The 55,976-nt window shown below is 73.6% G+C and carries 50 protein-coding genes and 1 riboswitch (1 of these 51 only partly in view); of the genes, 24 read left to right on the forward strand and 26 right to left on the reverse strand.

The features are described from left to right. Positions 1–106: 106 nt before the first annotated feature. Positions 107–2,053 carry an anthranilate synthase family protein gene (locus tag ABZ836_RS03065; RefSeq protein ID WP_361138709.1) on the forward strand — a complete coding sequence of 649 codons (1,947 nt, stop codon included), beginning with the start codon at positions 107–109 and terminating at the stop codon, positions 2,051–2,053. On the opposite strand, the gene ABZ836_RS03070 is transcribed toward ABZ836_RS03065, so the two are convergent. From ABZ836_RS03070 to ABZ836_RS03085, 4 genes are all read right to left on the reverse strand, one after another. Continuing rightward, positions 1,999–3,015 (reverse strand): 2-hydroxyacid dehydrogenase, encoded by a 1,017-nt coding sequence (locus ABZ836_RS03070; protein WP_356130764.1) that lies wholly within the window; start codon positions 3,013–3,015, stop codon positions 1,999–2,001. The two genes, ABZ836_RS03065 and ABZ836_RS03070, sit on opposite strands and share 55 nt — an antisense overlap. A 98-nt stretch (positions 3,016–3,113) precedes the next feature. Then, positions 3,114–3,779: a response regulator transcription factor gene (locus ABZ836_RS03075; protein ID WP_361138712.1), complete on the reverse strand. Its 666-nt coding sequence runs from the start codon at positions 3,777–3,779 to the stop codon at positions 3,114–3,116. Positions 3,780–3,860: 81 nt separating this feature from the next. Next, positions 3,861–5,063: a DUF5931 domain-containing protein gene (locus ABZ836_RS03080; RefSeq protein WP_356130760.1), complete on the reverse strand. Its 1,203-nt coding sequence runs from the start codon at positions 5,061–5,063 to the stop codon at positions 3,861–3,863. Positions 5,064–5,142: 79 nt separating this feature from the next. Then, complete coding sequence (locus tag ABZ836_RS03085; protein ID WP_356131109.1) at positions 5,143–5,895, reverse strand: lysophospholipid acyltransferase family protein; 753 nt, start codon at positions 5,893–5,895, stop codon at positions 5,143–5,145. Positions 5,896–6,062: 167 nt separating this feature from the next. Here ABZ836_RS03085 and ABZ836_RS03090 point away from each other — a divergent pair, with 167 nt between their 5' ends. Then, complete coding sequence (locus ABZ836_RS03090; protein WP_356130758.1) at positions 6,063–6,848, forward strand: alpha/beta fold hydrolase; 786 nt, start codon at positions 6,063–6,065, stop codon at positions 6,846–6,848. Further along, entirely contained in the window at positions 6,841–7,464 is a 624-nt protein-coding gene (locus ABZ836_RS03095; RefSeq protein ID WP_356130756.1) for a hypothetical protein, read from the forward strand. Before ABZ836_RS03090 ends, ABZ836_RS03095 begins: the two co-directional genes overlap by 8 nt. Positions 7,465–7,681: 217 nt before the next feature. Here the strand turns inward: ABZ836_RS03095 and ABZ836_RS03100 are convergent, their stop codons facing one another. Further along, positions 7,682–9,481: an AMP-dependent synthetase/ligase gene (locus ABZ836_RS03100; RefSeq protein ID WP_356130755.1), complete on the reverse strand. Its 1,800-nt coding sequence runs from the start codon at positions 9,479–9,481 to the stop codon at positions 7,682–7,684. Between the two features lie 304 nt (positions 9,482–9,785). Here ABZ836_RS03100 and ABZ836_RS03105 point away from each other — a divergent pair, with 304 nt between their 5' ends. The 6 genes from ABZ836_RS03105 to ABZ836_RS03130 all read left to right on the forward strand — a co-directional run bounded on the left by ABZ836_RS03105 (position 9,786) and on the right by ABZ836_RS03130 (position 14,644). Continuing rightward, entirely contained in the window at positions 9,786–10,595 is an 810-nt protein-coding gene (locus tag ABZ836_RS03105; RefSeq protein ID WP_356130753.1) for a metallophosphoesterase, read from the forward strand. 92 nt (positions 10,596–10,687) lie between these two features. Further along, positions 10,688–11,131 (forward strand): SRPBCC family protein, encoded by a 444-nt coding sequence (locus tag ABZ836_RS03110; RefSeq protein WP_356130751.1) that lies wholly within the window; start codon positions 10,688–10,690, stop codon positions 11,129–11,131. 21 nt (positions 11,132–11,152) lie between these two features. Next, positions 11,153–12,304 carry an ArsA-related P-loop ATPase gene (locus ABZ836_RS03115; protein WP_361138718.1) on the forward strand — a complete coding sequence of 384 codons (1,152 nt, stop codon included), beginning with the start codon at positions 11,153–11,155 and terminating at the stop codon, positions 12,302–12,304. A gap of 79 nt (positions 12,305–12,383) precedes the next feature. Then, positions 12,384–12,860 carry a DUF5304 family protein gene (locus ABZ836_RS03120; protein WP_356130747.1) on the forward strand — a complete coding sequence of 159 codons (477 nt, stop codon included), beginning with the start codon at positions 12,384–12,386 and terminating at the stop codon, positions 12,858–12,860. 53 nt (positions 12,861–12,913) lie between these two features. Then, complete coding sequence (locus tag ABZ836_RS03125; protein ID WP_356130745.1) at positions 12,914–13,867, forward strand: ROK family glucokinase; 954 nt, start codon at positions 12,914–12,916, stop codon at positions 13,865–13,867. 9 nt (positions 13,868–13,876) lie between these two features. After that, positions 13,877–14,644 carry an endonuclease/exonuclease/phosphatase family protein gene (locus ABZ836_RS03130; protein ID WP_356130743.1) on the forward strand — a complete coding sequence of 256 codons (768 nt, stop codon included), beginning with the start codon at positions 13,877–13,879 and terminating at the stop codon, positions 14,642–14,644. Between the two features lie 4 nt (positions 14,645–14,648). Here the strand turns inward: ABZ836_RS03130 and ABZ836_RS03135 are convergent, their stop codons facing one another. After that, entirely contained in the window at positions 14,649–15,959 is a 1,311-nt protein-coding gene (locus ABZ836_RS03135; RefSeq protein WP_361138723.1) for a glycosyltransferase family 87 protein, read from the reverse strand. Positions 15,960–16,003: 44 nt separating this feature from the next. Here ABZ836_RS03135 and ABZ836_RS03140 point away from each other — a divergent pair, with 44 nt between their 5' ends. Beyond that, positions 16,004–17,146 (forward strand): glycosyltransferase family 4 protein, encoded by a 1,143-nt coding sequence (locus ABZ836_RS03140; RefSeq protein WP_361138726.1) that lies wholly within the window; start codon positions 16,004–16,006, stop codon positions 17,144–17,146. 201 nt (positions 17,147–17,347) lie between these two features. On the opposite strand, the gene ABZ836_RS03145 is transcribed toward ABZ836_RS03140, so the two are convergent. After that, a complete protein-coding gene (locus ABZ836_RS03145) occupies positions 17,348–18,493 on the reverse strand; it encodes a hypothetical protein (RefSeq protein ID WP_361138729.1) in 1,146 nt (381 codons plus the stop codon). Between the two features lie 95 nt (positions 18,494–18,588). On the opposite strand from ABZ836_RS03145, the gene ABZ836_RS03150 reads away from it, so the two are divergent. Continuing rightward, positions 18,589–18,954: a nuclear transport factor 2 family protein gene (locus ABZ836_RS03150; RefSeq protein ID WP_356138461.1), complete on the forward strand. Its 366-nt coding sequence runs from the start codon at positions 18,589–18,591 to the stop codon at positions 18,952–18,954. A 156-nt stretch (positions 18,955–19,110) separates the two neighbouring features. On the opposite strand, the gene ABZ836_RS03155 is transcribed toward ABZ836_RS03150, so the two are convergent. The 4 genes from ABZ836_RS03155 to ABZ836_RS03170 form a co-directional block, all read right to left on the reverse strand. Further along, positions 19,111–20,166: an NlpC/P60 family protein gene (locus tag ABZ836_RS03155; RefSeq protein WP_361138734.1), complete on the reverse strand. Its 1,056-nt coding sequence runs from the start codon at positions 20,164–20,166 to the stop codon at positions 19,111–19,113. Positions 20,167–20,433: 267 nt separating this feature from the next. After that, positions 20,434–21,459 carry an NlpC/P60 family protein gene (locus tag ABZ836_RS03160; protein WP_361138737.1) on the reverse strand — a complete coding sequence of 342 codons (1,026 nt, stop codon included), beginning with the start codon at positions 21,457–21,459 and terminating at the stop codon, positions 20,434–20,436. Between the two features lie 287 nt (positions 21,460–21,746). Next, positions 21,747–23,096: an NYN domain-containing protein gene (locus ABZ836_RS03165; RefSeq protein WP_356138465.1), complete on the reverse strand. Its 1,350-nt coding sequence runs from the start codon at positions 23,094–23,096 to the stop codon at positions 21,747–21,749. A 53-nt stretch (positions 23,097–23,149) separates the two neighbouring features. Then, complete coding sequence (locus tag ABZ836_RS03170; protein WP_108953804.1) at positions 23,150–23,389, reverse strand: hypothetical protein; 240 nt, start codon at positions 23,387–23,389, stop codon at positions 23,150–23,152. Between the two features lie 159 nt (positions 23,390–23,548). Between ABZ836_RS03170 and ABZ836_RS03175 the strand changes: the two genes are divergently transcribed. The 7 genes from ABZ836_RS03175 to ABZ836_RS03205 all read left to right on the forward strand — a co-directional run bounded on the left by ABZ836_RS03175 (position 23,549) and on the right by ABZ836_RS03205 (position 30,006). Then, positions 23,549–24,280 carry a rhomboid family intramembrane serine protease gene (locus ABZ836_RS03175; RefSeq protein ID WP_356138467.1) on the forward strand — a complete coding sequence of 244 codons (732 nt, stop codon included), beginning with the start codon at positions 23,549–23,551 and terminating at the stop codon, positions 24,278–24,280. Next, entirely contained in the window at positions 24,277–24,558 is a 282-nt protein-coding gene (locus tag ABZ836_RS03180; protein ID WP_356138469.1) for an Lrp/AsnC ligand binding domain-containing protein, read from the forward strand. Before ABZ836_RS03175 ends, ABZ836_RS03180 begins: the two co-directional genes overlap by 4 nt. A gap of 168 nt (positions 24,559–24,726) precedes the next feature. Then, the gene (locus ABZ836_RS03185) at positions 24,727–25,077 is read left to right on the forward strand and encodes a small secreted hydrophilic protein (RefSeq protein ID WP_356138471.1); all 351 of its coding nucleotides are present in this window, start codon (positions 24,727–24,729) and stop codon (positions 25,075–25,077) included. After that, a complete protein-coding gene (locus ABZ836_RS03190; protein WP_356138473.1) occupies positions 25,055–26,503 on the forward strand; it encodes an ATP-binding protein in 1,449 nt (482 codons plus the stop codon). Before ABZ836_RS03185 ends, ABZ836_RS03190 begins: the two co-directional genes overlap by 23 nt. Further along, complete coding sequence (locus tag ABZ836_RS03195; protein WP_356138475.1) at positions 26,488–27,150, forward strand: response regulator transcription factor; 663 nt, start codon at positions 26,488–26,490, stop codon at positions 27,148–27,150. The genes ABZ836_RS03190 and ABZ836_RS03195 overlap by 16 nt, the downstream gene beginning before the upstream one ends. 120 nt (positions 27,151–27,270) lie before the next feature. Further along, positions 27,271–28,683: an SLC13 family permease gene (locus tag ABZ836_RS03200; RefSeq protein ID WP_361138744.1), complete on the forward strand. Its 1,413-nt coding sequence runs from the start codon at positions 27,271–27,273 to the stop codon at positions 28,681–28,683. A gap of 84 nt (positions 28,684–28,767) precedes the next feature. After that, a complete protein-coding gene (locus ABZ836_RS03205; RefSeq protein WP_361138747.1) occupies positions 28,768–30,006 on the forward strand; it encodes a glycerate kinase in 1,239 nt (412 codons plus the stop codon). 53 nt (positions 30,007–30,059) lie between these two features. Here the strand turns inward: ABZ836_RS03205 and ABZ836_RS03210 are convergent, their stop codons facing one another. From ABZ836_RS03210 to ABZ836_RS03235, 6 genes are all read right to left on the reverse strand, one after another. Then, positions 30,060–31,421, reverse strand: coding sequence for an aminotransferase class V-fold PLP-dependent enzyme (locus ABZ836_RS03210; RefSeq protein ID WP_361138750.1), 1,362 nt, complete (start codon positions 31,419–31,421; stop codon positions 30,060–30,062). Between the two features lie 239 nt (positions 31,422–31,660). After that, positions 31,661–31,777: riboswitch (SAM riboswitch) on the reverse strand. A 101-nt stretch (positions 31,778–31,878) separates the two neighbouring features. Then, on the reverse strand, positions 31,879–32,943 hold the full coding sequence (trpD, locus tag ABZ836_RS03215) for an anthranilate phosphoribosyltransferase (RefSeq protein ID WP_356138483.1): 1,065 nt from the start codon (positions 32,941–32,943) through the stop codon (positions 31,879–31,881). A 210-nt stretch (positions 32,944–33,153) separates the two neighbouring features. Next, a complete protein-coding gene (locus tag ABZ836_RS03220) occupies positions 33,154–34,797 on the reverse strand; it encodes a cytochrome bc complex cytochrome b subunit (RefSeq protein WP_356138484.1) in 1,644 nt (547 codons plus the stop codon). Beyond that, the gene (locus tag ABZ836_RS03225; RefSeq protein WP_356138485.1) at positions 34,794–35,864 is read right to left on the reverse strand and encodes a Rieske 2Fe-2S domain-containing protein; all 1,071 of its coding nucleotides are present in this window, start codon (positions 35,862–35,864) and stop codon (positions 34,794–34,796) included. The genes ABZ836_RS03220 and ABZ836_RS03225 overlap by 4 nt, the downstream gene beginning before the upstream one ends. After that, positions 35,861–36,670 (reverse strand): c-type cytochrome, encoded by an 810-nt coding sequence (locus ABZ836_RS03230; RefSeq protein ID WP_356138487.1) that lies wholly within the window; start codon positions 36,668–36,670, stop codon positions 35,861–35,863. The genes ABZ836_RS03225 and ABZ836_RS03230 overlap by 4 nt, the downstream gene beginning before the upstream one ends. 72 nt (positions 36,671–36,742) lie before the next feature. Next, entirely contained in the window at positions 36,743–37,363 is a 621-nt protein-coding gene (locus ABZ836_RS03235) for a heme-copper oxidase subunit III (RefSeq protein ID WP_356138489.1), read from the reverse strand. A 245-nt stretch (positions 37,364–37,608) separates the two neighbouring features. Between ABZ836_RS03235 and ABZ836_RS03240 the strand changes: the two genes are divergently transcribed. Next, positions 37,609–38,010, forward strand: a complete 402-nt coding sequence (locus ABZ836_RS03240) for a hypothetical protein (protein WP_361138756.1) — start codon at positions 37,609–37,611, stop codon at positions 38,008–38,010. A gap of 135 nt (positions 38,011–38,145) precedes the next feature. Here ABZ836_RS03240 and ABZ836_RS03245 read toward each other — a convergent pair whose 3' ends face one another. The 4 genes from ABZ836_RS03245 to coxB form a co-directional block, all read right to left on the reverse strand. After that, entirely contained in the window at positions 38,146–39,417 is a 1,272-nt protein-coding gene (locus ABZ836_RS03245) for an Ig-like domain-containing protein (protein WP_361138759.1), read from the reverse strand. Positions 39,418–39,620: 203 nt separating this feature from the next. Continuing rightward, positions 39,621–40,019 (reverse strand): cytochrome c oxidase subunit 4, encoded by a 399-nt coding sequence (locus ABZ836_RS03250; protein WP_356138495.1) that lies wholly within the window; start codon positions 40,017–40,019, stop codon positions 39,621–39,623. Continuing rightward, on the reverse strand, positions 40,016–41,749 hold the full coding sequence (gene ctaD, locus ABZ836_RS03255; RefSeq protein ID WP_356138497.1) for a cytochrome c oxidase subunit I: 1,734 nt from the start codon (positions 41,747–41,749) through the stop codon (positions 40,016–40,018). Before ctaD ends, ABZ836_RS03250 begins: the two co-directional genes overlap by 4 nt. Beyond that, entirely contained in the window at positions 41,746–42,705 is a 960-nt protein-coding gene (coxB, locus tag ABZ836_RS03260) for a cytochrome c oxidase subunit II (RefSeq protein WP_361138764.1), read from the reverse strand. Before coxB ends, ctaD begins: the two co-directional genes overlap by 4 nt. A gap of 324 nt (positions 42,706–43,029) precedes the next feature. Here coxB and ABZ836_RS03265 point away from each other — a divergent pair, with 324 nt between their 5' ends. After that, positions 43,030–44,424, forward strand: coding sequence for an aminotransferase class V-fold PLP-dependent enzyme (locus ABZ836_RS03265; protein ID WP_361138767.1), 1,395 nt, complete (start codon positions 43,030–43,032; stop codon positions 44,422–44,424). 96 nt (positions 44,425–44,520) lie between these two features. On the opposite strand, the gene nadA is transcribed toward ABZ836_RS03265, so the two are convergent. Further along, positions 44,521–45,705, reverse strand: coding sequence for a quinolinate synthase NadA (nadA, locus tag ABZ836_RS03270; RefSeq protein WP_356138501.1), 1,185 nt, complete (start codon positions 45,703–45,705; stop codon positions 44,521–44,523). Positions 45,706–46,014: 309 nt separating this feature from the next. Here nadA and ABZ836_RS03275 point away from each other — a divergent pair, with 309 nt between their 5' ends. Continuing rightward, positions 46,015–46,371, forward strand: coding sequence for an iron-sulfur cluster assembly accessory protein (locus ABZ836_RS03275; RefSeq protein ID WP_356138503.1), 357 nt, complete (start codon positions 46,015–46,017; stop codon positions 46,369–46,371). A gap of 87 nt (positions 46,372–46,458) precedes the next feature. Here the strand turns inward: ABZ836_RS03275 and ABZ836_RS03280 are convergent, their stop codons facing one another. Continuing rightward, positions 46,459–47,928 carry a hypothetical protein gene (locus ABZ836_RS03280; RefSeq protein WP_361138770.1) on the reverse strand — a complete coding sequence of 490 codons (1,470 nt, stop codon included), beginning with the start codon at positions 47,926–47,928 and terminating at the stop codon, positions 46,459–46,461. Positions 47,929–48,102: 174 nt separating this feature from the next. On the opposite strand from ABZ836_RS03280, the gene ABZ836_RS03285 reads away from it, so the two are divergent. Then, positions 48,103–49,077, forward strand: coding sequence for a carbohydrate kinase family protein (locus ABZ836_RS03285; RefSeq protein ID WP_356138506.1), 975 nt, complete (start codon positions 48,103–48,105; stop codon positions 49,075–49,077). Between the two features lie 81 nt (positions 49,078–49,158). Here the strand turns inward: ABZ836_RS03285 and ABZ836_RS03290 are convergent, their stop codons facing one another. Then, complete coding sequence (locus ABZ836_RS03290; protein ID WP_356138508.1) at positions 49,159–52,296, reverse strand: efflux RND transporter permease subunit; 3,138 nt, start codon at positions 52,294–52,296, stop codon at positions 49,159–49,161. A 192-nt stretch (positions 52,297–52,488) separates the two neighbouring features. Then, a complete protein-coding gene (cobT, locus tag ABZ836_RS03295; RefSeq protein WP_361138775.1) occupies positions 52,489–53,691 on the reverse strand; it encodes a nicotinate-nucleotide--dimethylbenzimidazole phosphoribosyltransferase in 1,203 nt (400 codons plus the stop codon). A gap of 125 nt (positions 53,692–53,816) precedes the next feature. On the opposite strand from cobT, the gene ABZ836_RS03300 reads away from it, so the two are divergent. Next, on the forward strand, positions 53,817–54,362 hold the full coding sequence (locus tag ABZ836_RS03300) for a methyltransferase domain-containing protein (RefSeq protein WP_356138512.1): 546 nt from the start codon (positions 53,817–53,819) through the stop codon (positions 54,360–54,362). 114 nt (positions 54,363–54,476) lie between these two features. Here the strand turns inward: ABZ836_RS03300 and ABZ836_RS03305 are convergent, their stop codons facing one another. Then, positions 54,477–55,697 carry a bifunctional adenosylcobinamide kinase/adenosylcobinamide-phosphate guanylyltransferase gene (locus ABZ836_RS03305; protein WP_361138778.1) on the reverse strand — a complete coding sequence of 407 codons (1,221 nt, stop codon included), beginning with the start codon at positions 55,695–55,697 and terminating at the stop codon, positions 54,477–54,479. A gap of 194 nt (positions 55,698–55,891) precedes the next feature. Here ABZ836_RS03305 and ABZ836_RS03310 point away from each other — a divergent pair, with 194 nt between their 5' ends. After that, a protein-coding gene (locus tag ABZ836_RS03310; protein WP_356138516.1) for a hypothetical protein crosses the window boundary here: on the forward strand, positions 55,892–55,976 show its 5' end (the start). Its footprint extends 143 nt past the window's final position; only the first 85 of its 228 coding nucleotides appear in the window; it begins with the start codon at positions 55,892–55,894; the stop codon falls past the right edge of the window.

The raw sequence follows: 55,976 nt of genomic DNA on the forward strand, positions 1-55,976 counted from the left end.
TGCGCGTACCCACACTTCGCGAAGGCCGCCCGAGGGGCGGCCTTCGGTGTTTCCGCGACCGGGCCGCTCCTCCCCACCGAGACCACTCACCCGGAGGAGACCCCGCATGGACCTCTCGCTGCTGCCCGGCGACGGACGCCCGTTCGCCCTGCTGCGCCGCCGCACCCCTGGCCGTGACCAGGATCTCGTCGAGCTGCTGGTCGGCCCGGTCGCCGAGTACGGGAAGCTGGCCGAGCTGCCGGACCGGGCGCTGGCCCTGGTGCCGTTCCGGCAGATCCGCGAGCGCGGCTTCGACGTCCGCGACGACGGCACGCCGCTGCTGGCGCTGACCCCCGAGGAGTCGTACGAGATCCCCCTCGCCGAGGCGCTGGCGCAGCTGCCCGCGCACGAGGTGCGGGTCGAGGACGGCGGCTTCGACCAGGACGACGCCTCGTACGCGGCCACCGTGGAGCGGGTGCTGCGGGAGGAGATCGGGCGCGGCGAGGGCGCGAACTTCGTGATCCGCCGCACCTACCGCGGCCGGATCGACGGGTTCGGCGCGGCGGACGCGCTGGCCCTGTTCCGGCGGCTGCTGGTGGGCGAGCGGGGCGCGTACTGGACGTTCGTGGTGCACACCGGGGACCGCACGCTGGTCGGGGCGAGCCCGGAGGTGCACGTGCGGATGTCGGGGCAGGCCGTGGTGATGAACCCGATCAGCGGCACCTACCGCTACCCGGCCGGCGGGCCGACGCCGGAGGACCTGCTGGGGTTCCTGGACAGCGCCAAGGAGACCGAGGAGCTCTCCATGGTGGTGGACGAGGAGCTCAAGATGATGTGCACGGTCGGCGACATGGGCGGTGTGGTGGTCGGGCCGCGGCTGAAGGAGATGGCGCACCTGGCGCACACCGAGTACGAGCTGCGCGGCCGCTCCACCCTGGACGCCCGCGAGGTGCTGCGGGAGACCATGTTCGCCGCCACCGTGACCGGGTCGCCCGTGCAGAACGCCTGCCGGGTGATCGAGCGGCACGAGCGGGACGGGCGCGGCTACTACGCGGGCGCGCTGGCGCTGCTGGGGCGGGACGCGGGCGGGGCGCAGACCCTGGACTCCCCGATCCTGATCCGCACCGCGGACGTCTCCGCCGGCGGCGAGCTGCGGGTGGGCGTGGGGGCGACGCTGGTGCGCGGCTCCGACCCGGCGGGCGAGGTGGCGGAGACGCACGCCAAGGCGGCCGGTGTGCTGGCCGCGCTGGGGGTCCGGCCGGGCCGCCCCCGCGAGGAGCGGGCGGCTCCGCGACTGGCGGACGACCCGCGGGTGCGGGCCGCGCTGGACGCCCGGCGGGCGGACCTGGCGCCGTTCTGGCTGCGGATGCACGACCGGGCGGAGGAGGCCGGGGCGCTCGGCGGGCACGCCCTGGTGGTGGACGCCGAGGACACCTTCACCGCGATGCTGGCCCATCTGCTGCGCTCCCTCGGCCTGGCGGTGACGGTGCGCCGCTTCGACGAGCCGGGGCTGCGCGAGGCGGTGCTTGCCCACGAGGGTCCGGTGGTGCTCGGCCCCGGTCCCGGCGACCCGGGGGACGCGGCGGACCCGCGGATGCGGTTCCTGCGCGGTCTGGCGGCCGAGGTGCTCCGCGCGCACGGAGAGGTGCCCGGAGGGGCGCACGGAGGCGGTCACCGGCACGGGGTGCTGGGCGTCTGCCTGGGCCACGAGCTGATCGCCGCCGAGCTGGGCCTGGAGATCGTCCGCAAGCAGGTGCCGTACCAGGGCGCGCAGACCACGGTGGACCTGTTCGGGCGGCCGGAGACGGTCGGCTTCTACAACAGCTTCGTCGCCCGCTGCGACGACGGGACGGCGCTGGAGCTGGCGGCGCACGCCGTGGAGGTGGGCCGGAGCGAGGACGGCGAGGTGCACGCGCTGCGCGGGCCGGGCTTCGCCGGTGTGCAGTTCCACCCGGAGTCGGTGCTCACGGTGCGCGGCATCGAGGTCGTGCGCGGCCTGCTCGAAGGGCTGGCGCGGGGTCAGGCCGGCGGCCTGGGGACCAGCACGTTCTCCGAGCGGCGGCCGGCCAGGTAGTCCGCCACGTTGGACGCGGTGGTGCGGGAGATCTGCGCCACCGCGTCGGAGGTGTAGTAGGCCTGGTGGGCGGTGACCAGGACGTTCGGGAAGGTGACCAGCCGGGCCAGGGTGTCGTCGTCGACGGTCTCCAGCGACTTGTCGAGGAAGAACAGGCCCTCCTCCGCCTCGTAGACGTCCAGGCCCACGCCGGTGAACCGGCCGGCCCGCAGTTCGGCGACGAGCGCGGCGGTGTCGACCAGACCGCCGCGGCTGGTGTTCACCAGGATCGCGTCGTCCTTCATCAGCCGCAGCGAGTCCGCGCCGATGAGGTGCTGGGTCTGCGGGGTGAGCGGCACGTGCAGGGTGACGACGTCGGCCCGGGCCAGCAGCTCGGCGGTCGGGACGTACGTCATGCCGAGGTCCACGCACTCGGGGTTCTCGGCGATGTCCCAGCCCAGCAGCCGCATGCCGAAGCCGTGCGCGATCCGGGCGAAGGCCGCGCCGATCTTGCCGGTGCCGATCACCCCTGCGGTGCGGCCGTGCAGGTCACGGCCCATCAGGCCGCTGATGCGGAAGTCGAAGTCACGGGTGCGGCGGGAGGCGCGGGCGATCCGCCGGTTGAGCGCCAGGGCCAGCGACCAGGCGTGCTCGGCGACCGAGTGCGGCGAGTACGAGACGACCCGCGCCACGGTCATGCCCAGGCGTTCGGCCACCGGAAGGTCGATGTTGTTGAAGCCGGTGGAGCGCTGGGCGATCAGCCCGGTCCCGCCCACCGCGAGGGTCTGCAGCACCTGGTGGTCGAGCACCGCGTTGACCGGGGTGACCACCACCTCGTGGCCGAGGGCGAGCGCGGCGGTGTCCGCGTCCAGGTTGACGTCCAGGCAGCGCAGCTCGTGCCCCAGCGGGGTCACCGTGGCGGCGAACGCCTGCTCCAGGAGCGGTTTCTCGTCGTGCTGGACACCGAACGCGAGGATCTCCATGGAGCCGACCCTACGAGGGGTGCGGCCCGGCCGCGAGTGGCCGCACGGCCCGTGCGGCCGGGCCGGAAGGCCCTCGCGGGTGGGGGCGGTCCTCGGGGTCAGTCCTCGTCGAGGCCGGTCTCGATGGCGTACCGGACCAGCTCGACCCGGTTGTGGAGCTGCAGCTTGCCGAGGGTGTTCTGGACGTGGTTCTGCACCGTCCGGTGGGAGATCACCAGCCGTTCCGCGATCTGCTTGTACGACAGTCCCTTGGCGACCAGGCGCAGCACCTCGGTCTCCCGCTCGGTGAGCCGGGGCGCGGGCGCGGCGGGCGCCGGCTGGGCGGGCCCGGAGGCGAGCCGGCGGTACTCGCCGAGCACCAGTCCGGCGAGGCCGGGGGTGAACACGGCCTCGCCGACGGCGGTGCGCCGGACGGCGTCCAGGAGCTCCTCGGTGGAGGCGGACTTCACCAGGTAGCCGGTGGCGCCGGACTTCACGGCCTCCAGCACGTCGGCGTGCTCGCCGCTGGCCGAGAGCACCAGCACCCGCAGCGAGGGGTCGGCGCCGACCAGTTCGCGGCAGACCGCCACGCCGGGCTTCAGCGGCAGGTTGAGGTCGAGGACCAGCACGTCGGGGCGGACCGCACGGGCCCGCCGCACGGCCTGTTCGCCGTCGCCGGCGGTGGCCACCACCTCGAACCCGGCTCCGGCCAGGTCCCGGGCGACGGCGTCCCGCCACATCGGGTGGTCGTCGACCACCATCACCTTCACCGGGCTCTCCCCCATCGTGTCGTTCTCCTCGGCTCTTATCGTCGGCTCTTCCCGTGGGCTCTTCCCGGGGGCCTCGCCCGCCGCTCGTGGCGGCCCTCAGGCCTTCGGGACCCTCAACTCGACCTCGGCGCCCTGGCCGGGGACCGAGAACAGCTCGGCGGTGCCGCCGAGGTCACGCAGCCTGCCGACGATCGACTGGGCGACGCCCAGCCGCCCCTCGCTCTCGGCGGCCTGGAGCCGGCCCGCGGGGATGCCGGGGCCGTCGTCGCGGACGGTGACGATCACCTGGTCCGGTTCGTCCTCGAGCAGGATCCACGCCCGGGCCTCCTCGCCCGCGTGCGCCCGGACGTTGTCCAGCGCGGCGCCCACCGCCGCGGCCACCTCGCGGGCCACGTGGCCGGGCAGCTCCACCGGGGTGCCCGGTTCGGCCAGGGCGATCCGGGGGCCGGTGGCGTGCCGGGCGAGCAGGGTGCGCAGGTCGACGGGGCCGTCCTGCCGCTCCTCGCCCTCCTCGCCCGCGCCACCGGGGCCGCCGGAGGCCCGAGGGCCGGGCAGGCCGCGGGATATCAGCGCGCGCAGCGCCGACTCCTGCTCGCCGGCCAGCCGCACGAGCTCGGCGGTGTCCGCGCCGCCGGACGCGCCGCCGGACGCGCCTCCGGACGCCGCATCGGCGCCGGCGGCGTCGGCGGCCCGCCGCCGGATCATGGCGAGGACCTGGAGGACGCCGTCGTGGATGTCGCGGGCCAGCCGCTCGCGCTCCCGGGTGGCGGCCTCGATCTCCAGGGCGCGGGCCAGCGTCCGCTCGGACGCGCGGGCCACCTCGACGACGTAGCCGATGGCGATGGCGGCGACCCACACCAGGATCACGTTGTGCACGGTGTCGCGGGTGGGGGCGCCGCGCTCCACCAGGTTGGCGGCGGCCACCAGGGTGGAGGCGAAGGCCGCCCAGCGCCAGCCTCCCTTGACGGCGAAGGCGAGCACCGAGCCGGCCGTCCAGATCGACGGCAGGGTGGGCCCGCCGGCGTGGATCCGGGCGGCGGAGTCGGCCAGCGGGGTGAGCAGGATGCCGACGACCGCGATCGTCAGGTCGATGCCCAGGAAGCCCTTGGTGCAGCTGCGGGCGTCGGCGACCTTCCGCACGGTGGCCAGCGTCCACACCACCAGGACGGCGTAGTAGCCCACGGCGATCTGCGGCCGCACGAAGTGGTCGTACGCCGAGGCGAACAGGCCGACGGCGTACAGCATGGTCAGCACCCGGTAGGCGGTCAGCGCACGCCACAGCGGCTGCTCGACCGACATCCTGCCGCGCGGTCTCCCGTCCACGGCCCTCCCCCGTTCCCCTTCTCCCCCGTCCCCGGCGCGGGCCCGCGCCGGGGGGTCAGCTCCCCTGAGGCGTCCGGCCGGCGCCCGCGGTCGCCTCGGCGCGCGCGGCGGCCTTCGCGGCCTTGGCCGCCTCGGCGAGCTGGCGCTTGGCGGCGGTGGCGTACATGTCGACGTACTCCTGGCCGGACAGCTTCATCAGCTCGTACATGACCTCGTCGGTCACGGCCCGGAGCACGTAGCGGTCGTTGTCCATGCCCTGGTAGCGGCTGAAGTCGAGCGGCTTGCCGATCCGGATGCCCGGGCGCATGATCTTGGGCATGGCCTTGCCGGGCGGCTGGATCTTCTCGGTGTCGAGCATGGCGACCGGGATCACCGGGGCGCCGGTGGCCAGCGCGACGCGGGCCAGGCCGCCGGGCTTGCCGCGGTAGAGGCGGCCGTCGGGCGAACGGGTGCCCTCGGGGTAGATGCCGAAGAGCCCGCCGTTCTCGATGACCTTGATGCCGCTGCGGATCGCGGCCTCGCCGGCCGAGCGGCCGCCCTCGCGGTCCACCGGGAGCTGGCCGACGCCCCGCATGAAGGCGGCCGTCAGACGTCCCTTGACGCCCGGGGTGGTGAAGTACTCCGCCTTGGCGATGAAGGTGACCTTCCGGTCGAGCATCACGGGCAGGAAGATGGAGTCCGAGAAGGACAGGTGGTTGCTCGCGAGGATCGCGGGACCGTCGGCCGGAATGTTCTCCAGCCCCTCGACCCAAGGTCTGAACGTGAGCTTCACCGGTGCCCCGATGATCACCTTCATTATTTCGTAGATCACCCGACTGCCCTCCTGTGCATCGGGTCCGAACCTTATCCCGAGGCCGCGGCAAACGCTCGACGCCCCTGGCCGGTGCAGGCACGGTCGCGTACGGTGAAGTACCCACTCCACCTCTGTGCCGTGCGGGTACCCGCCGGCACGGCCCAGTCACGAGGAGACCGAAGGTGCCGGTCCTTCCCGGAGCCGAGCCGTTCCGCCACGAGGGCGGGGAGATCGGCGTCCTGCTCTGTCACGGCTTCACCGGTTCGCCGCAGTCGATGCGCCCGTGGGCCGAGTACCTGGCCGGACACGGCCTCACCGTCTCCCTGCCGCTGCTGCCGGGGCACGGCACCCGCTGGGAGGACCTGCAGGTCACCGGCTGGCAGGACTGGTACGCCGAGGTCGACCGCGCGCTGCGGGAGCTCACCGCGCGCTGCTCGAAGGTCTTCGTCTGCGGTCTGTCGATGGGCGGCGCCCTCGCCCTGCGCCTGGCGGCGAGGCACGGCGACGCGGTGAGCGGACTGGTGCTGGTCAACCCGGTGAACAGGGTGCACGGCGCGGCCGCCCGGGTGCTCCCCGCGGTGCGTCACCTGGTGCCCACCACCAAGGGGCTGACGGGCGACATCAGGAAGGACGGCGTCACCGAGCTCGGGTACGCCAAGGTGCCGCTGCACGCCGCGTACTCGCTGGCGGTCTTCCTGCGGACCCTGGACCGCGAGCTGCCGCAGGTGACGCAGCCGCTGCTGCTCCTGCACAGCGCCGTCGACCACGTGGTGGCCCCGGCCGACTCGGCGCGGATCCTGTCCCGGGTCTCCTCGGTGGACACCACGGAGGTCCTGCTGGAGGACAGCTACCACGTGGCGACGCTGGACAACGACGCGGAGCGGATCTTCGCGGCGAGCCTGTCGTTCGTCGAGCGGCTGGCGCCGGAGGCGGACGGCGACCGTGAGGGGGCGGCTTCCGTTGGCTGAGAACGGCACGGGACAGGATCCGGAGCGCGAGCAGGACCCCGACCTGCCCGCCTTCGACGAGAAGGCGGCGTGGGAGGCGATCGTCGCCTCCTACGGCGACGAGCCGGCCGACCCGCCGGGGACGAGACCGTTCCGCCCGGTGGAGGACCTGGCGCTGCCGGACGCGGGCGTGGAGCCGCCGGCGGCCGACGGATCCGCGGGCGCCGGGGGCGCGGCGGGGCCGGAGGGCGCCGAGCCGGACCCGGAGCCGGAGGCCCGGCCGCTGGGCGGCTCGGTCACGTTCGCGCCCGGCGTGGGCGCGGGGGCCACGGCGACGGCGCCGCCGGCCGGGCCGCGGGACTTCGAGCTCGCGGACCCGCCGGAGGAGGAGGACCACTTCGTGCCGCCGGAGCCGCCGCCGCTTCCGGAGTCGGACCCGACGGCGAGGTTCGCGTGGCTCGGTGTGATCGGCGGGCCGGTGCTGCTGCTGTTCGCCGTGCTGCTGGGGTGGCACATGTCCTGGTGGCTCACCACGGTGTGCGTGGGCGGGTTCCTGGGCGGGGCGGCGGCGCTGGTGCTCCGCATGGATCCCGACGCCGACGACTCCGACGACCCGGGCCGCGGCGCGGTCGTCTGAGGGTCCCCTTCGACGGCCCGCGGGCCGTTCCCGCCCTTCCCACGGGCGGCTGGGCCGTCCAGGGGGCGGCACGGGCGGGCGCAGGGCGGCGCCTTGCGCGGCCGGCGGCTCGCTCCACCCCGCGCAGCAGACGGGTACGTACGCATGCCCCGCGCACGCGAAGGGGCCCGGGTCAGGTCGACCCGGGCCCCTTCGCGTGCGCCGCGCGGCGTCGACGTCAGCGCTGGTAGAGCGCCTCGATCTCGTCCGCGAAGTCCTTCGCGACGACATTCCGCTTCAGCTTCAGCGACGGCGTGAGGTGCCCGGACTCCTCCGTGAACTGCCCCGTCAGGACGCGGAACTTCCGCACCGACTCCGCCTTGGACACCGCCGCGTTGCCGTCGTCCACCGCGGACTGGATGGTCGCCAGCAGGTCCGCGTCGTCCCGCAGGTCCGTCGGCGTGGTCCCCGCCGGCTTGCCGTGCTCCGCGCACCAGCGGCCGAGGAACTCCTCGTCCAGCGTGACCAGCGCGCCCACGAACGGCCGCCCGTCGCCGACCACCATGCACTCCGCGACCAGCGCGTGGGCCCGGATCCGGTCCTCGATCACCGCGGGGGCGACGTTCTTGCCGCCGGCGGTGACGATGATCTCCTTCTTGCGGCCGGTGATCCGCAGGTAGCCGTCCTCGTCGAGGGTGCCGAGGTCGCCGGTGTGGAACCAGCCGTCCTCCAGCGCCTCCTCGGTGGCCGCCGGGTTGTTCCAGTAACCGGTGAAGATGTGCTCGCCGTGGAGCAGGACCTCGCCGTCGTCGGCGATGCGGACGACGGAGCCGGGCAGCGGCTGGCCGACCGTGCCGATCTTCTGCTTGTCCCACGGGTTGAAGGCGGTCGCCGCGGCGGACTCGGTGAGGCCGTAGCCCTCGAGGATGGTGAAGCCGATGCCGCGGAAGAAGTGGCCGAGCCGCTCGCCCAGCGGCGCGCCGCCGGAGACCGCGTACTCGCCGCGCCCGCCGAGGACGGCGCGCAGCTTGCTGAAGACCAGCTTGTCGAAGATCTTGTGCTTGACGCGCAGCCCGAAGGAGGGGCCCGCGGGCTCGTCCAGGGCGCGGCTGTAGGCGATCGCCGTGGCGGCGGCCTTGTCGAAGATCTTGCCCTTGCCGTCGGCCTGGGCCTTGGCGCGGGCGGAGTTGTAGACCTTCTCGAAGACCCGCGGGACGCCGAGGATCAGCGTCGGGCGGAACGAGGCCAGCTCGTCGGTGAGGTTCTTGATGTCCGGGACCATGCCCAGGCGGATCGGCGCGAGCATCGACGCGATCTCGACGAGCCGGCCGAAGACGTGGGCGAGCGGGAGGAACAGCAGCACGGAGCAGCGGCCGGTCTCGAAGAGCGGGCCCAGGCGCTCGACGGCGTTGCCCGCCTCCGCGAACCAGTTGCGGTGGGTGAGGACGCAGCCCTTGGGGCGGCCGGTGGTGCCGGAGGTGTAGACGATGGTGGCCGGGTCGTCGGCCTTGGCGGAGCGGCCGCGCTCGTCGAGGGTGTCGTCGGAGACGTCCTGGCCGAGGCGGCCGAGCTCGTCGAGGGCGCCGTCGTCGAGCTGCCAGACGTGCTTGAGGGCGGGGAGCCCGGCCCGGACCTGCTCGACGCCGGCGGCGTGCAGCGGGGTCTCGACGATCACGGCGGTGGCGCCGGCGTCACCGAGTATCCACTCGATCTGCTCGGGGGAGCTGGTCTCGTAGACCGGCACGGTCACCGCGCCCGCGCTCCAGATGGCGAAGTCCAGCAGCGCCCACTCGTAGCGGGTGCGGGAGATGAGCGCCACCCGGTCGCCGGGCTGGACGCCCGCGCCGATCAGGCCCTTGGCGGCGGCGTTGACCTCGGCGAGGAACCGCTCGGCGGTGACGTCCTGCCAGGCGCCCGAGGCGTCCTTGCGGGCGATGACCGCGGTCCGGGGGTGCTGCGCGGCGTTTCTGCGGACCAGGTCGGTCAGATTGCCGTCCGCGGGGACTTCGTACAGAGCCGGAAGGCTGAACTCGCGCAAGACTGCTGCTCCTCATTGGCGCCGACGCCACGACGTTGTGTGGATGCGACGGTGCGGTCCATGGCTTGGGCGCGTGCCCGGCCGGGTACGGACATGGTCCGCCCTGGACCTGGCACTACGGGACCGACTGGACGTTACCCCTGGGTAGGTTCGCTCCGGAAGGGCGTCCGGGTCGGATGTTCGCCGCGTCACACGACTGGTGTTCCATTGCGCACAGTAGTCCACGCCATTCTCGGTAAGCCAGAGTAACCGCAGGTCCGACGCCTCTGTTCACGGTTGCACCACACGCCTACGCTTCCTCGGCATGGCAGTGAAACCCCTGCGTGATCGGGCGGCCCGCCCCGGAACCCGCGTCCATGTGGTCAGCGACGTGCACGGCAACGCGCGCGATCTGGCGAGGGCCAAGGACGGCGCGGACGCGCTGATCTGCCTCGGCGACCTGGTCCTGTTCCTCGACTACGCCGACCACTCCCGCGGCATCTTCCCGGACCTCTTCGGCGTCGAGAACGCGGACCGCATCGTGGAGCTGCGCACGGCCCGCCGGTTCGACGAGGCGCGCGAGTTCCAGGCCGGGCTGTGGGCGGCCCGGGGCGAGGAGCGGTCGGTGCTGATCGAGCGGGCGGTGCGCCGGCAGTACGCCGAGATGTTCGCGGCGATGCCCGCCCCGACGTACGCCACGTACGGCAACGTCGACATCCCCCGGCTGTGGCCCGAGTACGCGCGGGAGGGCACCACCGTCCTGGACGGGCAGCGGGTGGAGATCGGCGGCTGGACCTTCGGCTTCGTCGGCGGCGGCCTGCGCACCCCGATGCGGACGCCGTTCGAGATCACCGACGAGGAGTACGAGGCGAAGCTGGCCGCCGTGGGTGAGGTGGACGTGCTGTGCACGCACATCCCGCCGGAGGTCCCCGACCTGGTCTACGACACCGTGGCCCGCCGCTTCGAGCGCGGCAGCCGCGCCCTGCTGGACGTGATCCGGCGCACCCGGCCGCGGTACTCGCTCTTCGGCCACGTGCACCAGCCGCTGCGGCAGCGGATGCGCGTCGGGTCCACCGAGTGCGTCAACGTCGGTCACTTCGCGAGCAGGGGGAAGCCCTGGGCGCTGGAGTTCTGAGCCCCGGTCGCGACGCGGCTCCGGAGCGGTGCCCGGCGCGCGATAGCCTGCATCCGCAGACCTGCCGGACCGGATCTGGAGGAGCTACGGCGATGGCGGAACACACCAGCTCGAACATCACGATCGGGGCCGCACCGGCCGCAGTGATGGAGGTGATCGCCGACTTCGCCCGCTACCCCGAGTGGACCGGTGAGGTGAAGGAGGCGGAGGTGGTCGCCACCGACGACCGGGGCCGCGCGGAGCAGGTCCGGCTGGTGATGGACGCCGGCGCGATCAAGGACGACCAGACCCTGGCCTACACCTGGAAGGGCGACCACGAGGTCTCCTGGACCCTGGTGAAGTCGCAGATGCTGCGGTCGCTGGACGGCACCTACGCCCTGCGGGACCGCGGGGACGGCACCACCGAGGTCACCTACACCCTCACCGTGGACGTCAAGATCCCCATGCTGGGGATGATCAAGCGCAAGGCCGAGAAGGTCATCATCGACCGGGCGCTGGCCGGTCTGAAGAAGCGCGTCGAGGCGCGGGCGGCCTAGGAACCGGGGCGTCCCCCGCTCATGCGGACCGTACTGATCACCGGGCCCGGCGGTTCCGGCCGGACCACCCTCGCCGCGGCCACCGCGCTGCGCGCCGCCCGGGAGGGCCACCGCGTCCTGCTGCTCACCGCCGACCGGGCGCTGCCGGCCGGGCTGCTGCCCGCCGGGGTCCCCGGGCCGGCCGTGCGCGTGCCCGACCCCGCGGAGGGGTTCCGGGACGCGCTGGCCGCGCTGCAGGAACGCTCCTCCTCCGCCCTGGACCTGCTGGGGGCCCGCCCGCTGGAACGGGACGAGCTCACCCCGCTGCCCGGCGCCCGAGAGCTCGGGCTGCTGCGGGAGCTGCGCGACGCGGCCCGCTCCGGGGCCCACGACGTGCTGGTCGCCGACCTCCCGGCGGCGCCGGACGCCCTGGCGCTGCTGGCCCTGCCGGGCGAGCTCCGCCGCTACCTGCGCCGGCTCCTGCCGCCCGAACGCCAGGCCGCCCGCGCCCTGCGGCCGCTGCTGGGGCGGCTGGCCGGCGTCCCCCTGCCGGCCGACTGGCTCTACGACTCCGCCGCCCGCCGCGAGGACGAACTCGCCGAGGTCGAGGCCCTGCTGGACCGGGCCTCGGTGCGGCTCACCGCCGAGCCCGGACCGGGCGCCGTCGACGCGGTGCGCGCCGCGGTGCTCGGGCTCGCCCTGCACGGCCACCGTCCCGAGGCGCTGCTGGCCAACCGGGTGGTGCCGGGCTCGTCCCCCGACACCTGGCTGGCGGTGCTCGGCGCCCAGCAGCGCAAGGCGCTGGACGAGTGGGCGCAGACCCTCCCCGTCCGGGAGGTCCCGCACCTGGGCCGTGATCCGCGCGGCGCCGACGACCTGACCGCCCTCGGCGTGCCGGGCGTGGACCCCGCGGCGTCCGCGCCCCGTGCGGAGCGGCCGGTGGAGGACCGGACGGCCGAGGACGGCACGCTGGTGTGGCGGATCCCGCTGCCCGGCGCCGTCCGCGAGGAACTCGACCTGGTCCGCCGCGGCGACGAGCTGCTGCTCGCCGCGGGCGGCTTCCGCCGCGCCCTGCCCCTGCCCGCGGCGCTGCGCCGCTGCGCGGTGTCCGGGGCGGCGCTGCGCGAGGGCGAGCTCCACGTCCGTTTCGTGCCGGACCCCGGGCTCTGGCCCCGCTCTTCCGGCGGGCGCTGATGCCGGCGGGGCCGTTCCGGTAACGTCGGGAGTGTCCGGGCCGCGAGGAAGCGGGACGCCGCGGAGGAAGGGTTCGCCGATGACCGAGAAGCCCGAGGGACACATCAGCGACTCCGACGCCTGGGCCGAGGCCTGCGCCGAGGACCTGCGGGCGGAGCGCGAACGCCACCGCGAGCGCCGCGGGCCGGCCGACGACACCGGTTCGCCCGCCGAGGAGCTGCGCAAGCTGGCCTCCGCGGTCGCCGACCGGCTGTCCTCGCTGCAGGGCCAGGCGCAGATCCTGGGGGCCGCGGAGCAGGTCGTCCGGCAGGCCAGGGCGGCCGTGGAGCCGGTCGTCGAACGCAACCCGGAGGTCTTCCGCCACCTGGCCGCCGCCGGTTCCGAACTGCTCGCCGCCTACCGCTCGGCGGTGCGCTCCCAGGAGGGCCGCTGGACCGCGGGCGAGGACCGCTCCACCGACCGTTCCGGGGACCGTCCCGCCTCCCGTCCCGCCGACCGCCGGGACGAGGACGGGGACGACGGGCCGTCCGGTGGACAGCGGATCGACGTGGAGTGATCGCCCTCCGGTACGGTAAGGCCCAGCGGGCACGACCATTTACCGAGGGACACATGGGACTCACCATCGGCGTCGACATCGGCGGCACCAAGATCGCGGCGGGAGTCGTCGACGAGGAAGGCAACATCCTCTCGACCTTCAAGGTGCCGACCCCCGACACGGCTGCCGCCATCGTCGACGCCATCGCGTCCGCGGTGGACGGCGCCAGGGCCGGCCACCAGATCGTCGGCGTGGGCATCGGCGCCGCCGGCTACGTGGACCGGCAGCGGGCCACGGTCTACTTCGCGCCCAACATCGACTGGCGGCAGGAGCCGCTCAAGGCGAAGGTGGAGGCCCGCGTGGACCTCCCCGTCGTCGTGGAGAACGACGCCAACGCCGCGGCGTGGGGCGAGTTCAAGTTCGGCGCGGGCCGCAACCACCGCAACGTCATCGTCATCACGCTGGGCACCGGCCTGGGCGGCGGCATCATCATCGGCGACAAGCTGCGCCGCGGGCACTTCGGTGTGGCCGCCGAGTTCGGCCACATGCGGATGGTGCCGGACGGCCTGCAGTGCGGCTGCGGCAAGCAGGGCTGCTGGGAGCAGTACGCCTCCGGCCGCGCCCTGGTGCGGTACGCCAAGCAGCGCGCCTCCGCCACGCCGTCCAGCGCGGAGCTGCTGCTCTCCCTGGGCGACGGCACCCCCGACGGCATCGAGGGCAAGCACATCTCGACCGCCGCCCGGCAGGGCGACCGGGTCGCCGTCGACTCCTACCGGGAGCTGGCCCGCTGGGTCGGCGCGGGCCTCGCCGACCTGGCCTCGCTCTTCGACCCGGAGGCCTTCATCATCGGCGGCGGGCTCTCCGACGAGGGCGAGCTGCTGCTGGGCCCGGTCCGCAAGTCCTACCGGCGCTGGCTGGTCGGCGGCGGGTGGCGTCCGGTCGCCGAGGTGACCGCGGCGACGCTGGGCGGCAAGGCGGGTCTGGTCGGCGCCGCCGACCTGGCCCGGCAGCCCGCCGCCCCGATGTAGGACCGCCCGGTGACGGCCGACGCGTTCCCCCCGCTTCCGGAGTCCCGGACCGAGGCCGACGGGTCGGCCGTGGTCCGGGCGCTGTCCTACAACGTGCGGTCGATGCGGGACGACACGGCGGCGCTGGCCCGGGTGGTCCGGGCCTGCGCGCCGGACCTGGTCCTGGTGCAGGAGGCGCCGCGGTTCGTCGGCTGGCGCAAGCGGCTGGCGCGGCTGGCGCGGGAGTCGGGCCTGGTGGTCCTCTCCGGCGGCGCGCCCGCCGCGGGGCCGGCGCTGCTGTGCTCGCCGCGGGCGACCGTGGAACGCGCCGAGGACGTGCTGCTGCCGCTCACGCCCGGACTGCACCGGCGGGGCTTCGCCACGGCGGTCGTGCGGTTCGGGCCGGCGGCGCGGCTGGGGGTGCTGTCCTGCCATCTCTCGCTGCAGGCGGCGGAGCGGTACGAGCAGGGGGGCCTGCTGCTGGAGCGGGTGCGGCGGCTGGGCGTCCCCCACGTGCTGGCGGGCGGCGACCTCAACGAGTCACCTCGGGGGCGGACGTTCCGGCGGGTCGCGGCGGAGCTGCGGGACGCCTACGACGCCGCTCCGTGGGGCGCGGAGTTCACCTCCCCCGCGGTGGATCCGGTCCAGCGCATCGACGCCCTGTTCACCACCCCGGGCGTGGAGGTCCTCGCCTGCGGCGTGCCCGCCGGTCTCCCCGGCGTCGCCCCCGCCGACCTGACCCGCGCCACCGACCACCTCCCGGTCCTGGCGGCGCTGCGCGTTCCTCCGTCGGCCTGAGGCGTCACGCGGAGGGCAGGGGGGTGCGCGGCGGTTCGGCCTCGGCGGGGGCGGGCACGCCGTCGCCCACCGTGACGTCCCACAGCCGGTCGGCCGCCATCAGGGTCGCCGCGACCAGCAGCCCGTTGCGCAGGAACAGCAGCGTCAGCCCCAGCGGTGTGCTGCTCACGACGTCGCCGAAGTACAGCGGGAACTCCAGCACCGTCACCCCGCACGCGGCGACCACCACCCACCCCGTGGGCCCGGCGCCGCCGCCGCGGAAGGTCACGCACACCGCCGCGACGCCCACCAGCCACACCATGTACTGGGGGCTGATCACCCGGCTGGTCACCGTGAACATCAGCACCGCCACCAGACCCGCCAGCGCCGGCACGACCGGCGCCCAGGCGGCCTGGGCCGTGCCGCCCGGACGGGCCGCCCGCCACCGCCAGAACAGCAGCCAGCCGAACGCCCCGGCGGTCAGGAGCATCGCGCCCCGGCTCACCGTGTCCACGTGCGGGCCGAGGAACTCCATGGAGCCGTAGTTGAGGAGCACCTGCCCCTCCCAGCCGAACTGCCGGGCGACGTGGAGGACCAGTGCCCCCAGCGACTCCACCTCGGTCCCCCGGTCGCGCTGGAAGGTGAGGAAGGCGAACGCCCCCGGCATGGCCAGGGCGAACCCGGCCGCCACGACCGCGGCCGTCACGGCCGCCCACAGCCAGGTGGTCCGGCGGACCGCGCCGGCCAGCAGCAGCGCCGGCCACACCTTGAGCATCGCGCCGAATCCGATGAGCGCTCCCGCGAGGCGGGGCCGCCGGGTCAGGGCGAGCAGCGCGCCGACCGCGACGGCGGTGACCATCAGGTCGTACCGCGCGTACACGGTCGGGCCGAGCAGCGGCACGCCCGCCGTCCACAGCCAGGCCCCGTGCGAGGACCGTCCGCTCCCCCGGCCGGCGCGCAGCAGCAGCGCGAACACCAGCAGGTCGACCAGGAGGGCGAGCACGAAGAACGCCTCCGCGTACCCCAGCCAGGGCAGCACGGCCGGGGAGAGGATCGCCAGCGCCGCGGCCGGCGGGTACTGCCAGGTGACGTCCTCCTGCGGGAACGTTCCCCCGCCGAGCACGCCGTACCAGTTCTGGTAGATGACGTGGACGTCGGAGGTGACGTCGGGTCCGGGCATGACCCAGACCTTGAGGACCAGGAGGAGCAGCACCACCCGGGAGGCGGTCCACACCGTCCACAGCGCCCCCAGGGCGAACACCGGGGCGGGGGCCGAGGCAGGGGTGTCGGCAGGGGTGTTGGCGGACGGGGGGTGCGCGCGGCCCGTGGTCTGCATGCGGACATGATCCCCCATGGGGCCGTTGGATAGGGTCGTCGGCGATGCACAAGACGCTGATCGTGACCAATGACTTTCCGCCGCGCCCCGGCGGCATTCAGGCGTTCCTGCACAACATCGCGTTGCGCCTCGACCCGGAGCGGTTCGTGGTGTACGCGTCGACCTGGAAGCGGAGCCGGGAGGGCGTGGAGGCCACCGCGGCCTTCGACGCGGAGCAGCCGTTCACCGTGGTCCGGGACCGCACCACGATGCTGCTGCCCACCCCGGGCGCCACCCGCCGGGCCGTCGGCCTGCTGCGGGAGCACGGGTGCACCTCGGTGTGGTTCGGGGCCGCCGCGCCGCTGGGGCTGATGGCCCCGGCGCTGCGGAAGGCGGGCGCGACCCGGCTGGTGGCCACCACCCACGGTCACGAGGCGGGCTGGGCCCAACTGCCCGCCGCGCGGCGACTGCTGCGGCGGATCGGCGAGTCCACCGACGTCATCACCTATCTGGGCGAGTACACCCGGTCCCGGATCGCGGACGCGCTGACGCCCGAGGCGGCGGCCCGGATGGTGCAGCTGCCGCCGGGCGTGGACGAGACGGCCTTCCACCCCGGCTCCGGCGGGGACAAGGTGCGGGCGCGGCTGGGGCTCACCGACCGGCCGGTGGTGGTCTGCGTGTCGCGGCTGGTGCCGCGCAAGGGCCAGGACACGCTGATCCGCGCCATGCCGCGGATCCTGGCCGCCGAGCCGGACGCGGTGCTGCTGGTCGTGGGCGGCGGCCCCTACGAGAAGGACCTGCGGCGGCTCGCCCGGGAGACCGGCGTGGAGCGCTCGGTGGTCTTCACCGGGTCGGTGCCGTGGTCGGAGCTGCCGGCGCACTACGGGGCGGGCGACGTGTTCGCCATGCCCTGCCGGACCCGGCGGGGCGGGCTGGACGTCGAGGGCCTGGGCATCGTCTACCTGGAGGCGTCGGCGACGGGCCTCCCGGTGGTGGCCGGCGACTCCGGCGGCGCGCCGGACGCGGTCCTCGACGGGGAGACCGGCTGGGTGGTGCGCGGCGGTGCCCCGGCGGAGGCCGCGGAACGGATCGTCACGCTGCTGGGCGACGCGGAGCTGCGCCGCCGGATGGGCGAGCGGGGCCGCGCCTGGGTGGAGGAGCGGTGGCGCTGGGACCTCCTCGCCGACCGCCTACGCGACCTCCTCTGACCCCCGCGACCCGCGACCCGCGGGCCGCGACCCGCGGGCCGGGCGCCGCGGGCCGGGCGCCGCCGCGTCGGCCCGGCCGCCGCCCGGCCGCGCGACGGCCGGTGACCGCACGGCGGCCCGGCGGCGGCTCCCCTGCTGCGCCGTCGTGCCGGGGGCCGGGGCGCGGGCGGTGGCGCGGGCCGGGGCGCGGGACTGTCCGGCTCAGGTGTCGTCGAGTTCCGTGCGGAGGGACGCGCGCCAGAGTTCGGTGAAGCGGGCGCGGTCCACGCCGAGCACCTCCCGCAGCGCGGCCTCCTCGCCCTCCGCGCCCGCCGCGTCGTGGAGGGCGCGGACGGCGCGCTCGCCCCACCGGTCCGCCACCAGCCGGCAGGCCAGCCAGGCTCCCTCGTAGGCACGGCCGACCGTCTCCGCGTCCCCGCCGAAGGCGAACTCCTCGTCCGTCGGCAGCCGGGGCGGCACCCGGCCGTCGCGTACGGCGCGGGCGAGGGCCGGGGCGGCCCGCGCCGGGTCGTTCCCCCGCTCGCTGCCCCGGAAGGCCGTCCAGTCCGCGCAGCCCTCCGAGAGCCACATCGGGGTGCGGGCCGTGGTGCTGGGGCGCAGGGCCACATGGGTGGTCTCGTGGGTGACGACGATCTGCCGGGCCGACGCGTCAAGGGTGGCGAACGCCTCCGGGTTGACGACGACCCGGGGGGCCTCGCCGGGCGTGGCGACGGCGGCGGTCCGCCGGTAGGTCGCCGCGGGCGCGCCGAGGAGGCGGGCCATGGCCTCCGTGGACTCCGGCACCACGACCAGGGGGCGGACGTCGACGTCCCAGGCCTCCGCCACCGCGCGGGCGGCCTCGTCGCCGAGCGGGGTGTAGTCGCGGGGATCGGCGTCGCCCGCCGCCAGCACCCGGCTGCGCGCGGTGTCGGCGCCGCGCAGCGGGGCGTCCCCGTCCCAGAGCTGCTCCGGCCGGCCGGGGGCCGGACGGTCGGAGACGACCCGCCAGGCGCCGTCCCCGCCGCCCTCGCCCTCGCCCTCGCCCTCGCGGGAGAGGGTGAGGACGCGGTGGGCGGTCGCGGTGCCTCGGTCCTGCCGCAGCCGGTACCGCAGCTCGGCCTCCACGGTCGTGGTGTCCCCGCCCTGCCCGCTCGTCCCGGTCACCCGGTAGCGCCAGGCGGCCGGGTCCAGGACGCGCAGGGACTCCCACGCGCCGGGGTCGCCGGTCGCCGCGAACGCGGCCCGGTCGCCGTCCAGCAGCGCCTCGCTCCGCCGCTCCAGCAGTCCCGCCGCGTCGGGCGTTCCGGGCCCGCACGCCACCGGCACGAAGGCCAGCACGGCGGCGGCCGTCGCCCAGGTCCTCTTCACCCGCCCGATCGTAGGGGGCGACGGGGCCGGGGCCTGCCGGGGGTTGCCCGGGCGGCCGTGACGCAGGAGCCTCGGAGGTGAAGGAGGAGGTCGTCATGGGCACTGAGACACGCCCCGCCTTCGGCACCGACACGCTGCGGCGGGGTATCGAGGGAGACACTCCCGACACGCTGTTGTCCCTGTACCGGGACGACGCCGAGATCCGGGTCGTCAACCGCGACGCCACCCCCAGCCACCCCCGGGTGGTCTCCGGCAGGGAGGCGATCGGCGCGATGCTCGCCGACGTCTACAGCCGCGACATGGAGCACACGTTGGAGCGGTGCGTGGTCGAGGGCGACCACGCGGCCTACTGCGAGTCCTGCCGGTACCCGGACGGGCCGCGCGTGCTGTCCGAGTCGATGATCACCCTGCGCGACGGCAGGATCTCCGAGCAGGTCGTCGTCGAGGCGTGGGACGACTGACAGGAGGAACGACGGGAGCAAGCAGGAACGACCGACAGGAGGAGCGACCGGCAGGAAGGAACGACCGGCAGGCGGACGGTCCCCGGTCCGGATCGCCGTGACGCCGGCCCGGTCCCCCCGCCCCACCCGCCCGCGGCACCCGCCCGGGCGGGTCCGTCAGGGCCGCGTGACGGACGCGATGGGGAGCATGTCCACCGGGTCGTACCGCACGGCGGCGCCCGGCCGCGGCGCGTGGATGACCTGGCCGTTGCCGGCGTAGATGGCGACGTGCGAGGCGTCGGCCCGGTACGTGACCAGGTCCCCCGGCCGCGCCTGGGAGAGCGGGACCTGCCGCCCGGCGGTCCGCTGCGCCTGCGAGGTCCGCGGCAGCGAGAGTCCGGCCTGCGCGTAGGACCACTGCGTCAGGCCGCTGCAGTCGAAGGCGTGCGGACCGTTGGCGCCCCAGATGTAGGGCCGTCCGAGCGCGGAGCGCGCCGCCGCCAGCGCCGCCGCGGCCCGTCCGGAGGCCGCCGCGGTGCTGCCCGGCGGGGGCAGGTCGCGTGCGGACCGGGCGGCGCGGTCCCAGGCGGCGCGTTCGCCCTCGGGGAGCGCGTTCAGCAGCCGTCGCGCCTCGGTCAGCTTCCGTTCCACCGTCCGCTTGTGGTCGGCCACGTCCTCGCGGGTGCGGCGGAGTTCGGCGAGGTCGGCGGTGGCCTCCTGCCGCTCCTGGCCCAGTTCGCGCAGCGCCCCCCGCAGCCGGCTCAGCTCGCCGGCCTGCCGGGAGCCGATCCGGTCGAGGGCCGCGGCCTTGTCGAGGTACTCGTCGGGGTCGGCGGAGAGCAGCAGGGCCAGCGAGGGGTCCAAGCCGCCGGAGCGGTACTCCGCGCCGGCCAGCGAACCGAGCTCCTCGCGCAGGGTGTTGACCCGTTCCTGCTGGCGGGCGATCCGGTCCTGGGCGGCGCCGATCTCCTCCCGCAGCTCCTCGGCGCGTTCGTCGGCCCGGTTGTAGGCCTCGGTGGCGCGCTCCGCCTCGGTGTACAGCCGGTCCAGCTCGGACCGGGCGTCCCGGGGGCCGTCCGGCTCGCCCGGCGCGGCGACGGCGCCGGGGCTGACGCCGAGGGCCGCGGCGGCGACGGACAGGACCGCGGCGGTGAGCCCCGCGGCGCCGGGCGCGGAAGGCGCACGGCCGGCGGGGACGAGGCGGCGCGGTGCGAGGCGGCGATGACAACCCACGGGCGACCGCACTCCCTTCGAGGCTGACGAACCTGGCCGGCCGGCCGTCACCGGGTGTGACGGGGCCGCTCCCCACGGTGTCGGGGGAAACGCGCCAGACAGTAGCCCCGTCGCCGGTTCGGCACCAAGGACCGCGGGGTCCGAACATGCCCGCGCCCCGCCTCTGACGCAGGTCATCGGCGGGGCGCGCGGTCGGCTCGAGTCGCCCGGATTCATCCGGCCGGGTGACGGCCGGCGGGTTTCGGCGGGAGGAGGATCAGATCCGGATCAGATCCGGACGCCGAACTGGAACGGCATGTTGTTGATCGACTCGTAGCGCACGTTCGTGCCGGTGCGCGGGGCGTGCAGCACCTGGCCGTTGCCGGCGTAGAGCCCGACGTGGTGCAGGTCGCTGTAGAAGATGACCAGGTCGCCGACCTTGAGCTGGCTCATCGACAGCCGCGTGCCCGCGTTGGCCTGCGCCTGCGAGGTGCGCGGGATGTGGACGCCGGCCTCGCCGTAGGCCCAGGAGGTGAGACCCGAGCAGTCGAAGGAGTTCGGGCCGGTGGCGCCGTAGGAGTACGGCACGCCGATCTTGGTCTGCGCGGCGGCGAAGGCGGAGGCGGCGAAGCCGGAGCCGGCCGGTCCGCCGCCACCGGCGAGCGACGCGGACTCCTGGGCGGCCTTGGCCTCCTCCTGCGCCATCTCGGCGCGTTCGGCGGCGGTGAGGCTGTTGAGCAGCTTCTGGGCCTCGGCCAGCTTGGCCTGGACCTCCTTGCGCTTCTTGCCCAGCTCCTCACGGGTCTCGGCCAGGTCGTCCAGCTTGGTGTTGGCCTCCTGGCGCTGCTGGGCCAGTTCGCGCTGCTTGTCCTGGATCTCGGCCAGCGACTCGACCTGCTGGTTGCTGAGCTGGTCGAGGGTCGACGCCTTGTCGAGGTAGTCGTCCGGGTCGGCGGAGAGGAAGAGCTGCATCGAGGAGTCGATGGTGCCGCTGCGGTACTGCGCCGCGGCGGCCATGCCGATCGCGTCGCGGAGCTCGTTGAGGTCCTCCTGGCCGCGGGCGACGTTGTCCTGGAGGGCGTCGATCTCCTTCTCGAGCTTCTTCTGCTTCTCCTTGGCCCCGTTGTACTTCTCGGTGGCCTGCTCCGCCTCTTCGTGGAGCTTGTCGACCTTCTCCTTCACCTCGCCCTTGGAGGGCTTGGCGGGGGCGGCGTGGGCCGCGTTGCCGCCGAGGACGACGGCGGCTGCCGCGGCGGTGGTCAGCACGGTGACGCGTGCGCGGCTCGGCTGCTTGGGTCGACGGTGGGACGCCACGTGGGCGAGCTCCTTCTTCCATCAGCCGCCTGCCGGAGAGCACACCTGGCGGGCGGTGAGCCTTCGCCGTCACTCCCTCTGAGCGATCACCCGAGCGAAGGTTCGACGGCTGACCCTAGTGACCTTCCTGTGATCAGTTCAAATCCTCAGATGAAAAATCTCGCCCCGGCCTGCAAACTTTGCATTCGACTCACCTGCGGTGACGTTCGGATGACCGTGCGTTGCGAAAGAAAACGGTCAACCCGCCCATAGGAGCGGGGAAGTGACAGATGGGACGCGCCCGGTCCTCAGCCGCGGTTGAAGCGCTTGAGGAGCACCGCGGAGGCGACCGGACGGGCGCCCGCGCGGGCCACCCCGTCGGCGACCTCGCGGTCGGTGGAGACCACCACCACCGGCCGGCCGGACGGCTCGGCCCGCACCAGCTGGCGGATCAGCTCGTCGGCGGTGACGCCCGGCTTGGAGAACAGCACCCGCACCCCGCGCGGCGGCGCCAGCAGCACCGGCGCGGCCAGTTCGGCGCCGTCGAAGACGCAGGTGACCTCGCAGTTGGTCTGCGCGGCCAGGGTGGACAACTGGCCCAGCAGCCGCAGCCGCTGCTGTTCCAGCGGCATCTGCGGATAGCCGGTCTTGGTGACGTTGTAGCCGTCCACCACCAGGTGGACCTGGGGCAGCGCGAGGAGCTGGTCCAGGATGGCGGGGTCGTCCTCGGAGAGCGCGCGGGCGGCGATGTCCTTGGGGGTCATCCGGCCCGGCTCCACCGCGTCGACGGTCTCGGCCGGCCACACCGACACCGGGGGCAGGGCGAGTTCGCGGCGCAGCCCCTGGGCGGCCTCCAGCACGGTGTCCAGCAGCAGCCGGACCCGCATGTCCTCGATGCTGCGGCCCTCGCGGACCGCCTTGCGGCCGGCCTCGAGGGCCGCCTCGGTCTCGCCGAGCCGGGCCTTCAGCCGGCGGCTCTCGCTCTCCGCTGCGGACACCTGGGCCTGGGCGTGCGCCCTCACCTCGTCGAGCTCGCCGCGCAGTTTGCGCTGGGCGGCCTCCCCGCGCTTGACGTCGCTGAGGGCCGAACGCAGCTTGCGGTGCAGCGACTCGGCCTCCTTGCGGGCGGTCTCCAGCTCGGCGCGCAGGCGTTCCGTCTCGGTGCGGACCTGGTCGCGGGCGGCGGCCAGCTCGCCGCGCAGGCGGTCCAGTTCGGCCCGGGTCTCCTCGTCGGCCCGCTCGGCCTCGGCGCGCTGGGCCTCCTCGCCGGCGGCGGTCACCAGCTTCACCCAGCCGGGCGGGCGCAGCACGTACGCGGCGGCCGCCACGTCCAGCGGGTCGGCGGCGGGCGGCGGCGCGCCGGTCTCCAGCGCGGCGGCGAGCTCCGGCTGGGCCTCGCGGAACTTCTCGCCGACGCGCTGCCGGAACTGGGCCTCGCCCTCCAGCGCGGCCGCCATGGCGTTGCCCGCGAACTTGGCGCGCCGGGTGGGCGTGAAGCGGGCGTACTGCCGGAGCTGGGCGGGCAGTTCGGACACGGTCAGCGAGCCGAACGCGTCCGCGGCGATCTGGACGACGCGGCGGCGCACTCCGTCGGGCAGGGGACGGTCCAGCACCTCAGCGGCGCCGTCGTCCGGCTTTCCGCCTCCGTCACCGGCCACTCCGTCACCCCTCGCCTGTCGTCCGTCGTCCGTCGGAGCTCCGGGCCGCTCCGTCAGGAGCCGGCGCCGGGCCTGTCCACCAGTTCCACCTTGTCCACCGCGTTGCACCAGCGGCAGCGGACCGACTCGATGGTCTCACTGACCACCTCGCGTTCCTCCACCGTGGGCGCGCCCGCCAGGTCGAGGTGGACGTACTCGACGACCTTCGAGGAGCGGGTGACGTCGAAGCGGGTGAGGTTGCCGCAGAGCGTGCACCGCCAGCGGGTCGTCTCGGTGGGGAGGGGAACCGTCATCGCGGGCTTCGCCCTTTCTGTGTCGCCGGGGGCCGTTGCCGGCACCTGCCTCGGTGCCTGTGCGGGGTAACCCTACGGCCATTCACCCGCCGGTCGCTCGCGAGTCCACGGCGGCGAGGCGGCACCCACCCGCGGTGTCCGGTGCGTCACACTTCGTGCATGATCCGCGACTGGAGCACGGCGTTCGCCGCGGCGGTCCGGAGCCGGCCGGCGCCCGTCACCCACGGACTGACGGCGCTGTGCGTGCTGCTCTTCCTGATCGGGCCCGCCTCCGGGCTGCGTCCCGATCACGGGACCGGCGAGGAACTTCTGGCGGCGCAGCGCGCCTTCTTCCGGCGCTGGGGGGTGGTGCCGGCCGAACTGCTGGCGGGCGATCCCGACTCCCTGGTGACCCCGCTGACGGCGCTGTTCGTGCACGGCGGCTGGCTGCACCTGCTGGGGAACGTGCTCTTCCTCCAGGTCTTCGGGGTGATGACCGAGCGGCGGATGGGCAGCGCGCGGTTCGCGCTCTTCTACCTCGGCTGCGGCAGCCTGGCGCTGCTGGGCTACGCGCTCGCCGACCCGTCGTCCCCGCAGTCCCTGGTGGGGGCCTCCGGGGCGGTGTCGGCGGTGCTGGGCGCGTTCCTCCACCTCTTTCCCCGGGCGCGGGTCACCACCCTGCTGCCGTTCCTCTTCTTCCTGCCGGTGCGGCTGCCGGCGTGGGTGGTGCTGCCGTTCTGGGCGGCGCTGCAGTGGCTGGGCGCGGAGCGCGCCGGGGACGGGCCGGGGGTGGCGTACCTGGCGCACCTGGTGGGGTTCGGGCTGGGGTTCGCCACCGCGCGGATGCGGTTCCGGCGGACGACTACAGTGAATCCACCAGCGACGGCGACCCAGGGAGAGAACCAGCCGTGATCACCGCGATCGTGCTCATCAAGACCAGCGTGGACCGGATCCCCGAGATCGCCCAGGACATCGCCGCCCTGGACTCGGTCAGCGAGGTCTTCTCGGTCACCGGCACGTACGACCTGATCGCCATGGTGCGGGTCCGCGAGCACGACGACCTCGCGGACGTCATCCCCGGCCGGATCAGCAAGATCCCCGGCGTCCTGGGCACCGACACGCACGTCGCGTTCCGCACCTACTCCCAGCACGACCTCGAGGCCGCGTTCGCCATCGGCCTCGACTCCTGACCGCACGCCGCACCGCCGCGCCCCCGCACCCTGCTCGGCGCGGCGGACGCGTACGCGGCGGACGCGTACGCGGCGGCGCCTGCCCGGCGGGCGGGGCCGGCCCGCGGATGAGGGAATCCTCATACTCGGCTCATCCCCGCGCGCGGGGAGGCGGCCCAGGATCGCCGTATGCAGATCTCACACCGCATCGCCGCCCTGGCCGCGATCGTCGCCGTGCCGCTGGGGATCGCGGCGACGAGCTACGCACTGGCCGACCGTCCGGAGGAACCGCGCAAGGCGCCCGCCCGCGTCGAGCTGGAGGGCACGCCGTCCGCGGTTCCGACGCCCTCGGACGTGCTCGTCCCCGGCCCCGAGGTGAGCGACCGCCCGCCGGGCGGTGAAGCCGACGACGACGCCGACGACGACCAGGGCGGCGCGGACGACGCCGGTGACGACACCGACGACGACGGCGACGACCAGCAGGACGACCGGAACGACGGGAACGACGACGCCGCCGATGACGACACCACAGGGGACTGACCGCCTGCCCCGTCGCCTCACCGCCCGCGTCCGGATCCTGCTGTGGCTGCTCCTGGTGATGTCCATGGCGCTGGGCGCGGTCGCCACCACCACCCGCTCCATCCTGCTGCGCGACGTCGACCACCGGGTCACCCGGCTGCTGGCGCAGGAGACCGGCGAGTTCGCCAACTTCCAGCAGCGCGGCAAGGACCCGGACACCGGCCTGCCCTTCGCCGAGCCGTCCCGGCTGCTGCGGGTGTTCCTGGAGCGCCAGTACGCCGACCCGGACGAGGAGCTGATCGGGCTGGTCGGCACGGCCGGCCCGGACCCGGCGCAGATCGTGCAGAACCGCGAACCGCGCGCCGGGCAGCCGCTGTTCAAGGACCCGGACGCCCTGCGCCGGATCTTCACCTCCCCGCACGCCGCCGGGTCCGACGAAGGGGTGCGCTGGGCGAAGGTCACCGTGACCCGGCGGGACGGCGGCCCCGAGGCCGCGTTCGTGGTGGCCTTCCACCCCGAGCGCGAGCGGGACCGCGTGGACGAGGTGTTCCGCGTGCTGCTGGTGATCTCCGCCGTCGCCCTGCTGATGACCACCGGCATCGGCTGGGTGGTCGCGGGCCGCATCCTGCTGCCGGTGCGGCTGGTGCGCACCGCCGCCGCCGAGCTCACGGAGCAGGACCTGACGCGCCGAATACCGGTGCACGGCCGGGACGACGTCGCCGCGCTCGCCGAGACCTTCAACGCCATGCTGGACCGCCTGGAGCGCGCCTTCGCCGCCCAGCGCACATTCGTCGACGACGCCGGGCACGAACTGCGCACGCCCATCACCATCGTGCGCGGGCACCTGGAGCTGATGGGCGACGACCCGGGCGAGCGGGAGGAGACGGTCCGGCTGGTCACCGACGAGCTGGACCGGATGAGCCGCATCGTGGAGGACCTGCTGCTGCTCGCCAAGGCGGAGCGGCCCGACTTCGTCCGCCCGGAGGAGGTGCAGCTCGCCGAGCTGACCGCCGACGTCTTCGTGAAGGCCCGGGCGCTGGGCGACCGGGGCTGGGAGCTCGCCGAGGTGGCGGACCGCCGGGCGCGGCTGGACGGACAGCGGATCACCCAGGCCATGGTGCAGCTCGCCCAGAACGCGGTGCAGCACACCGTGCCGGGCGCGCCCATCCGCATCGGCTCGCGGGTCGTCGACGGGCGGGTGGAGCTGTACGTCGCGGACTCCGGTCCGGGGGTCCGCCCGGAGGACGCCGAGCTGGTCTTCGAACGGTTCCGCCGCGGCACCGCCCGCCGGGGGTCCCTGGGTTCGGGCGCGGGGCTCGGCCTGTCCATCGTGAAGGCCATCGCCGAGGGCCATCACGGGCACGTACGACTGGAGGACACCGAGGGCGGCGGCGCCACCTTCGTGCTGGTCCTGGAGGAGGAACGCACGTCGTGGAACGCATCCTGATCGTGGAGGACGAGGAGCGGATCGCCTCCTTCGTCGAGAAGGGGCTGCGCGCCCAGGGATATCTGACGACCGTGGTGGGCGACGGGACCGCCGCCTACGACTACGCCCTCTCCGGCGGGTTCGACCTGGTGATCCTGGACATAGGGCTGCCCGGCCAGGACGGCTTCACGGTGCTGCGCCGGCTGCGCGAGGAGCGGGTGACGGTGCCGGTGATCGTGCTGACCGCCCGGGACTCGGTGCGCGACACGGTGGCCGGGCTGGAGGGTGGCGCGGACGACTGGATGACCAAGCCGTTCCGGTTCGAGGAGCTGCTGGCCCGGGTGCGGCTGCGGGTGCGCACCGCGGCCCGCGCGCCGGAGGTCACGGTGCTGCGCTCCGGCTCGCTCTCGCTGGACCTGCGCACCCGCCGTGCCCGCACCGAGGACCGCACGGTGGACCTGACGGCGCGTGAGTTCGTTCTGCTGGAGCTGTTCCTGCGGCATCCGGGCCAGGTGCTGTCGCGCGAGCAGATCCTGTCCCACGTCTGGGGCTACGACTTCGACCCGGGCTCCAACATCGTCGACGTCTACGTCCGCGCGCTGCGCAAGAAGCTGGGCGCCTCCCGCCTGGAGACCGTCCGGGGCATGGGGTACCGCCTGCCCGCCTGACCCGGCGGCGGGGCCGGCGCGTTCTCCGGGGCGTGCGGGGCGGGTGCGTTCTCCGGCGGGTGAGTTTTCCTTCATCGGGCCCTCATGGACGGCTCACCGCCCGGCGGAATCGTCGGTGACGTGACCACGAACTTCCGGCGAACCGCCACCCTCTGCCTGACGCTGTCGCTGTGCGCGCTGATCGCCACGCCCGGTCTCGTCACCGGGCTGAGCGGCGAGGCACGCGTCACCCTCGTGGTGTTCGTCCTCGCCGTGTACGCGTGGACGGCGACCGGGCTGGACGACACCCTCGTCGCCCTCGCCGCCGGCCTCGCGCTCACGGTGACCGGGGTGATCAGCGCCGACGCCCTGTTCGCCACCCTCGGCGATCCCACGGTCTGGCTGCTGATCTGCGCGTTCGTGCTGGCCGCCGCGGTGACCGCCACCGGACTGGCGGGGCGGGCCGCGGTGTTCCTGGTGACCGGCGCCCGCAGCGTGCGGCAGCTGGTCCACCTGACCACCGCGGCGCTGGTCGTCACCGCCTTCGCCGTGCCGGCCACCTCCGGCCGTGCCGCGCTGGCTCTGCCGGTGTTCCTGGCGCTGGCCCAGGTCCTCGCGGACCGCCGGCGGCTGGTGGTGATGCTGGCGCTGCTGTTCCCCACCGTCATCCTGCTCTCGGCGGTGGCCACCCTGATAGGCGCCGGGGCGCACCTGATCACCGTCTCCGTGCTGTGGGAGACCACCGGGCACCGCATCGGCTTCCCGCAGTGGCTGCTGCTGGGGCTGCCGCTCGCCGTGGTCTCCTCGCACACCGCGGCCGAGGTCGTGCTGTGGACGACGACCCGGCGCGCCGACCGGCGGGGTCCGGTACGGATCACCGCCGAGCAGGTCCAGCAGCACAGCGAACGGCCCGTCACCGGTCCCTGGTCGGCGGCGGAGAGCCGGTGCGCGGTCCTGCTGGGCACGGTGGTGCTGCTGTGGTGCAGCGAGCCGCTGCACGGCGTCTCCCCCGCCCTGGTGGCGCTGATCGGCGCGATCGTCGCCGTCACCCCCGCGCTGGGCACGGTGCGGCTCAAGGACTCGCTGCGGACCGTGCCCTGGTCGATGCTGCTGTTCATGGCGGCCACCATGGCCACCGGGCTGGCCCTCGCCGACTCGGGCGCCGCCGCCTGGCTGGTGTCGGGGCTGCCGCTGGGCTCGACCCCGTGGACGTTCCTCGCGGTGGTGGTGGCGGTGAGCACGGCCGCGCACCTGGTGCTGCAGTCGCGGTCGGCGCGCTCCTCGGTGCTGGTGCCGCTGGTGGTCGCGGCGGCGGGCGTGGCCGGTGTCAGCCCGGTGTCCGCGGCGCTCGCCTCCACGGCGGCGGCCGGGTTCTGCCACACCCTGCCCGCCTCGGCCAAGCCCGTCGCCCTCTTCTCCGGCCTGTCCGGCGTGCCCACCTACACGCCGCGGGACCTGCTGCGGCTCTCCGCCGTCCTCGGGCCGCTGACCGCCGTGCTGGTGCTGCTCTTCGCGCTGTTCGTCTGGCCCCTGCTCGGCGTCCCGGTCCGCTGACCCGGCACCGTCCCGTACCTCCCTCCTCTCCCCTTCTCTTCTCTTCCCTTCTCTTCTCTTCTCTTCTCTTCTCCTGGAGTCCCGATGTCTCTTGCCCTCACCCGTTTCGCCGTCGCCCCCAGCGGCTTCAAGGAGTCCCTGTCCGCGCGGGACGCGGCCGAGGCGATCGCCGCGGGCGTCCTGCGGGTCGTGCCCGACGCCGAGGTGGACCTGATCCCCCTGGTCGACGGCGGCGAGGGCACGGCCGAGGCGCTGGCCTCGGCCGGCGGCGGGCGGCTGCTGCGGCGCCGCGCCACCGGGCCGCTGGGCGACCCCGTGGACACCCACTTCGCGCTGCTGCCGGACGGCACGGCCGTGGTCGAGATGGCGGCGGTCGCCGGACTGCGGCTGGTGCCGGGCGACGCCCGGGACCCGGGGGCGACCACCACCCGCGGCGTGGGCGAACTGATCGCGGCCGCCCTGGACGCCGGGGCGCGGCGGGTGCTCGTCGGCTGCGGCGACTCCGGCACCTCGGACGGCGGGGCCGGGGCGCTGAGCGCGCTCGGTGTCCGGCTGCTCGACCGGGACGGCCGTGAACTCGGCGACGGCGGGGCCGAGCTGGTGCGACTGGCCCGGGTGGACGCCTCGGGGCTCGACGCGCGGCTGCGGCACACCGAGCTGGTGGTGGCGTGCAACCCGCACAACGTGCTGTGCGGCGACCGCGGGGTGGCCCGGGTCTTCGGGCCGCAGAAGGGCGCCACGCCGGCCCAGGTCGAGCTGCTGTCCGCGGGCCTGGAGAACTGGGCCGGCGTCCTGACCCGCGACCTGCTGCCCTCCCCGGCCGTGGACCCGCGCACGGCCGTGGACCCGCACCCGGTGGACCCGCGCCCGGTGGTGGACCTGCGCACGGCGCCCGGCACCGGTGCCTCGGGCGGCCTGGGCGCGGGCCTCGCCGCCCTGGGCGCCCGGCTGCGGCCCCGGTTCGAGGTGCTGCTCGACCCCCTGGGCCTGGACGTGCGGCTGGCCCGCGCCGATCTGGTGGTGACCGCCGAGGGCTCGCTGGACGGGCAGACGCCGTTCGGCAAGATCCCCGCCGAGGTGGCGCGGCGCGCGAAGCGGCACGGGCGTCCGGTGCTGGCCCTGGCCGGGACCCTCGGCGAGGGGGCGCACGAGGTGCGGGCCGTCGGCATCGACGCGTACAGCGGGATCCTGCCCGGGCCGGTCTCGCTGGGCGAGGCGATGGGCCGGGGCGCCGAGTACCTCGCCGACGCCACCGAACGCGCCCTGCGCATGGTGCTGCTGGGCGCCCGGGTCAACGCCGGCGCGGGACGCCGCGCGGCGTGACCCCGGCGGCGCGGGCGGGCCGGCAGGGACGCCCGCGCCGCCGGGGAGAAGAGTTACGCGTCCCCGCCCGCCAGGTCGGCGAGGGCGCCGAGCAGCCGGTCCACGTGCTCCACCGGGGTGCCCACGCCGAAGCTGGCGCGCACCGCGTTCAGCGGGGAGCCGCCGGTCCCCCCGCACTCGGCGGCGGCGTCGCGGGTGCCGCCGAGGAGGCGGCGCACCAGCGGGTGGGCGCAGAAGAGCCCGGCCCGCACGCCGATGCCGTGCGAGGAGGCCAGGCGTTCGGCGAGGTCGGCGCTGTCCCAGCCGTCCACCACGAACGACACCACGCCCACCCGGGGCGCGTCGTCGCCGAACAGCGACAGCACCCGCACCCCCGGCAGGGCGGCCAGCCCTTCCCGCAGCCGGGCGAGCAGCGCCTCCTCGCGGCCGGCGAGCAGCGCGGGGTCCGCCTCGGTGAGCACCCGGCAGGCGGCGGCGAGGGCGAGCGCGCCGACCACGTTGGGCGAGCCGGCCTCGTGCCGGGCGGGCCCGGTGTGCCACGCGACGTCGAGGCCGCCGTCCTGGCGCCGGACCACGCTGCGGCTGGCTCCGCCGCCCGCCAGGTACGGCTCGGCGGCGTCGAGCCAGTCGGACCGGCCCGCCAGCACGCCCGCGCCGAACGGGGCGTACAGCTTGTGCCCGGAGAGGGCCACCCAGTCGACGCCCAGTTCCCGCACCGACACCGGCCGGTGCGGGGCGAGCTGCGCGGCGTCCAGCACGATCCGCGCCCCGTGCGCGTGTGCGGCGTCGGCCAGTTCGCGCACCGGCCACAGTTCCCCGGTGACGTTGGACGCCCCGGTGACGCAGACCAGCGCGGGCGCGTCGTCGTCCCGCGCGGCGAGGGCGTCGGTCAGGAGGGACACCGCCTCGGCGGGGCTCGCGGGGGCGTCGAGGAAGGTCACCCGGGCGCCGCGCCAGGGCAGCAGCGCCGCGTGGTGCTCGGTCTCGAAGACGTACACCCGGCAGTCCTCCGGGAGGGCGGAGGCGAGCAGGTTGAGGGAGTCGGTGGTGGCGCGGGTGAAGACGACCTGGTCGTCCGCACGGCAGTCCAGGAAGCGGGCGACGGTCTCCCGGGCGTCCTCGTACAGCTCGGTGGAGAGCTGGGACAGGTGACCCGCCCCGCGGTGGACGCTGCCGTAGTACGGCGCGTACTCGGCGATCTCGTCCCACACCTGCCGCAGCACCGGGGCGCTGGCGGCCTGGTCGAGCGCGGCGTAGGGCACCCGGCGGCCGGAGGCGAGCGGCACGGTGACGTCCAGGCCGAGCACCGGCAGCGGCTCGGCGAGCAGCGCGGGCGAGGCGGGGGCGGGGACGGCGCCGAGGGCGAGGGCTTTCCTGTCGGCGGCGGCGGCAGTGGCAGCGGTGGAAACGGGCATGGCGGACTCCTGTGGGCACGTCGGCGCTCCCCGGGGCGGCGGACGGACCGCGGCGCATCACCCGGGCGGGAACGCGGAAGAGGGCGGAAGACGGAGGACGAGAAGAAGAAGGACTCGGCTCGACGGCCTGCCCGGCGGGGCGGAACGCGTGGCGGCGCCGCCCTCGCGCCGGTCAGGCCCGGCGCATTCGTCGGCTCACGGGGAACTCCTCGACGACCAGGACCCCTGACGTCGCGAGAGGTCCGCGCTTGCCACAGACCTTGCTGTCTGCGGCCTGGTCCTCACCCGGGGCACCCCGCCACGGACGGAGGGTTGCCGGACAGCCGGCCGGGGCCTGATGGCTGTCACTCATGACCTGCACGGCATCCTGCCACATCCGCCGCACGCGCACGAGGCGTGGTCCGGCATCCGGACCACGCCTCGTCGACGGCGGGCCGCGCCGACCCGCCCGGGACGCTCAGGAGTTGCTCGCCAGCACCCACCGCTCGAGCGCCTTGCGGGCGGCGCCGGAGTCCAGCGCCTCGGCGGCCCGGTCCATGCCGGCCCGGATCCGCCCGGCGAGCGTGCCCTCGCCGGGCTCGAGGGCGACCAGCGCGGCCGCCGCGTTCAGCAGGACGGCGTCCCGCACCGGTCCGGTCTCCCCGGTCAGCAGGCGGCGGGCGACGTCGGCGTTGTGGGACGGGTCCCCGCCGCGCAGCGCCTCCAGCGGGGCGTACTCGACCCCGACGTCACGGGGGTCGAAGAGCTCCTCGCGGACCTGCCCGTCGCGCACCGCCCAGACCCGCGAGGGCCCGGTCACGGTGAGCTCGTCGAGGCCGTCCTCGCCGCGGAAGACCAGCGCGGAGTTGCCCGCCTCCGCGAACACGCCCGCCATGATGGGCGCCATCCGCGGGTCGGCGACCCCGATCGCCTGGGCCTTCACCCGGGCCGGGTTGGTCAGCGGGCCCAGGAAGTTGAAGGTGGTGCGGATGCCCAACTGGCTCCGGGCGGCGGCCACATGACGCAGCGCCGGGTGGAACTTCACCGCGAAGCAGAAGGTGATGCCCGCCTCGTTCGCCACCTCGGCGACCCGTTGCGGGGTCAGCTCCAGGTTGACGCCCAGCTTCTCCAGCACGTCCGAGGAACCGCTCGCCGAGGAGGCCGCCCGGTTGCCGTGCTTGACCACCTTCACCCCGGTGCCGGCGACCACGATCGCGGCCATGGTGGAGATGTTGACGGTCTTCGCGCCGTCGCCGCCGGTGCCGACGATGTCCACGGCCGGGCCGGGCACGTCGATCACCCGGGCGTGGGCGTACATCGCGCGGACCAGGCCGGTGATCTCCTCGACCGTCTCGCCCTTGGCGCGCAGGGCGACCGCGAAGCCCGCGATCTGGGCGTCGGTGGCCTCGCCGCGCATGATGCGGTCCATCGCCCAGGCGGTGTCGTCGGCGCTCTGGTCGCGGCCCTCCAGCAGGGCGTTGAGGACGGCCGGCCAGGAGCGGCCCGCCGCGGTGTCGCCTCCAGCGGGGGTCACAGCGTTCATATGCCGCTCCTGACGGTCTCGGTCCGGCGGCCCGCCACGGGCCGCGGGTGCACTGGTGTGGCTGGCCCCGGTGGCGGGGCGCTGCCCACCCTATCGATCCCGGGGACGGCGAAGAGCCCCGTCCGGGGACCGGACGGGGCTCCTGCCGTGGCGATCAGTCGATCATTCGGCGACCGGGGGGACCTGCCCCCTCACTCGGCGCCGGGGCACTCAGTGGTGGCCGTGGCCGGCCTCGATCTCCTTGAACTCCTCCAGCGTGGGCTTCTCGATCTGGTTGCCCTCGCCGTAGTACGCCTGGCTCAGCTTGGCGCGGAGCTTCTCCGAGCCCTTCACCTTGCGCTCGACACCGTTCTCGTCGACCGTCGGGCCGATCTCGGCCGGCTTGTACTGCTCGTGCGCGGTGAGGGTGTGCAGCTGCTCCTGGGAGAGCGGCTCGTGGACCTCGATGAACTCGCCGTGCGGCAGGCGCTTGATGATGCCGGTCTCGCGACCGTGCAGCACCTTCTCCTTGTCACGGCGCTGCAGGCCGAGGCAGATGCGCTTGGTGGCGATGAACACCAGCACCGGCACCGCGAACATGCCGATCCGGACGAACCAGGTGATCGCGTTGATCGACAGGTTGAAGTGGGTGGCCCACAGGTCGTTGCCACCGCCGACCAGCAGCACGAAGTACAGCGCGATCCAGGCCGCGCCGAACGCGGTACGGGTCGGGGCGTTGCGCGGGCGGTCCAGGATGTGGTGCTCGCGCTTGTCGCCGGTGACCCAGGACTCGATGAACGGGTAGACCGCGATCGCGACCAGGACCAGGCCGAAGACCATCAGCGGGATGAAGACGCCCAGGACCAGGGTGTGGCCCCAGAGGTTGATCTCCCAGCCCGGCATGATGCGGATCAGGCCCTCGGAGAAGCCCATGTACCAGTCGGGCTGCGCGTTGGTGGACACCAGGTCCGGACGGTACGGGCCGATGTTCCAGATCGGGTTGATCGTGGCGATCGCCGAGATCGCCGCGATGACGCCGAACACCAGGAAGAAGAACCCGCCGGCCTTCGCCATGTACACCGGCAGCAGCGGCATGCCGACCACGTTGTTGTTGGTGCGGCCGGGACCCGCGAACTGCGTGTGCTTGTGGTAGAAGACCAGGATCAGGTGCGCCACCACGAGGCCGAGCATGATGCCCGGCAGCAGCAGGATGTGGATCGAGTAGAACCTGGCGATGATGTCCGTGCCGGGGAACTCCCCGCCGAACAGGAACATCGACACGTAGGTGCCGACCACCGGGATCGACAGGATCGCACCCTGCATGAAGCGGATACCGGTGCCCGAGAGCAGGTCGTCCGGGAGCGAGTAGCCGGTGAAACCGGTGAACATGCCCAGGACGAACAGCAGGAAGCCGAACAGCCAGTTGATCTCACGCGGCTTGCGGAACGCGCCGGTGAAGAACACGCGCATCATGTGGACGAACATGCCGGCCAGGAAGACCAGCGCCGCCCAGTGGTGGATCTGCCGGATGAGCAGACCGCCACGGACCTCGAACGAGATGTTCACGGTCGACTCGAACGCCTGGGACATCAGCTGTCCCTGCAGCGGCACGTACGAGCCGTGGTACTCCACCTCCGCCATCGACGGGTGGAAGAACAGCGTCAGGTAGACGCCCGTGAGGATGATGATGATGAAGCTGTAGAGGCAGATCTCACCCAGCATGAACGACCAGTGGTCGGGGAAGATCTTGCGCATGTTGGCCTTGGCCAGGGAGTAGATCCCCAGGCGGCCGTCGGCCCAGTCGGCCACGCGCTCGCCGGCCGGGGCCTTCCCGCGCGAGCGGGAGGGCTCGTTGGCAGTTGTGGTGCTACTCATGATTCTCCGCGCTCCCAGAAGGCCGGACCGACGGGCTCCGCGAAGTCGTCGAGGGCCTCGAGGTAACCCTCGTCGTTCACGCCGATGCGGAGCTGGGGCAGGGCGTGACCGGCGGGACCGAAGATGACTCGGGCGCCGTCGGCGAGGTCGAAGGTGGACTGGTGGCAGGGGCACAGCACGTGGTGCGTCTGCTGCTCGTACAGGGAGATCGGGCAGCCGACGTGGGTGCAGATCTTGGAGTACGCCACGATGCCCTCGTGCGACCACTCCAGCTCGCGCTTGTCCTTGATGTCCTCCGGCTCGAGCCGGACGAGCATCAGGGCCGCCTTGGCGATCTCCTTCTGGAAGTCGTGGTCGTGCTCGTGCAGACCCTCCGGCATGGCGAAGGTCAGCGACCCCACGGCGATGTCCGACGGACGCAGCGGCTCGTGGGTGTTCATGTTCACGAGCAGCTTGCCCTTGGACCACAGGGTGTGCCGCAGCTTGGTGCCGGGCAGCGGGCCCAGGTCACGCAGCAGGACGACGCCGGAGAGCGGGACCAGGGTCAGCGCGCCCAGCAGCGTGTTGCGCATGAGCTTGCGCCGGCCGAAGCCGATGCCGGACTCGGTGACGCCTTCCTTGAAGTCGGCGAACACCTTCTCGCGGGTCTCCGGGGAGGCCTCGATCGGGTGACGCTCGTCGGCGACCTCCACGTCGGACATCAGGGTGCGGGCCCAGTGGACCGCGCCCGCGCCGATGGCGAACAGCGCCACGCCCAGGGTCAGGCCCAGGGAGAAGTTCAGGGCGCTGATGTGACCGATGGGGAAGACGTAGATGACCTTGTCGACCGGCAGCGCCACGAAGGCGGCGATGAAGCCGACGGTCGCCAGCATCGACAGGGTGAAGAGGCCCGCGACGATGCGCTCGGAGCGCTTCGCGGCCTTCTCGTCGATGTCCTGGATGCGGTGCTCGTGGGGCGGGAGCCCCGGGTCGGCGAACGGGTTGTCCTTGTCCGCCACCCCCAGCGCACCGTGTGCGTGGGCCTGCTTCTGCGGCAGGTTGTCTTCGGAAATGTCGTGGCTACTCATGACTTCTTGGCCTTTGCGGTCCGAGCGGCGACCCAGACGGCGACGGCGACGAGGGCGCCCAGACCGAACACCCAGCCGAAGAGACCCTCGGCCACGGGGCCGAAGCCGCCGATCTTCAGACCGCCGGGCGTCACGGACTCTTCGCCGTTGACCGTGTTGAGGTACGCGATGATGTCTCGCTTCTCCTGCTCCGGCAAGATCGTGTCCGGGAAGGAGGGCATGTTCTGCGGACCGGTCAGCATCGCCTGGTAGATGTGCTTGGGGTCCACGTCGGAGAGGTCCGGCGCGTACTTGCCGTGGGTCAGGGCGCCGCCCTCACCGGTGAAGTTGTGGCACTGGGCGCAGTTGGTGCGGTACAGCTGACCGCCGTTGCCGATGTCCGCGCCCGCGGGGTCGTACTGCTCGGTGGTCGGAACCGCCGGGCCGGCGCCCAGGGACGCGACGTACGCCGCGAGCTGGTCGATCTCGGCCTGCGTGTAGATGACCTTCTTCTTGGGGACCTGCTGGCTCGGCTGCTGGGCGGGCATACGGCCGGTGCCGACCTGGAAGTCGACAGCGGCCGCGCCGACGCCGACCAGCGTAGGACCGTCGGAGGTGCCCTGACCGCCGGTGCCGTGGCAGCTGGCGCAGCCCACGGTGTAGAGCTTCTTGCCCTCGTCGATGGCGAGGGACTGGGCTGTTTCTTCGGCCTTCGCCTCGCCCGCGGGCGCGAACGCGGCGTACAGCCCCCCAGTGGCCGCCAGCGCGAGGATGAGGACGACGATCGCCGCCAGCGGATGGCGTCGTCGTGCGGAGAGCTTTTTCACGGATTACCCCGGTGTCAGGATCTTCTGCGTCGATGCTTCTGGAATGGGAGCGGCCGCGGTGCGGCCGTCCGACTACTTGATCATGTAGATCGTGGCGAAGAGGCCGATCCAGACGACATCGACGAAGTGCCAGTAGTAGGACACGACGATCGCGGCCGTCGCCTGCTCATGGGTGAACCGCCGGGCCGCGTAGGTACGGCCCAGGACGAACAGGAAGGCGATGAGGCCGCCTGCCACGTGAAGTCCGTGGAAGCCGGTGGTCAGGTAGAACACGGAGCCGTAGGGGTCGGACGAGAGCGTCAGGCCCTCGTGCGCCACCAGGGCCGCGTACTCGTACACCTGACCGCCGACGAAGATCGCACCCATGATGAAGGTGACGATGAACCACATCCGGAGCTTCTTCACGTCACCGCGCTCGGCGGCGAAGACGCCGAGCTGGCAGGTGAGGGAGGAGAGCACCAGGATCGTGGTGTTGGCCGCCGAGAACGGGAAGTTCAGCGTGTCGGCCATTTCCGTCCAGTGATCGGTACCCGTAACCGATCGCAGGGTGAAGTACATCGCGAAGAGGGCCGCGAAGAACATCAGCTCGGAACTCAGCCAGATGATGGTTCCGACGCTGGTGAGGTTCGGTCGGTTGACCGACGGGTGCGCGTGCCCGGTTTCTACTGTCGTTGCTGTCGCCACGACCGACATTATGTCGGTCGCTTATCCCGCCCTCACTCCCGGGGGTGCCGTTCGGAGTGTCTGGGCCCCACGACTGGGCCGTACGGCCCGGCCGCGGGGGGCCGACCGGCCCCTCGAACCGGTGGCGAACACGTGTGCCGGGCGGTGTCGGCGGGGTGTCGCGAGGAGTAGCATCCGCGGCATCGGTACCCGTAGTTCAGGTGGTTCCCCCGTTCCACAGTTCCCCATCCCGGTTCTATCTTGCGGAGGCACGGATGCAGGCGACCGCGACGGTGCTGCTCTACAGCGACGACGCCAACACCCGGGAGCAGGTCCGGCTCGCCGTCGGCCGCCGGCCGGCCGCGGACGTGCCGCCCGTGGAGTTCGTCGAGTGCGCCACCCCCGAGGCGGTGGTCCGTGAGCTCGACAAGGGCGGGATCGACGTCTGCGTCCTGGACGGCGAGGCCGTTCCCATGGGCGGCATGGGCGTCTGCCGCCAGATCAAGGACGAGATCTTCCGCTGCCCGCCGGTGCTGCTGCTGATGGCCCGCCCGCAGGACGCCTGGCTGGCCACCTGGTGCCGGGCGGACGCGGCGGTGACCATGCCGGTGGACCCGGTGGAGTGCGCCGAGGCCCTGGCCGGGCTGCTGCGCCGCCGGGCGGCCCTGGCGGGCTGAGCGGGCGCCCCCCCGGCGCTCCGGGGGACGACGTGCGGACGACGTGCGGGGGTGGCGGGGCCCGAGCGGGCCCCGCCACCCCTTTCCGCTCCGTGCCGGCGCCGTGCGCCGTGTGCCGTCCGCCGTGCGCCGCCGTCAGAGCGACTGCGGGGACAGGCGTGCCCGGTCGGCGGGCCCGGGCGCCCCGGCGGCCTCGCCGCTGAGCGCGGAGCCGGCCTGCCACTTCTCCCAGTCCAGGTTCCAGTCGCCGAAGCCGTTGCCGAACGGCTCCATCATGTCGCCGGCGGAGTTGACCACCTCGACGACGTCACCCTCCCGGACGTTCTCGAAGAACCACTCGGCGTTCTCCGTGCTCATGCCGGTGCAGCCGTGGCTGACGTTGGCGACGCCCTGCGAGCCCACCGACCAGGGGGCGGCGTGCACGTACTCGCCGCTCCAGGTCACCCGGGTGGCGAAGTGCACCGGCAGGTCGTACGACTCCGCGCTGCCCTCGGCGATGCCGATGCTGGTGCCGCGCATGCGTACGAAGCGCTCCTTGGCGAGCACCACCTTGACGCCGTTGCGGGTGTCGAAGCCGGGCTTGCCGGTGGTCACCGGGAACGACTTGATCTCCTCGCCGTTCTTGTAGACGGTCATCCGGTGGGAGCCCGCGTCGGTGAGGGCCACCACCTTGTCGCCGATGGTGAGTTCGAGCGGTGTGCTGCGCCCGCCCCACATCCGGTCGCCGACCTTTATCCCCTCGAGGTTGCTGCGGACCCGGACGGTGGCCTGGGCGGGCCAGAAGTCCTTGGGCCGGAAGTGCAGCTCCTTGTCGTCCACCCAGTGCCAGGAGCCCGCCACGGCCGGCGTGGACTCCACCCGCAGGGCGCGCTCCACCACGGCCCGCTGGGCGGGGCTCTTCACGGGGGCGCTCAGCTCCGCGGTGACGGGCTGCCCGACGCCGTAGGTGCCGGTCTTCGGGCCGAACGCGACGTCCAGGACCTGCTTCGCGGTCGGCTTCCCGGTGGCGAAGTTCAGGACCTTGCGCCCGGCCGCGCCGTCCTCGTCGACGGTGCTGACCCGGACCGTGTAGCGGGCGTTCCCGGCCAGCGGGGTGGTGCTGTGCCAGCGGCGGCCGTCGGCGGAGAGTTCCCCGGCCAGGTAGCGGCCCGCGGAGTCGACGGCGGTGACGTCCGTCATCCGGCCCTGGAAGGAGGCGGCGGTGACCTCGAGGGGTTTGTCCGGGTCCGCCTTCCGTCCGTTGCCTATGGGCCCCTTGAGGGTGATGCCGTTGGCAGCCTGGTAGGCCTCCGGGGCGGCGAGGGGCTGTTCGGAGGAGCCGCAGGCGGCGGTGGTGGCCGCGAGGGCGGTGGCCAGCAGGACGCCGGCGGCGGTGCGGGGGCGGGTGCGCGCGGTCGTGTGGCTCATGGCACCACGCTAGGGAGCGCCCGGGAACCGGGCAGCGCGTGATGGGCCGTCCGGGTGACGGACCGGTCGCGGTCCGTGTCCGCGGACCGCCCGCGTGCCCTCCCGTGGCCCGGGGAGGACGAACGCCGGCGCCCCGGGCCTCCCTGAGGAGACCCGGGGCGCCGGGGTGGTGCTGGCCGGTGACGCCTCCGCGGAGGCGGGCGTCACTGGGTCCGGTTCTCACCGCGGTAGTACTCGAAGACCCACCCGAAGAGACCGATCAGGATGAACGGGGCCGAGAAGAACATCAGCCACCACCCGATCGCGACCGAGGCGAAGGCGAAGGCGCCGCCCAGGCCCAGCAGCAGCGGCTGCCAGCTGTGCGGGGAGAAGAAGCCCAGCTCGCCCGCGTCGTCCGCGACGTCGGCGTCCTTGTTGTCCTGCGCGCCCGCGTCGACCCGCCGGGCCGTGAAGGCCAGGTAGTAGCCGACCATGATGCACAGACCGAAGGCCAGGAAGAGCGCCGTGGTACCGGCCGGCTCCTTCGACCACAGACCGTAGACGATCGCCACGGCCAGGATGAAGACGCTCAGCCAGATGAACATCTTGCCCTGGATCTTCACTTGCCGGCCTCCTTTCCACCAGCGAGGGCAGCCCCCTCGACGTCGCGGTTCTCGAGCTCGTCGAGGGCCGCCAGGTCGGGGTGGTGCAGGTCGAACGCCGGGGATTCACTGCGGATCCGCGGCAGGGTGAGGAAGTTGTGCCGCGGCGGCGGGCAGGAGGTCGCCCACTCCAGCGAACGGCCGTAGCCCCACGGGTCGTCCACGCCGACCGGCTTGCCGTACTTGGCGGTCTTCCAGACGTTGTAGATGAACGGCAGGAAGGAGAGGCCGAGGACGAACGAGCCGATGGTGGACACCGTGTTGAGGGCGGTGAAGCCGTCGGCGGCCAGGTAGTCGGCGTAGCGGCGGGGCATGCCCTCGGCGCCCAGCCAGTGCTGCACCAGGAAGGTGCCGTGGAAGCCGACGAACAGCGTCCAGAAGGTGATCTTGCCGAGACGCTCGTCGAGCATCTTGCCGGTGAACTTCGGCCACCAGAAGTGGAAGCCGGCGAACATCGCGAACACCACGGTGCCGAACACCACGTAGTGGAAGTGCGCCACCACGAAGTAGGAGTCGGAGATGTGGAAGTCCAGCGGCGGCGAGGCCAGGATCACGCCGGTGAGACCACCGAAGAGGAAGGTGACCAGGAAGCCGACCGACCAGAGCATCGGCGTCTCGAAGGACAGCGAGCCCTTCCACATGGTGCCGATCCAGTTGAAGAACTTCACACCGGTCGGTACCGCGATCAGGAAGGTCATGAAGGAGAAGAACGGCAGCAGCACACCGCCGGTGACGTACATGTGGTGCGCCCACACCGTCACCGAGAGACCGGCGATCGCGATGGTCGCGCCGACCAGGCCCATGTAGCCGAAGATCGGCTTGCGGGAGAAGACCGGGATGACCTCGGAGACGATGCCGAAGAACGGCAGCGCGATGATGTACACCTCGGGGTGGCCGAAGAACCAGAAGAGGTGCTGCCACAGCAGGGCGCCACCGTTGGAGGCGTCGAAGATGTGGGTGCCGAACTTGCGGTCGGCCTCCAGCGCGAAGAGCGCGGCGGCGAGGACCGGGAAGGCGAGCAGGACCAGGACACCGGTCAGCAGCACGTTCCACGTGAAGATCGGCATCCGGAACATGGTCATGCCCGGCGCGCGCATGCAGATGATCGTGGTGATGAAGTTGACCGAGCCGAGGATCGTGCCGAAGCCCGAGAGGGCCAGACCCATGATCCAGAGGTCACCGCCGAGACCCGGCGAGTGGACGGCGTCGGACAGCGGGCTGTAGGCGAACCAGCCGAAGTCGGCGGCGCCCTGCGGCGTGAGGAAGCCGCCCACCGCGATCGTCGAGCCGAACAGGTAGAGCCAGTAGGCGAACATGTTCAGCCGCGGGAACGCCACGTCGGGCGCGCCGATCTGCAGCGGCATGATCCAGTTCGCGAAACCGGCGAACAGCGGCGTCGCGAACATCAGCAGCATGATCGTGCCGTGCATCGTGAACGCCTGGTTGAACTGCTCGTTCGAGATCAGCTGCGTGCCCGGACGGGCCAGCTCGGCGCGCATGAGCAGCGCCATCACGCCGCCGACGCAGAAGAAGATGAACGAGGTGACCAGGTAGAGCGTGCCGATGGTCTTGTGGTCGGTGGTGGTGAGCCACTTGACCACCAGGTTGCCCGGCGTCTTGGTGCGAACCGGGTGCTCGTCCTGGTAGTACGAGCCCGGAGCGGCACCCTGGGGTTGGTTGAGGATGCTCACAGGACGTTCGTCTCCCGGTTCTTCTCGTGGCTCGTCTGACCGATGCCGGCGGGAACGAAACCGGTCTGCCCCTTCTCGGCGAGTTCTTTGAGGTGCTGCTCGTAGCGCTCGGGAGAGACGACCTTCACGTTGAACAGCATGCGGGAGTGGTCGACGCCGCAGAGCTCGGCGCACTTGCCCTTGAAGGTGCCCTCCTTGGAGGGGGTCACCTCGAAGACGTTGGTGTGACCGGGGATCACGTCCTGCTTCATCAGGAACGGGACCGTCCAGAAGGAGTGGATCACGTCACGCGAGGTGAGCACGAAGCGGACCTTCTGGCCCTTGGGCAGCCAGAGCGTCGGACCGGGGTCGCCGTTCTGCGGGTTCCGCGTGGCGGGGATGCCGAAGTCGTGGACACCGCCGGCGTTCTCCGGGAACGCCTTGCGGAACTTGTCCGGAATGGCGTCCAGGGCCTTGTCGGTCTTCGCGTCGCCGGACACGCCGTCGACGTTCTCGATGTAGTTGAAGCCCCAGCTCCACTGGTAGCCGACGACGTTGACCGTCACGTCGGGCTTGTCCACGGTCTCGAGGAGCTTGGCCTCGTCGCGGGCGGTGAAGTAGAAGAACACCGAGACGATGATCAGCGGGACGATCGTGTACAGCGCCTCGAGCGGCATGTTGTAGCGGGTCTGCGGAGGCACTTCCACCTTGGTCCGGCTGCGCCGGTGGTAGAAGGAACTCCACAGGATCAGTCCCCACACGAGCACGCCGGTGGCCAGCGCGGCTGCCCAGGTGCCCTGCCACAGGAAGAGGATCCGCGGAGCCTCTTCCGTGGTCGGGGTGGGCATGCCGAGGCGAGGGAAGTCCTCGTATGTGCAACCAGTCGCGGTCGCCAGGACCAGGCCCGCAGTCAGTGCCTGCAGCAGCTTCCGCCGCATCGGGCGCCGCGGCGAGCGGTCGGAGCCGTTGGGACTCACGTAGCGCCTTCCCGAGAGTCTCGCCCGCGCTGGTTGGCTGCGGCCTTAACGCTGGTCGGTCGCCGTCCTGCGTCGGGCAGGGGTTTGGATGTTTATGCGGACCAAACCCTACTGGACGCTTTTTGGGGTCGCGCGAGGAGGGTCCCCCAACGCGCCGCCCGACACCCCGAAGGGGTGGCCGCACGGACGGGCGTCGTCCGTTTGCGCTCCCGACGGCGCGTCGTTTTCACCCGATTGACGGTCTCTCGTCCCCCGCGGCCGTGTCCCGCGGGCGCGGGGCCCGCCGCTCCGAAGTAGGGCCGAACGGCCCGGTAGCGTACGGGCGTGCCGTACTTCGACGCCGCCTCCGCGGTCCCCCTCCATCCCGTCGCCCGCCAGGCCCTCCAGGCGTCCCTCGACGAGGGGTGGGCCGACCCGGCGCGCCTCCACCGGGAGGGCCGCCGGGCCCGGTTGCTGCTGGACGCCGCGCGCGAGGCCGCCGCGGAGGCGGTGGGCTGCCGCCCGGACGAGCTGACCTTCACCACCTCCGGAACCCGTGCCGTGCACACCGGCGTGGCGGGCGCGCTCACCGGCCGCCGCCGGGCCGGACACCACCTGATCGTGTCAGCGGTCGAACACTCCTGCGTGCTGCACGCCGCGGAGGCGCACGAGGCGGCCGGCGGCACGGTGACCCGGGTCGGCGTGGACCGCGGCGGCGCGGTGGACGCGGCGGAGTTCGCCGGCTCGCTGCGGGCGGACACCGCGCTGGCCTGCCTGCAGTCCGCCAACCACGAGGTGGGCACGGTGCAGCCGGTGGCCGAGGTCGCCGAGGCGTGCCGGTCGGCCGGGGTGCCGCTGCTGGTGGACGCGGCGCAGTCGCTGGCCTGGGGCCCGGTGGAGGGCGCCTGGTCGCTGCTGGCGGCGAGCGCCCACAAGTGGGGCGGGCCGGCCGGGGTGGGCCTGCTCGCGGTCCGCAAGGGGGTGCGGTTCTCGGCGCCCGGGCCGGCGGACGACCGGGAGTCGGGGCGGGCGCCGGGGTTCGAGAACATCCCCGCGGTGGTGGCGGCCGCCGCGTCGCTGCGGGCGGTGCGGGCCGAGGCCGCGACGGAGGCGGCGCGGCTGCGGGAGCTCACCGGGCGGATCCGGGCGCGGGTCCCGGAGCTGCTGACCGACGTGGAGGTGGTGGGCGATCCGGAGCGGCGGCTGCCGGGGATCGTCACCTTCTCCTGTCTCTACGTCGACGGGGAGGCGCTGCTGCACGAGCTGGACCGGGCGGGGTTCTCCGTCTCCTCCGGCTCCTCCTGCTCCAGCAGCACGCTGGTGCCGAGCCATGTGCTGCGGGCGATGGGGGTGCTGAGCGAGGGCAACGTCCGGGTGTCGCTGCCGCCGGGGACGCGGGACGAGGACGTGGAGGCGTTCCTCGGCGCGCTGCCGGGGGTGGTGTCCTCGGTGCGGGCCCAGCTGGGGGCGCCCTCGGCGCGGGAGGAGGGCGGCGGGGCCGTGCCGTCGGGGGACGAGCGGGTGGTGGACACGCTGGGGCGGCGGTGCCCGATCCCGGTGATCGAGCTGGCGAAGGTCATCGGGGACGTGCCGGTGGGGGGTGTGGTGCGGGTGCTCTCCGACGACGAGGCGGCGCGGTTGGACATCCCGGTGTGGTGCGAGATGCGGGGGCAGCGGTACCTGGGCGAGACCCCCGCCCCGGAGGGCGGGGTCGCCTACCTGGTCCGCCGCGAGCGGTAGCCGCCCCGGCGCCCCGCCGTGGGTGCCCCGCCCGCGCGGCGGGGCACCCACGGGTGTACGGCCACGCAGCTCGCCCCCGCGCCGGCGGGGGTACCGCTACGGGAGGGACAGCATGCGGTCGAGGGCCAGCTTCGCGTAGGTCTCGGTCTCCCGGTCGACCTGGATCCGGTTCACCAGCTTCCCCTCCGCGAGGGACTCCAGCGCCCACACCAGGTGCGGCAGGTCGATCCGGTTCATCGTCGAGCAGAAGCACACCGTGCGGTCGAGGAAGACGACCTCCTTGCCCTCGGGGGCGAAACGGTTCGCCAGCCGCCGGACCAGGTTGAGCTCCGTGCCGATGGCCCACTTGGACCCGGCCGGCGCCGCCTCCAGCGCCTTGATGATGTACTCCGTCGACCCGACGTGATCGGCGGCGGCCACCACCTCGTGGCGGCACTCCGGGTGCACCAGCACGTTGACGCCCGGGATCCGCTCCCGCACGTCGTTCACCGAGTCCAGGCTGAACCGCCCGTGCACCGAGCAGTGACCGCGCCACAGGATCATCTTCGCCGCCCGCAGCTCCTCGGCGGTGAGCCCGCCGTTCGGCTTGTGCGGGTTGTAGACGACGCAGTCCTCGAGCGACATCCCCATGTCCCGCACCGCGGTGTTGCGGCCCAGGTGCTGGTCGGGCAGGAAGAGGACCTTCTCGCCCTGCTCGAACGCCCACTCCAGCGCCCGCCTGGCGTTGGACGAGGTGCAGATCAGGCCGCCGTGCCTGCCGGTGAAGGCCTTGATGTCGGCGGAGGAGTTCATGTACGAGACGGGGACGACCTGCTCGGCCACGCCCGCCTCGGTCAGCACGTCCCAGCACTCGGCGACCTGCTCGGCCGTCGCCATGTCGGCCATGGAGCAGCCGGCGGCGAGGTCGGGCAGCACGACCTTCTGGTCGTCGGAGGTCAGGATGTCGGCCGACTCGGCCATGAAGTGGACGCCGCAGAAGACGATGTACTCCGCCTCCGGACGCGCCGCGGCGTCGCGGGCGAGCTTGAAGGAGTCACCGGTGACGTCCGCGAACTGGATGACCTCGTCGCGCTGGTAGTGGTGGCCGAGCACGAAGACCTTGTCCCCGAGCTTCTCCTTGGCCGCGCGGGCGCGCTCCACCAGGTCCGGGTCGGACGGCGACGGAAGGTCGCCGGGGCACTCGACGCCCCGCTCGCTCCGCGGGTCGGCCTCGCGGCCGAGGAGGAGCAGCGCGAGCGGCGTCGGCGTTACGTCGAGCTCCTGGGGCTGGGCGGTGGTCACCACACGCACCCTTTCTGTTCTGCGGTCTCCCGGAGCGGGAGGCGGTCTTTCCCTTTTCGTCGAAATGACGCTATCTATCATAACCTCTGCCGCCCGGTTTGAGGACGGCCGATAGCGTCGATGTGACGTGAATCCCGGTCGGCCCCCGGGCCGGGCGGACGCTGTCCTGGGTCCCGGGCGTGTGCGAGCATGAGGAGGGACGAGCGACGCCCCAGGCTCTCGGCTTCGCCCGGGCGGGGCGGAATGAATCCGCGGCCGGGCGGGTTGAATCGTCGGCAAGCAGTCTCCGTACAACCCGGGAGAGATCAGATGTCCGTATCGGACGAGAAGACCACCGTCACCGACGGCATCATCCTGAGCGACGCCGCCGCGGCCAAGGTCAAGGCCCTGCTCGACCAGGAAGGGCGTGACGACCTGGCGCTGCGCGTCGCCGTTCAGCCCGGCGGCTGCTCGGGTCTGCGCTACCAGCTGTTCTTCGACGAGCGCTCGCTCGACGGCGATGTCGTCAAGGACTTCGACGGCGTCAAGGTCGTCACCGACCGCATGAGCGCCCCGTACCTGGGCGGCGCCTCCATCGACTTCGTCGACACCATCGAGAAGCAGGGCTTCACGATCGACAACCCGAACGCCACGGGCTCCTGCGCCTGCGGCGACTCGTTCAACTGAGCTTGATGCGAGCCGGACTTCCCGGCACCACCGAGGGCGGCGCCCCCCGTGAGGGGGGCGCCGCCCTCGGGCGTTGCGGGCGCGGGATCACCGTGTCGAGGGGCGCGGCTCCTTCTCGCGGGGCACGGTGCGCCCGTCCTGGTCGACCACCGCGCGGTCGCCGAGCGGCTCGGCGAGCTCCACGGTGCGGTGGTGGATCTTGGCGATCATGACGCAGACCCGGTCGTCCCACTTCTTCTCGACGACGGTGACCCGGACGCGGTCGCCCCGCTCCTCGGCCCGCACCGTGAAGTCGGAGCAGACGCCCGCCTCGAAGGCGACGGTGAGGCGGCCGTCCTCGGCCCGGTGGCCGGTGACCCGCGCCCGGTCGGTGCCGGTCCCGTCGTCCGGGCCGGTCGGGCGGGGGCTCGGCCGCTCGGTGGGCGTGCCGCCCGGCGTGGTGAGGTAGGCCGGTTCGACCGCGGGGTGGGACAGGGTCAGCAGGTCGCCCGCCTCCAGGACGCGCACCCGGAACAGCCAGGAGGGCACCAGTGTCCGGCGGCCGTCCACGAAGTGCGCGGCGAGCCCGAACTCGGCGCTCTCCACGGAGGCGGTGCGCCGCTTGACCTGGTCCTCGGGGGTGCAGGGGCCGGCGGGGGGCACCTCGGCGGAGGGCCGTCCCTCTCCCCCGCCGTCGCTGTGGGGCACCGCGCTGGCGCAGCCGGCTCCGGGCGCGCCCCCGACGGCGGCGCTCAGCCGGTTGACGTCCTCGAGCGCCGCGCCGGCGCCGACCACGGGGTAGGTGTCGCCGCGGACCGGTGCGGCGAGCTGTCCGGCGCCGGAGGTCACCGAGGCGTCGGGTCCCACCCTGAGGGAGGTGGTCCACCCGTGCGTGGGCAGACCGCCGACCAGCGGCTCGACGTTGACGGTCCGTTCGGCTCCCAGGGTGCCGCTCGCGTCCACCCGGCCGTCGTCCTGCCCGGCGGCCTTCAGCACCGGGGCGGCGGCGGACCTGGCCCGCTCCTCGGACACGGGGGTCTTCCCGCCGGGCACCGGACGGGTGAAGGTCCAGGAGCCGGGCGCCCTGCGGTCGACGACCAGCCCGTCGCCGGCCTTCCACGCGGCGCCCTCGGCCCGGGGGGTGCTCTCCAGTCCGAGCGCCCCGGCCAGCGCGGCCACCCGGTCACGGGGGACCTCGCCGCCGGGCCGGTAGACGGGGGCGGTGTCGGGGCCCGGGGGAAGCGAGCCGTCGGGGGCGACGATGTGCAGCCCCTGCGGCACCGCGCCGTACCCGTCCAGCGGCAACGGCTCCGGCCCGGACGCGTCCGAGGGCGAGGCGGCCGCCGGCCCGCCGGCCGAGGTGGTGACGTACGTGCCCACGCCCCCGACCACCAGCACCGCCGCCGTCACCGCTGCCACCGCCAGCCGCCCCCGCGGGACGGCCGGCCGCCCGGCCCCGGGCCCGTCGCCGTGGGCGCCACCGCTCCCGGCGCCTTCCGCCGCCCCGGGGGCCACGGGCGTCGCGGGGCTCTCCCCCGGGTCCTGTTCCGCACCGGGACGTCGCGCGTCGTCGTTCACCACTGTGCTCCTCCACCTCAACAGCCGTCCGAGGCCGCACCCCTCATCAGGAGTCGCCGATGGGACGTACGCGGGGCGCACCCGGTTCCCCGTGATGGGCCACTCGCGCCCCTCGCGCCGCCCGCGCCGCCTACCATCGGTAGGTCACCAAGCCGTCAGCCAGGAGAATCCGCCGTGCGCATCGCAGTCACCGGCTCCATCGCCACCGACCACCTCATGACCTTCCCGGGCAGGTTCGCCGACCAGCTCGTCGCGGACCAGCTGCACACGGTCTCGCTCTCCTTCCTGGTCGACCAGCTCGACGTCCGCCGCGGCGGTGTCGGGGCCAACATCGCCTTCGGCATGGGCCAGCTGGGCACCGACCCGATCCTGGTCGGCGCGGCGGGCTCCGACTTCGACGAGTACCGCGCCTGGCTCGACCGGCACGGCGTGGACACCGCCTCCGTGCGCATCTCCGAGACGCTGCACACCGCCCGGTTCGTGTGCACCACCGACGCCGACCACAACCAGATCGGTTCCTTCTACACGGGCGCGATGAGCGAGGCCCGGCTGATCGAGCTGAAGACCGTCGCCGACCGGGTGGGCGGGCTGGACCTGGTGCTCATCGGCGCCGACGACCCCGAGGCGATGCTCCGCCACACCGAGGAGTGCCGCACCCGCGGCATCCCGTTCGCCGCGGACTTCTCGCAGCAGATCGCGCGGATGGACGGCCAGGAGATCCGCATCCTCCTCGACGGGGCGACGTACCTCTTCTCCAACGAGTACGAGAAGGGCCTCATCGAGTCGAAGACCGGCTGGTCCGACGAGGAGATCCTCGGCAAGGTCGGCCACCGGGTGACCACCCTCGGCTCGCGCGGCGTGCGCGTCGAGCGGCGCGGCGAGCCCTCGATCGAGGTCCGCGTGCCGAAGGAGAACCGCAAGGCGGACCCGACCGGTGTGGGCGACGCCTTCCGGGCCGGCTTCCTGTCCGGTCTGGCCTGGGGCGTCCCGCTGGAGCGGGCCGCGCAGGTCGGCTGCATGCTGGCGACCCTGGTGATCGAGACGGTGGGCACCCAGGAGTACCAGCTGCACCGGGCCCACTTCATGGAGCGTTTCGCCGAGGCCTACGGCGAGGAGGCCGCGGCCGAGGTCCGCAAGAACCTCGCCTGACGGACGCCGGAGAACCGGTACAGGGGGAAGGCCCCCGGCGCCTCGTCGGCGCCGGGGGCCTTCCCGTGCAGCGGTGTCGCGTCAGGCCCGGACGGGCTCGGGCTCCGCGCTGGGGGTGGGGGTGTCGTCCCCGTCCCCGTCGCCGGGGGTCCCGGTCCCCCGCTTCGCCGCGCGCTTGGCCGCGCGCCGCTCCTTGCGGAGCTCCAGCATCGCGTACAGCGTCGGCACCAGCAGCAGCGTGAGCAGCGTCGAGGTGATCAGGCCGCCGATCACCACCACCGCCAGCGGCTGGGCGATGAAGCCGCCGTGGCCGGTGATCCCGAGCGCCATCGGCACCAGGGCGAAGATGGTCGCCAGCGCGGTCATCAGGATGGGCCGCAGACGGTGCCGGCCTCCCTCGATCACCGCGTCGACGATGCCGTAGCCCTGCGCCCGGTACTGGTTGATCAGGTCGATCAGCACGATCGCGTTGGTGACCACGATGCCGATCAGCATCAGCATGCCGATCATCGCCGGGACGCCCATCGGGATGCCGGTGGCGATCAGCAGGCCGAGCGCGCCGGTGGCGGCGAACGGGATGGACACCAGCAGGATCAGCGGCTGGGCGAGCGACCGGAAGGTGCCGACCAGCAGCATGAACACGATCGCGACGGCGGCCAGCATGGCCAGGAAGAGGTTGGTGAACGCCTCGTCCTGCTGCTCGGTGACACCGGCGATCTCGGCGGTGGCGCCCTTGGGCAGTTCCAGCTTGTCGAGCGCCGTCATCAGCTCCGCGCTGACCGCGCCGGTGTTGTCGGCGGTGGGACGGGCGGTGACGTTGACCGCGCGCTGACCGTCGATCCGGGTCAGCGAGACCGGACCGTCCACCAGCTTCACGTCGGCGACCTGGGAGAGCTTCACCTGGCCGAGGCGCAGGTTCTTCAGCTCCCGCACGGTGTCGGCGGGCTTGGCCGAGGTGATCACGATGTCGCGCTCGGCGTCGTCCAGCGTCGCCTTGCCTGCGGTGGTGCCGCGGACCGCCTGGGCGACGACGGCGCCGAGGGCCTGGTCGTTGAGGCCGGCCGCGGCCGCCTTCTCGTTGGCCCGGACCTGGATCCGGGGCACGGACTGGGCGAGGTCGCTGGTGACGTCGGTGACGTCGTCCAGGCCCTCGACCGTCTCGGTGACCTTCTCGGTCGCCTCGGCGAGCACGTCGCGGTCGGCGGCCTTGACGACCACCGCGAGGTCCGTGCCGCCGAAGCCGCCGGCCGCGGCGATCTTGGTGTCGCCGACGCCGTCCAGGCCGGCGAGACCGTCCTCGATGTCCTTCTGGACGGCGTCGTAGGAGGCACCGTCCTCGATCATGACCTGGAAGGACGCCTGGTTGGTGCCGGTGCCGCCGCCGAAGGCGGCCATCCAGCCCGAGCTGCCGACGGAGACCTGCTGGTCCTTGACGCCGTCGATGCCGGAGATCATCTTCTCGACCTTGGCGGCGGCCTCGTCCGTGGCGGACAGGCTGGTGCCGGGCTCCAGCTCCTGGGAGACCGAGATGACGTCCTGGTCGCCCTGGTCCAGGAAGTTGGTCTTGAGCAGCGGCGTCATGCCGAGCGTGCCGACCAGCACCAGCACGGCGATCAGCACGCTGGTGAGGCGACGGCGGGTGGCGAAGCGCAGCACCGGCACGTACAGGCGCTGCAGACGGCTCCTGCGCTCGGCCTCCTCGGCCTTGCGCCGGGCCTCCTCGGCGTCCTCGGGGGTGTGCTTCGGAGCGCGCAGGAACCAGTAGGAGAGGACCGGGACGACCGTCAGCGACACCAGCAGGGAGGCCAGCATGGCGATGGTGACGGTGAGGCTGAAGTCGCTGAACAGCTCGCCCACCATGCCGCCGACCAGGCCGATCGGCAGGAAGACCGCGACCGTGGTGAGGGTGGAGGAGGTGATGGCGCCGGAGACCTCGCGGACGGCCTTGAGGATGGCCTCCTTGCGCTCGGTGCCGTAGCCCAGGTGGCGCTTGATGTTCTCCAGCACCACGATCGAGTCGTCGACGACCCGGCCGATGGCGATGGTCAGGCCGCCCAGGGTGAGCATGTTGAGCGAGGTGTCGCGGGTCCACAGCACGATCAGGGTGAGGACCACCGAGAGCGGGATGGACACCGCGGTGACCAGCGTGGAGCGGATGGAGGTCAGGAAGACCAGGATCACCACGACGGCGAAGACGAGACCCAGCGCGCCCTCGGTGGTGAGGCCGGAGATGGCGTCGGCGACGGCCGGGCCCTGGTCGGTGACCACGGTGACCGCGGCGCCCGAGCCGATGGCGGCGCGCAGGTCGGGCAGCTTCTCCTGGACGGCGTCCGAGATGGCGACGGCGCTGCCGTCACGGTCCATGGTGACCATCACGGCCAGGCTGGGCTCGCCGTTGGTGCGGGTCAGCGAGGTGGCCGCGGCGGGCTTCTGCTCGACCTCGGCGACCGAGGAGAGCTTGACCGGGCGGCCGCCGTCCTCGCCGACCAGGGTGAGGTTCTCGATCTGCCGCAGCGAGGTGAAGCCGCCGCCGACCTGGACGGTGCGGTTGGCGCCGTCCTCGGCGAAGGAGCCGGCCGGGACGCTCGCGCCGCCGGCCTGGAGGGCCTGGACGAGCGATTCGGTGGTCAGGCCCGCGCGCAGCAGCTTGGCGTCGTCGGGGGTGACGGTGACCTGGAGTTCGCGCACACCGGTGACGGTGGCCTGGCCGACGCCGTCGATCTTCTCCAGCTCGGGGACGACCGAGGTGTCCAGCCGGTCGGCGAGCGCCTGCTGGTCCATGTCGGCGGTGACCGAGAGGACCACGGCGGGGATGTCGTCGGAGGAACCGGCGATCACCTGCGGGTCGACGCCCTCGGGCAGCATGTTCCCGGCGCGGTTGATGGCCTGCTGGACGTCGGCGACCAACTGCTTGGTGTCCGGTCCGTAGTCGAAGGAGGCCATGATCACGGCGCTGCCCTCGCTCGCCGTGGAGGTCAGGCTCTCGACCCCGTCGACGGCCTTGATGCCGTTCTCCAGGGGCTCGACGACCTGCTTCTCCACCACGTCCGGGGAAGCGCCCTGGTACGGCGCGATCACCGAGACCATGGGCAGTTCGATGGAGGGAAGCAGCTGCTGCTTGAGCTGCGGGATCGCGATGACGCCGAAGATCAGCGCGATGAGCGACATCAGACCTATCAGGGCCCGCTGCGCGAGGCTGAATCGGGACAGCCAGGACATAAGGGTCAGGGTCTCTCTACGAGGTGAGGGCACGGTGCGTGGAAGGCGCCGGGTGGGGCGGGACCGCCGCCTACATCCTGACCCATGCGGCGTGCCGACCCGGTAGCCCCCTGGTCCTATTTGAGGAGCGTCACATCCTCCTCCGGTCGGAGAAACCGATCGGAGGAGGGTGCGACAAAAGGACCACGCCCGTTACGCGAGGGGCTTCTCCGCGCCGGGCCGCCCGAGCGCCCCGGGCTCCCCGAGCGCCCCGGGCTCTCCGAACTCCCCGGGTGCCCCGGCGGCCTTCTCCGCGGCCTCGTCCCCGGACTCCCCGGCGGCCTCCGTCGCGGCGTCCTCCGGACTCTCCTCCGGGGTCTCCGGGAGTTCGGCGGCGAGCGCGGCGGCGGCCCGCACCATGGGCAGCGCCAGCAGGGCGCCCAGGCCCTCGCCGACGGCCACGCCGTGGTCCAGCAGCGGCTCCAGCGCCATCCGGTCCAGCGCCTTGCCCTGCGCGGGCTCACCGCTGCGGTGGCCGGCCAGCCACCAGTCGGGGGCCCGGAAGGCGACCCGCTGGGCCACCAGCGCGGCGGCGGCGGACACCACGCCGTCCAGGACGACCGGGGTGCGGCGGACCGCGCACTGGAGCAGGAACCCGGTCATGGCGGCCAGGTCCGCGCCGCCCACCGCGGCCAGCAGCTTGAGCTGGTCGCCGAGGACCGGGCGGGCGCGGCGCAGCGCGTCGCGGACGGCGGCGCACTTGCGCATCCACGCCAGGTCGTCGATGCCGGCGCCGCCGCGGCCGGTCACCACCGAGGCGTCGGTGCCGCAGAGGGCGGCGATCAGCACGGCGGCCGGGGTGGTGCCTCCGACGCTGACGTCCCCGAGGACGACCAGGTCGGCGCCGGCGTCGGCCTCCTCGTCGGCGACCGCGACGCCCGCGCGGAACGCGGCCTCCGCCTCCTCGGCGGTGAGCGCGTCCTCGACGTCGATCCGTCCGCTGCCCCGGCGCACCCGGTGGCCGGCCACCTCGGCGGGCAGCTCCTCGGGATCGCAGTCCAGGGCCATGTCCACGATCCGCACCGGGACGCCCTGCCGGCGGGCGACGACGGCGACCGGGCTGACGCCCTCCAGCACGTCCCGCACCAGCCGTGCGGCGGTGCCGGCCGGGCGCCCGGACACGTCGAGCGAGGCCACGCCGTGGTCGGCGGCGAACAGCACGGCCTTGGGCCGCTCGACGGGGCGCACCGGCACGGCGTGCTGGGCGGCCGCGAGCCACTCCCCCAGTTCGTCCAGACGTCCCAGCGACCCGGCCGGTACGGCCAGCCGCTCCCGGCGCGCCTCCGCGTCACGGCGCACGCTGCCGTGGGGACGCTGGATCCGGTCCGTGAAGTCGTCGAGATGTAGCGAGCTCATTGGCGGAACAGTACCGGCCCGTCGGTGCCGCGTCGTTGCGTCCTGCGACGGGACGCCCTACGTTCCGGTTTGCCCGCTTTCGTTCCCGGGGATCTCCCCTGTTGTTTCCGAGCTGAGGAGCCGCCGTGGCCGAGGTCGTCGTGCCGGAACCGCAGGGCCCCGTCGACCCGGCGGCCGATCCGGCGGCCGGGGCGCCGCCCGACGACCGGCCGCCGGGCCCGGTGGAGCGGCTGCGGTTCCTCCTGGCGGCCCGGGCGGTGCGGGCGGTGGCGCCCGAGCCGGAGAGCTGGCTGGACGTCAACTGCGGCGGCGGCCACTTCTGCGAGGCGGCGAAGGCGTACTTCCCTTACACCGCCTTCGACGGGCTGGACGTCACCCCACTGGTGGAGGTGGCGCTGGCCGCCGGGCGGGTGGAGGAGGCGCACCGGGGGCTGCCGGACGACCCGGCGGTGGCCGCCCGCCTGACGGGCCGTTACGACGTGGTCAGCCTGCGGGGCGTCAGGCCGCGCCCGGACGGGCTCCGCGCGCTCCGGGCGCTGCTGCGGCCCGACGGCCACCTCCTGCTCGACCCGGCCCCGGCGTGTCCCGGCGACGTGGCCGCGGCGGGCTACCGCGTGCTTCCGCCCCGGCCCTGGCGCCCCTGGCAGCCCCTCCTGGCCAGGGCGACCTAGAACGGGGCCCCGGCCGGCGCCCCGTCACAGGCCGGCGCCCCGTCACAGGCCGGCGCCCCGTCACAGGCCGGCGCCCCGTCACGGGCCGGCGCCCCGTCACAGGCCGGCGCCACGTCAGAGGCTGGGGCCGCGCAGGGGGAGGGCCTGACCGGCCACCACCAGCAGCACGTGTTCGCACTCCGCGGCCACGGCGGCGTTGAGGCGGCCGAGTTCGTCGCGGTACCGGCGGCCCGAGGCGGTGGCCGGCACGATGCCGGAGCCCACCTCGTTGGAGACGGCCACCACCGTGCGCCGGGTCTCCCGCAGCGCCTGCGCCAGTTCGGTCACCCGCTCCCGCAGCGCCCGCTGCCCGCCGCCGGACCACTCGGCGTCGTCCCAGGCGCCGACCGCGTCCATCGCGTCGGTGAGCCACAGGGCCAGGCAGTCGATCAGCAGCGGTGTGCCGTCGCCCTCCCCGTCGTCCCGCAGCAGCGGCACCAGGTCGCAGGTCTCCAGGGTCCGCCACGAGGCGGGCCGCCGGTCGCGGTGCAGCCTGACCCGCTCGGCCCACTCCGAGTCCCCGCCCCGCGTCCCGCCGGTGGCCACGTACACCACCTCGGGGAACGCCTCGAGCCGCCGTTCCGCCTCCACCGACTTGCCGGAGCGGGCACCGCCCAGCACCAGCGTCCGCCGCGGCACGTCCGGCACGTTCTCGTACGACCCCACCACCAGCGTCTCCCCGTCCGGCACCGCCCGCGCCCCCGCCGCGGCCAGCCTGCGCCGCAGTTCGGGGCCCGGCGGCACGTCGTGGTCGATGTGCACCGCGATCACGTCCGTGGTGGGCCCGGCCGCGCCCGCCGCCCGCAGGCGGGCCAGCGCGTCCGGGCGGCCGATCAGGTCGGCCAGCACCATGTCGTACGGTTCCGCGGTCTCCTCCAGTCCGGCCGGCGCGCAGCCCGGCGGCAGGTACAGCAGCCGCCGGCCGTCCGGCCCGGTGACCGCGTACCCCGTGCCCGGGGCGTCCATGGCCAGCGCGCGCACCCGGTGCCCGGTGAGCAGCGCCAGCTCGCGGCCGTCGGGCACCCGGCCGGGCTGCGGCAGCCCCGGCGGCACCTCGACGGCGGGGCCGTCGTGCGGGTGGGTGAGCAGGACCTGCCGCACGCCGGTCAGCGAGTGGCCCGACCGGGCGGCGGCGAAGGCGGCGCCGGGGATCAGGTCCAGCAGCAGCGTCCCGTCCACCAGGAGCGAGGTCGCGGCCCGGGCGTCCGGGCCGAGGGCGAGCGCGCAGGCCGCGCAGGGGCAGCCGGGGCGGGGCAGCCCGCCGGGGGCTCCGGTGCCGAGCAGAGTGACGTCCACGGACCGATTCTCCCGCCCCCCGCGCCCGCCGCGCGCCCGCGCGCCGTCTGTTCGGCGGCGGAACGTCCTCCGGGCGGGCCGAACCGGGGCGGGTGACGCCGGTCATGTTGCCGGGGGCGCGCGACCGGGAACGATCAGGGCCTAGGCTCCTGACGACGGCATCCCAAGCCGGACCCGCAACCCTGGAGGCGCACGTGGTGGCATGGATTTGGCGGTTCGAGAAGGCCGACGGCACCGAGGTCGAGCCCGCGGTGGAGCCGGAGGAGTTCACCACCCAGG

The sequence above is a fragment of the Streptomyces sp. NPDC047130 genome (genome assembly GCF_040643475.1).
Classification (GTDB): domain Bacteria; phylum Actinomycetota; class Actinomycetes; order Streptomycetales; family Streptomycetaceae; genus Streptomyces.

What these genes read in the sequence shown, in the direction of transcription:
- ABZ836_RS03065 (WP_361138709.1), top strand. Translation starts at nt 107, where the DNA reads ATGGACCTCTCGCTGCTGCCCGGCGACGGACGCCCGTTCGCCCTGCTG.
- ABZ836_RS03070 (WP_356130764.1), bottom strand. Translation starts at nt 3,015, where the DNA reads ATGGAGATCCTCGCGTTCGGTGTCCAGCACGACGAGAAACCGCTCCTG.
- ABZ836_RS03075 (WP_361138712.1), bottom strand. Translation starts at nt 3,779, where the DNA reads ATGGGGGAGAGCCCGGTGAAGGTGATGGTGGTCGACGACCACCCGATG.
- ABZ836_RS03080 (WP_356130760.1), bottom strand. Translation starts at nt 5,063, where the DNA reads ATGTCGGTCGAGCAGCCGCTGTGGCGTGCGCTGACCGCCTACCGGGTG.
- ABZ836_RS03105 (WP_356130753.1), top strand. Translation starts at nt 9,786, where the DNA reads ATGGCAGTGAAACCCCTGCGTGATCGGGCGGCCCGCCCCGGAACCCGC.
- ABZ836_RS03110 (WP_356130751.1), top strand. Translation starts at nt 10,688, where the DNA reads ATGGCGGAACACACCAGCTCGAACATCACGATCGGGGCCGCACCGGCC.
- ABZ836_RS03115 (WP_361138718.1), top strand. Translation starts at nt 11,153, where the DNA reads ATGCGGACCGTACTGATCACCGGGCCCGGCGGTTCCGGCCGGACCACC.
- ABZ836_RS03120 (WP_356130747.1), top strand. Translation starts at nt 12,384, where the DNA reads ATGACCGAGAAGCCCGAGGGACACATCAGCGACTCCGACGCCTGGGCC.
- ABZ836_RS03125 (WP_356130745.1), top strand. Translation starts at nt 12,914, where the DNA reads ATGGGACTCACCATCGGCGTCGACATCGGCGGCACCAAGATCGCGGCG.
- ABZ836_RS03135 (WP_361138723.1), bottom strand. Translation starts at nt 15,959, where the DNA reads ATGCAGACCACGGGCCGCGCGCACCCCCCGTCCGCCAACACCCCTGCC.
- ABZ836_RS03140 (WP_361138726.1), top strand. Translation starts at nt 16,004, where the DNA reads ATGCACAAGACGCTGATCGTGACCAATGACTTTCCGCCGCGCCCCGGC.
- ABZ836_RS03150 (WP_356138461.1), top strand. Translation starts at nt 18,589, where the DNA reads ATGGGCACTGAGACACGCCCCGCCTTCGGCACCGACACGCTGCGGCGG.
- ABZ836_RS03170 (WP_108953804.1), bottom strand. Translation starts at nt 23,389, where the DNA reads ATGACGGTTCCCCTCCCCACCGAGACGACCCGCTGGCGGTGCACGCTC.
- ABZ836_RS03175 (WP_356138467.1), top strand. Translation starts at nt 23,549, where the DNA reads ATGATCCGCGACTGGAGCACGGCGTTCGCCGCGGCGGTCCGGAGCCGG.
- ABZ836_RS03185 (WP_356138471.1), top strand. Translation starts at nt 24,727, where the DNA reads ATGCAGATCTCACACCGCATCGCCGCCCTGGCCGCGATCGTCGCCGTG.
- ABZ836_RS03190 (WP_356138473.1), top strand. Translation starts at nt 25,055, where the DNA reads ATGACGACACCACAGGGGACTGACCGCCTGCCCCGTCGCCTCACCGCC.
- ABZ836_RS03205 (WP_361138747.1), top strand. Translation starts at nt 28,768, where the DNA reads ATGTCTCTTGCCCTCACCCGTTTCGCCGTCGCCCCCAGCGGCTTCAAG.
- ABZ836_RS03210 (WP_361138750.1), bottom strand. Translation starts at nt 31,421, where the DNA reads ATGCCCGTTTCCACCGCTGCCACTGCCGCCGCCGCCGACAGGAAAGCC.
- trpD (WP_356138483.1), bottom strand. Translation starts at nt 32,943, where the DNA reads ATGAACGCTGTGACCCCCGCTGGAGGCGACACCGCGGCGGGCCGCTCC.
- ABZ836_RS03220 (WP_356138484.1), bottom strand. Translation starts at nt 34,797, where the DNA reads ATGAGTAGCACCACAACTGCCAACGAGCCCTCCCGCTCGCGCGGGAAG.
- ABZ836_RS03225 (WP_356138485.1), bottom strand. Translation starts at nt 35,864, where the DNA reads ATGAGTAGCCACGACATTTCCGAAGACAACCTGCCGCAGAAGCAGGCC.
- ABZ836_RS03235 (WP_356138489.1), bottom strand. Translation starts at nt 37,363, where the DNA reads ATGTCGGTCGTGGCGACAGCAACGACAGTAGAAACCGGGCACGCGCAC.
- ABZ836_RS03240 (WP_361138756.1), top strand. Translation starts at nt 37,609, where the DNA reads ATGCAGGCGACCGCGACGGTGCTGCTCTACAGCGACGACGCCAACACC.
- ABZ836_RS03245 (WP_361138759.1), bottom strand. Translation starts at nt 39,417, where the DNA reads ATGAGCCACACGACCGCGCGCACCCGCCCCCGCACCGCCGCCGGCGTC.
- ABZ836_RS03275 (WP_356138503.1), top strand. Translation starts at nt 46,015, where the DNA reads ATGTCCGTATCGGACGAGAAGACCACCGTCACCGACGGCATCATCCTG.
- ABZ836_RS03290 (WP_356138508.1), bottom strand. Translation starts at nt 52,296, where the DNA reads ATGTCCTGGCTGTCCCGATTCAGCCTCGCGCAGCGGGCCCTGATAGGT.
- cobT (WP_361138775.1), bottom strand. Translation starts at nt 53,691, where the DNA reads ATGAGCTCGCTACATCTCGACGACTTCACGGACCGGATCCAGCGTCCC.